The organism is Streptomyces sp. NPDC057682 (assembly GCF_042799575.1).
Lineage (GTDB): Bacteria > Actinomycetota > Actinomycetes > Streptomycetales > Streptomycetaceae > Streptomyces.
In genome coordinates this window covers 1-56210 of record NZ_JBHVIN010000026.1, presented here as the reverse complement: position 1 = coordinate 56210, position 56210 = coordinate 1, and the positions used below count along the sequence as shown (strand labels likewise).

The 56210-nt window shown below is 71.2% G+C and carries 52 protein-coding genes; 25 read left to right on the top strand and 27 right to left on the bottom strand.

Annotated elements, in window-relative coordinates; all coding sequences use genetic code 11:
- Nucleotides 1–39: 39 nt before the first annotated feature.
- From ACFVDM_RS35685 to ACFVDM_RS35625, 13 genes are all read right to left on the bottom strand, one after another.
- Nucleotides 40–1716 (bottom strand): phytoene desaturase family protein, encoded by a 1677-nt coding sequence (locus ACFVDM_RS35685; RefSeq protein ID WP_383650637.1) that lies wholly within the window; start codon nucleotides 1714–1716, stop codon nucleotides 40–42.
- A gap of 84 nt (nucleotides 1717–1800) precedes the next feature.
- The gene (locus ACFVDM_RS35680) at nucleotides 1801–2916 is read right to left on the bottom strand and encodes a beta-ketoacyl synthase N-terminal-like domain-containing protein (RefSeq protein WP_383650635.1); all 1116 of its coding nucleotides are present in this window, start codon (nucleotides 2914–2916) and stop codon (nucleotides 1801–1803) included.
- Nucleotides 2913–4136, bottom strand: coding sequence for a beta-ketoacyl-[acyl-carrier-protein] synthase family protein (locus ACFVDM_RS35675; protein ID WP_383650633.1), 1224 nt, complete (start codon nucleotides 4134–4136; stop codon nucleotides 2913–2915). Before ACFVDM_RS35675 ends, ACFVDM_RS35680 begins: the two co-directional genes overlap by 4 nt.
- Nucleotides 4129–4395: a phosphopantetheine-binding protein gene (locus ACFVDM_RS35670; protein ID WP_383650630.1), complete on the bottom strand. Its 267-nt coding sequence runs from the start codon at nucleotides 4393–4395 to the stop codon at nucleotides 4129–4131. Before ACFVDM_RS35670 ends, ACFVDM_RS35675 begins: the two co-directional genes overlap by 8 nt.
- Before the next feature lie 84 nt (nucleotides 4396–4479).
- Complete coding sequence (locus ACFVDM_RS35665; RefSeq protein WP_383650625.1) at nucleotides 4480–4914, bottom strand: ester cyclase; 435 nt, start codon at nucleotides 4912–4914, stop codon at nucleotides 4480–4482.
- Nucleotides 4915–5015: 101 nt separating this feature from the next.
- Nucleotides 5016–5720, bottom strand: coding sequence for a 3-oxoacyl-ACP reductase FabG (fabG, locus tag ACFVDM_RS35660; protein WP_383650622.1), 705 nt, complete (start codon nucleotides 5718–5720; stop codon nucleotides 5016–5018).
- Nucleotides 5721–5796: 76 nt separating this feature from the next.
- Nucleotides 5797–6456: an HAD-IA family hydrolase gene (locus ACFVDM_RS35655; RefSeq protein WP_383650619.1), complete on the bottom strand. Its 660-nt coding sequence runs from the start codon at nucleotides 6454–6456 to the stop codon at nucleotides 5797–5799.
- Nucleotides 6457–6465: 9 nt separating this feature from the next.
- Nucleotides 6466–7512 carry an AfsA-related hotdog domain-containing protein gene (locus ACFVDM_RS35650; RefSeq protein ID WP_383650615.1) on the bottom strand — a complete coding sequence of 349 codons (1047 nt, stop codon included), beginning with the start codon at nucleotides 7510–7512 and terminating at the stop codon, nucleotides 6466–6468.
- 95 nt (nucleotides 7513–7607) lie between these two features.
- Nucleotides 7608–9050: an MFS transporter gene (locus tag ACFVDM_RS35645; RefSeq protein ID WP_383650613.1), complete on the bottom strand. Its 1443-nt coding sequence runs from the start codon at nucleotides 9048–9050 to the stop codon at nucleotides 7608–7610.
- Nucleotides 9047–10168: an SMP-30/gluconolactonase/LRE family protein gene (locus ACFVDM_RS35640; RefSeq protein ID WP_383650610.1), complete on the bottom strand. Its 1122-nt coding sequence runs from the start codon at nucleotides 10166–10168 to the stop codon at nucleotides 9047–9049. The genes ACFVDM_RS35645 and ACFVDM_RS35640 overlap by 4 nt, the downstream gene beginning before the upstream one ends.
- Nucleotides 10169–10563: 395 nt before the next feature.
- On the bottom strand, nucleotides 10564–12111 hold the full coding sequence (locus ACFVDM_RS35635) for a DUF2637 domain-containing protein (RefSeq protein WP_383650800.1): 1548 nt from the start codon (nucleotides 12109–12111) through the stop codon (nucleotides 10564–10566).
- Nucleotides 12112–12276: 165 nt separating this feature from the next.
- Nucleotides 12277–13044, bottom strand: a complete 768-nt coding sequence (locus tag ACFVDM_RS35630; protein ID WP_383650607.1) for a DUF3558 domain-containing protein — start codon at nucleotides 13042–13044, stop codon at nucleotides 12277–12279.
- 155 nt (nucleotides 13045–13199) lie between these two features.
- A complete protein-coding gene (locus ACFVDM_RS35625) occupies nucleotides 13200–14003 on the bottom strand; it encodes a DUF3558 domain-containing protein (RefSeq protein WP_383650603.1) in 804 nt (267 codons plus the stop codon).
- A gap of 170 nt (nucleotides 14004–14173) precedes the next feature.
- Between ACFVDM_RS35625 and ACFVDM_RS35620 the strand changes: the two genes are divergently transcribed.
- Nucleotides 14174–15367, top strand: a complete 1194-nt coding sequence (locus tag ACFVDM_RS35620) for an RtcB family protein (RefSeq protein ID WP_383650601.1) — start codon at nucleotides 14174–14176, stop codon at nucleotides 15365–15367.
- 36 nt (nucleotides 15368–15403) lie between these two features.
- On the opposite strand, the gene ACFVDM_RS35615 is transcribed toward ACFVDM_RS35620, so the two are convergent.
- On the bottom strand, nucleotides 15404–16162 hold the full coding sequence (locus ACFVDM_RS35615; RefSeq protein ID WP_383650598.1) for an SDR family NAD(P)-dependent oxidoreductase: 759 nt from the start codon (nucleotides 16160–16162) through the stop codon (nucleotides 15404–15406).
- Nucleotides 16163–16218: 56 nt separating this feature from the next.
- Nucleotides 16219–16554: a YnfA family protein gene (locus ACFVDM_RS35610; RefSeq protein WP_383650595.1), complete on the bottom strand. Its 336-nt coding sequence runs from the start codon at nucleotides 16552–16554 to the stop codon at nucleotides 16219–16221.
- 75 nt (nucleotides 16555–16629) lie between these two features.
- On the opposite strand from ACFVDM_RS35610, the gene ACFVDM_RS35605 reads away from it, so the two are divergent.
- Nucleotides 16630–17112 carry a MarR family winged helix-turn-helix transcriptional regulator gene (locus ACFVDM_RS35605; RefSeq protein ID WP_383650592.1) on the top strand — a complete coding sequence of 161 codons (483 nt, stop codon included), beginning with the start codon at nucleotides 16630–16632 and terminating at the stop codon, nucleotides 17110–17112.
- Here the strand turns inward: ACFVDM_RS35605 and ACFVDM_RS35600 are convergent.
- The 5 genes from ACFVDM_RS35600 to ACFVDM_RS35580 form a co-directional block, all read right to left on the bottom strand.
- Nucleotides 17109–17840 carry a Mut7-C RNAse domain-containing protein gene (locus tag ACFVDM_RS35600; protein ID WP_383650590.1) on the bottom strand — a complete coding sequence of 244 codons (732 nt, stop codon included), beginning with the start codon at nucleotides 17838–17840 and terminating at the stop codon, nucleotides 17109–17111. The two genes, ACFVDM_RS35605 and ACFVDM_RS35600, sit on opposite strands and share 4 nt — an antisense overlap.
- 79 nt (nucleotides 17841–17919) lie before the next feature.
- Entirely contained in the window at nucleotides 17920–18759 is an 840-nt protein-coding gene (locus tag ACFVDM_RS35595) for an SDR family oxidoreductase (protein WP_383650588.1), read from the bottom strand.
- 188 nt (nucleotides 18760–18947) lie between these two features.
- Complete coding sequence (locus ACFVDM_RS35590) at nucleotides 18948–19778, bottom strand: DUF6597 domain-containing transcriptional factor (RefSeq protein ID WP_383650586.1); 831 nt, start codon at nucleotides 19776–19778, stop codon at nucleotides 18948–18950.
- 69 nt (nucleotides 19779–19847) lie between these two features.
- Complete coding sequence (locus ACFVDM_RS35585) at nucleotides 19848–20129, bottom strand: hypothetical protein (protein WP_383650584.1); 282 nt, start codon at nucleotides 20127–20129, stop codon at nucleotides 19848–19850.
- A 244-nt stretch (nucleotides 20130–20373) separates the two neighbouring features.
- Nucleotides 20374–20961 (bottom strand): hypothetical protein, encoded by a 588-nt coding sequence (locus ACFVDM_RS35580; protein ID WP_383650582.1) that lies wholly within the window; start codon nucleotides 20959–20961, stop codon nucleotides 20374–20376.
- A gap of 130 nt (nucleotides 20962–21091) precedes the next feature.
- Between ACFVDM_RS35580 and hemL the strand changes: the two genes are divergently transcribed.
- The 7 genes from hemL to ccsB all read left to right on the top strand — a co-directional run bounded on the left by hemL (nucleotide 21092) and on the right by ccsB (nucleotide 28887).
- On the top strand, nucleotides 21092–22408 hold the full coding sequence (gene hemL / locus ACFVDM_RS35575) for a glutamate-1-semialdehyde 2,1-aminomutase (protein WP_383650579.1): 1317 nt from the start codon (nucleotides 21092–21094) through the stop codon (nucleotides 22406–22408).
- Nucleotides 22405–23094: a histidine phosphatase family protein gene (locus ACFVDM_RS35570; RefSeq protein ID WP_383650575.1), complete on the top strand. Its 690-nt coding sequence runs from the start codon at nucleotides 22405–22407 to the stop codon at nucleotides 23092–23094. The genes hemL and ACFVDM_RS35570 overlap by 4 nt, the downstream gene beginning before the upstream one ends.
- A gap of 287 nt (nucleotides 23095–23381) precedes the next feature.
- Entirely contained in the window at nucleotides 23382–24644 is a 1263-nt protein-coding gene (locus ACFVDM_RS35565) for a hypothetical protein (RefSeq protein WP_383650572.1), read from the top strand.
- A gap of 67 nt (nucleotides 24645–24711) precedes the next feature.
- Nucleotides 24712–25320: a TlpA family protein disulfide reductase gene (locus ACFVDM_RS35560; RefSeq protein ID WP_383650569.1), complete on the top strand. Its 609-nt coding sequence runs from the start codon at nucleotides 24712–24714 to the stop codon at nucleotides 25318–25320.
- 4 nt (nucleotides 25321–25324) lie between these two features.
- Nucleotides 25325–26086: a cytochrome c biogenesis CcdA family protein gene (locus ACFVDM_RS35555; protein WP_383650566.1), complete on the top strand. Its 762-nt coding sequence runs from the start codon at nucleotides 25325–25327 to the stop codon at nucleotides 26084–26086.
- Between the two features lie 6 nt (nucleotides 26087–26092).
- Nucleotides 26093–27808: a cytochrome c biogenesis protein ResB gene (locus ACFVDM_RS35550; protein WP_383650563.1), complete on the top strand. Its 1716-nt coding sequence runs from the start codon at nucleotides 26093–26095 to the stop codon at nucleotides 27806–27808.
- The gene (gene ccsB, locus ACFVDM_RS35545) at nucleotides 27805–28887 is read left to right on the top strand and encodes a c-type cytochrome biogenesis protein CcsB (RefSeq protein ID WP_383650561.1); all 1083 of its coding nucleotides are present in this window, start codon (nucleotides 27805–27807) and stop codon (nucleotides 28885–28887) included. Before ACFVDM_RS35550 ends, ccsB begins: the two co-directional genes overlap by 4 nt.
- Nucleotides 28888–28947: 60 nt before the next feature.
- Here the strand turns inward: ccsB and ACFVDM_RS35540 are convergent, their stop codons facing one another.
- The 3 genes from ACFVDM_RS35540 to ACFVDM_RS35530 form a co-directional block, all read right to left on the bottom strand.
- Nucleotides 28948–30513, bottom strand: coding sequence for an ABC transporter substrate-binding protein (locus ACFVDM_RS35540; protein ID WP_383650558.1), 1566 nt, complete (start codon nucleotides 30511–30513; stop codon nucleotides 28948–28950).
- The gene (locus tag ACFVDM_RS35535) at nucleotides 30506–32596 is read right to left on the bottom strand and encodes a hypothetical protein (protein WP_383650555.1); all 2091 of its coding nucleotides are present in this window, start codon (nucleotides 32594–32596) and stop codon (nucleotides 30506–30508) included. The genes ACFVDM_RS35540 and ACFVDM_RS35535 overlap by 8 nt, the downstream gene beginning before the upstream one ends.
- 155 nt (nucleotides 32597–32751) lie before the next feature.
- Nucleotides 32752–33153 carry a PLD nuclease N-terminal domain-containing protein gene (locus tag ACFVDM_RS35530; RefSeq protein ID WP_383650550.1) on the bottom strand — a complete coding sequence of 134 codons (402 nt, stop codon included), beginning with the start codon at nucleotides 33151–33153 and terminating at the stop codon, nucleotides 32752–32754.
- Between the two features lie 262 nt (nucleotides 33154–33415).
- Between ACFVDM_RS35530 and ACFVDM_RS35525 the strand changes: the two genes are divergently transcribed.
- The 10 genes from ACFVDM_RS35525 to ACFVDM_RS35480 all read left to right on the top strand — a co-directional run bounded on the left by ACFVDM_RS35525 (nucleotide 33416) and on the right by ACFVDM_RS35480 (nucleotide 43134).
- Entirely contained in the window at nucleotides 33416–34258 is an 843-nt protein-coding gene (locus ACFVDM_RS35525; protein WP_383650547.1) for an MHYT domain-containing protein, read from the top strand.
- Nucleotides 34259–34555: 297 nt separating this feature from the next.
- Complete coding sequence (locus ACFVDM_RS35520; RefSeq protein WP_383650543.1) at nucleotides 34556–35275, top strand: lytic polysaccharide monooxygenase; 720 nt, start codon at nucleotides 34556–34558, stop codon at nucleotides 35273–35275.
- Nucleotides 35276–35437: 162 nt separating this feature from the next.
- Nucleotides 35438–36895 carry a menaquinone biosynthesis decarboxylase gene (locus tag ACFVDM_RS35515; protein ID WP_383650540.1) on the top strand — a complete coding sequence of 486 codons (1458 nt, stop codon included), beginning with the start codon at nucleotides 35438–35440 and terminating at the stop codon, nucleotides 36893–36895.
- Entirely contained in the window at nucleotides 36892–37809 is a 918-nt protein-coding gene (gene mqnP / locus ACFVDM_RS35510) for a menaquinone biosynthesis prenyltransferase MqnP (RefSeq protein WP_383650537.1), read from the top strand. The genes ACFVDM_RS35515 and mqnP overlap by 4 nt, the downstream gene beginning before the upstream one ends.
- Nucleotides 37810–37872: 63 nt before the next feature.
- Complete coding sequence (locus tag ACFVDM_RS35505) at nucleotides 37873–38556, top strand: UbiX family flavin prenyltransferase (protein WP_383650533.1); 684 nt, start codon at nucleotides 37873–37875, stop codon at nucleotides 38554–38556.
- A gap of 128 nt (nucleotides 38557–38684) precedes the next feature.
- Complete coding sequence (locus ACFVDM_RS35500) at nucleotides 38685–39140, top strand: Lrp/AsnC family transcriptional regulator (protein WP_383650798.1); 456 nt, start codon at nucleotides 38685–38687, stop codon at nucleotides 39138–39140.
- 48 nt (nucleotides 39141–39188) lie between these two features.
- Nucleotides 39189–40352, top strand: coding sequence for an aminofutalosine synthase MqnE (gene mqnE / locus ACFVDM_RS35495; RefSeq protein WP_383650530.1), 1164 nt, complete (start codon nucleotides 39189–39191; stop codon nucleotides 40350–40352).
- A gap of 88 nt (nucleotides 40353–40440) precedes the next feature.
- Complete coding sequence (locus ACFVDM_RS35490; protein WP_383650526.1) at nucleotides 40441–40965, top strand: GNAT family N-acetyltransferase; 525 nt, start codon at nucleotides 40441–40443, stop codon at nucleotides 40963–40965.
- Between the two features lie 142 nt (nucleotides 40966–41107).
- Nucleotides 41108–41362 (top strand): DUF4229 domain-containing protein, encoded by a 255-nt coding sequence (locus ACFVDM_RS35485; protein ID WP_383650524.1) that lies wholly within the window; start codon nucleotides 41108–41110, stop codon nucleotides 41360–41362.
- A 428-nt stretch (nucleotides 41363–41790) separates the two neighbouring features.
- Entirely contained in the window at nucleotides 41791–43134 is a 1344-nt protein-coding gene (locus tag ACFVDM_RS35480) for a dicarboxylate/amino acid:cation symporter (protein ID WP_383650522.1), read from the top strand.
- Nucleotides 43135–43149: 15 nt separating this feature from the next.
- Here ACFVDM_RS35480 and ACFVDM_RS35475 read toward each other — a convergent pair whose 3' ends face one another.
- Entirely contained in the window at nucleotides 43150–44298 is a 1149-nt protein-coding gene (locus ACFVDM_RS35475) for a glycosyltransferase (RefSeq protein WP_383650520.1), read from the bottom strand.
- A 222-nt stretch (nucleotides 44299–44520) separates the two neighbouring features.
- Between ACFVDM_RS35475 and ACFVDM_RS35470 the strand changes: the two genes are divergently transcribed.
- Nucleotides 44521–45147, top strand: a complete 627-nt coding sequence (locus ACFVDM_RS35470) for a TetR/AcrR family transcriptional regulator (RefSeq protein ID WP_383650796.1) — start codon at nucleotides 44521–44523, stop codon at nucleotides 45145–45147.
- A 57-nt stretch (nucleotides 45148–45204) separates the two neighbouring features.
- Here ACFVDM_RS35470 and ACFVDM_RS35465 read toward each other — a convergent pair whose 3' ends face one another.
- Nucleotides 45205–46023, bottom strand: a complete 819-nt coding sequence (locus ACFVDM_RS35465) for a MaoC family dehydratase (protein WP_383650518.1) — start codon at nucleotides 46021–46023, stop codon at nucleotides 45205–45207.
- 4 nt (nucleotides 46024–46027) lie between these two features.
- A complete protein-coding gene (locus ACFVDM_RS35460) occupies nucleotides 46028–47347 on the bottom strand; it encodes a 3-oxoacyl-ACP reductase (RefSeq protein WP_383650516.1) in 1320 nt (439 codons plus the stop codon).
- An 85-nt stretch (nucleotides 47348–47432) separates the two neighbouring features.
- On the opposite strand from ACFVDM_RS35460, the gene ACFVDM_RS35455 reads away from it, so the two are divergent.
- From ACFVDM_RS35455 to ACFVDM_RS35445, 3 genes are all read left to right on the top strand, one after another.
- Entirely contained in the window at nucleotides 47433–48701 is a 1269-nt protein-coding gene (locus ACFVDM_RS35455; RefSeq protein ID WP_383650513.1) for an acetyl-CoA C-acetyltransferase, read from the top strand.
- A gap of 337 nt (nucleotides 48702–49038) precedes the next feature.
- Nucleotides 49039–50940 (top strand): AMP-dependent synthetase/ligase, encoded by a 1902-nt coding sequence (locus ACFVDM_RS35450; RefSeq protein WP_383650510.1) that lies wholly within the window; start codon nucleotides 49039–49041, stop codon nucleotides 50938–50940.
- Between the two features lie 788 nt (nucleotides 50941–51728).
- Complete coding sequence (locus ACFVDM_RS35445) at nucleotides 51729–53963, top strand: caspase family protein (protein ID WP_383650507.1); 2235 nt, start codon at nucleotides 51729–51731, stop codon at nucleotides 53961–53963.
- Nucleotides 53964–54164: 201 nt separating this feature from the next.
- On the opposite strand, the gene ACFVDM_RS35440 is transcribed toward ACFVDM_RS35445, so the two are convergent.
- Nucleotides 54165–54956 (bottom strand): helix-turn-helix domain-containing protein, encoded by a 792-nt coding sequence (locus ACFVDM_RS35440; protein WP_383650504.1) that lies wholly within the window; start codon nucleotides 54954–54956, stop codon nucleotides 54165–54167.
- A gap of 277 nt (nucleotides 54957–55233) precedes the next feature.
- Between ACFVDM_RS35440 and ACFVDM_RS35435 the strand changes: the two genes are divergently transcribed.
- Both ACFVDM_RS35435 and ACFVDM_RS35430 read left to right on the top strand, forming a co-directional pair.
- Nucleotides 55234–55908 (top strand): DUF4097 family beta strand repeat-containing protein, encoded by a 675-nt coding sequence (locus ACFVDM_RS35435; RefSeq protein ID WP_383650501.1) that lies wholly within the window; start codon nucleotides 55234–55236, stop codon nucleotides 55906–55908.
- Nucleotides 55909–55949: 41 nt separating this feature from the next.
- On the top strand, nucleotides 55950–56210 hold a 261-nt coding region (locus ACFVDM_RS35430), incomplete at its 3' end, for an ATP-binding cassette domain-containing protein (RefSeq protein WP_383650497.1).

The window sequence follows — 56210 nt, the reverse complement described above, 5'->3', positions numbered from 1 at the left end:
GACGTCCCCCCGGGGCTTTCCCGTACCGCCGCGTCCGGATCAACCGATCCGGGCCAGTCCGCGCGCGCCGCGCCGCCCCGCCCCGCGCGACACGGCCAGCGGATCCCAGCCCGCCGCACGCTCCGGCAGCAGGTCCGGGTCGCCCAGCCGGGCGCCCCGGTGGACCTCGGCCATCAGCCCCCGGCCCAGCAGCTGCCCCGCCAGCGCCATCCCGCCGACCGCGGAACCGGTGATCCCGGTCCCGTGCCGGGTGTTGGTACCGACCATGTGCAGCCCCTCGATGGTGGTGCGGGTGTCGGGCCGGCTGCCCGTACCGCCCCATTCGGCCAGCCCGTAGGGCGTGCCGCCGGTCGCGAGCGTGTACCGCTCGTGGGTGATCGGCGTCGCCGTCTCCAGATGCACGATGTGGTCGCGGAACGGGCCCAGCGCCTCCTCGGCGGCGCTCAGCATCGACTCGGTCAGCTCGGCCTTGCGCTCCTGGTAGGCCCCGTTGCGCCGGTAGCGCTCGCCGGCGGCCGGACCCTGGTTCACCCCCCAGTAGTCGTAGCCGGGCGGACTCAGCGTCATCACCTGGAAGTTGCTGTGTCCGGGCGGGCAGACCGCCGGGGTGCCCGGGTCCTTCAGCGAGGCGAAGGAGGCGAACAGGAACGGCACCGGGCTGATGCTCTCCTTGGCCACCTGCTCGTAGTACTGCTCGATGTCGTCGTCCCGGTACCACCAGAGATTGGCGTTGGGCCGGGCCGGCAGCTCCCGGTCCAGGGCGATGTACAGCGTGGCCAGCGGCAGCGCCATCTTCGCCTGCCGGGTCCGCGACACCACCCGGCGGCCGAAGTGCTCCTCGCCCACCAGATCGAGCACGGTCCGGGTGTAGTCCGCGTTGGAGACGACCAGCGGGGCGGAGTGGACGTCGCCGTCCGTCATCCCGACGCCGGTGACCCGGCCGCCCTCGACGAGGATCCGCTCCACCCGGCTGCGGGTGCGCAGCTCCCCGCCGTGCGCCTCCAGCGACTCCACCAGCGCCGCCGCCAGCACCTGGCCGCCGCCCTCGGGGTAGTACGCGCCCCGCAGATAGTGGTCGGTGACGGCCGCGTGGGTGGAGACCGCGGCCTGCCGGGGCCCCATCCCGTAGTTGGGCGACTGCGCGGCCAGCACCGTACGCGCCCGGGGCGTCAGCCCGCAGTGGTCGAACAGCTCGGACAGGGTGCGGCGGCCCCATTCGGCCGTGACCGGGGTCCGCGCCAGCAGATCCGCCAGCGACACCTCCCCGTCCGACAGCATCATCGAACGGGTCTCCGCCGCCACCGCCGAACAGATCCGGGTGAACCGCTCGATGCCCGCCCGCTGCGCCGGGAGCGCCTGCGTCAGTCGCCGGGTGTACGCGTCCCAGCCCACCGGCACGTCCATCGTGAGGCCCGGCAGCTCGATCCGGTCGAAGCCGTCCCGGTCCATCTCCCGGTACGTCACCCGCCCGTCGAGCCCCAGCCCGGAGAAGATCGCCGGCAGCACCCCGCCGGGCCCGCAGTCGCCCAGGTAGTGGACGCCCACGTCGAACTCGTAGGCCCGGCGGCGGCGGAAGACATGGCTGTTGCCGCCCGCCACGTCGTGCTGCTCCAGCACGAGGACGCGGCGCCCGCTCGCGGCCAGGTACGCCGCACACACCAGGCCGCCCATGCCGCTCCCGACGACGATGGCGTCCCACTCATCCCGCTGCACCATGAAGCTTCAACCGTCCTGTTCTCGTAGGGCCTGTCTGGACAGGCCCTGGGCGGGGCCCCGGTCCCGTGGTTCGTGAACGGGGGTTCAGATCCGTTCGCGGACGACGAGCGCCCCGGCGTTGCCGTCGTGGCCGACCGAGGTGATCAGCCCGAGCCGGGGGCTCCCGCCGCCCGGGACGCTCTGCCAGCGGGCGAGCAGGGCGGCGAGCTGGAGCGCCCCGCCCGCGCTGTAGGTCTCGCCCAGGACCTCGGTGACCCGCACCGGGTCCGGCAGCCGGCCCAGCACCCGGCGCACCGCGCGCTCCTCCAGCCGGTCCAGCCCGATGTGGTCGCCGGCGCCCAGGGAGACATCGGTCACCTCCTCGGCGGTCACCCCGGAACGCTCCAGGGCCCGTTCGACGGCCAGGACCAGCCCGGCGGAGAGCCCCCGCCGCGGTCCGGGCCGCCCGCGCACCCCGGTCCAGCCGTGGAAACCGACCTCGCAGGCCAGCAGTTCGGCCAGCACGGGCTCGTCCGGACGCTCCCGGTCCCGGACGACGAAGACGGCACTGCCCTCGCCGACCGGGGCGGACTCGCGCAGGGTGCCCGCGTGGTGCCAGGCCCAGGCGGCCGGGGCGCTCAGCTCCTCCGCGCCGCCGACGAGCAACTGCTCGGCCCGCCCCGCCGTCATCGCCAGCCGGGCGTGCCGGAAGGCGTAGAGACTGGCGCTGCGGCCCCCGGCCACGGTGGCGTTGAGCCCCTTCAGCCCGTGCCGGATGGCCATCTGCCCGGCGCTGCAGTTCATGACGCTCCCGGCGAACTTGCCCGGGTTGATCAGATAGGGCTTCTCCTGCGTCAGGGTGTCGTACAGCAGGTCCGAATAGCCCGCGATGGACCCGGTGTTGGTGGCGAGGACGACCCCGCTGCGGGCCGGGTCGGTCCCGGAGGCGGGTCCGGCCGCCTCCAGGGCCTGCTTGCAGGCGACCAGGCCGAGACCGGCCAGCCGGTCCAGGATCTTGGTGCCCTTGCGCCCGAGGTGGTCGGCGACGCGGAAGCCGTCGACCGGGCGGACCGGGCGCGGCGGATAGTCCGTGTCCGGTCCGGCGGCGCCGGGCGCCGGGGCCCCGCCCGGCGCCGCCAGCGGCGCCAGTCCGTAGCCCGCGCTGGAGACCACCCCGGCGCCGACGACCGGCAGGGGCTGCACGGGGGCGGCCGTGGTCACAGGTACCTCCCGAGGATGGTGATGACGTTGTTGCCGCCGAAGGCGAAACCGTGGTTCTGGACGATCTCCACCCGGGCCGGACGGCCCTGCCCCGGCACGCAGTCCACGCCGGGCCCCAGCTCCGGGTCGGTCTCGACCAGGTTCGCGGTGGGCGGCAGGAAGTCCTCCGTCAGCGCGGTGCAGCAGGCGATGGCGCCGAAGCCGCTGGCCGCGCCCATGGTGTGGCCGAGCATCGACTTGATGGAGCTGATCGGCGGCGGGCGCTCCCCGAAGACCTGGCGCACGGCCCGGACCTCGGTGGCGTCGTTGGTGGGGGTGCCGGTGCCGTGGGCGCAGATGTAGTCGATCTGCTCCGGGACGACGCCGGCGTTGCGGTGGGCGGTCCTGATGCACTCCGCGATGCTGGTGGCGTCGGGGTGCACCATGTGGGAGGCGTCGCAGTTGGCGGCGTAGCCCAGCACCTCGGCGTAGATGCGGGCGCCCCGGGCGAGCGCGTGGTCGAGGGGCTCCAGGAGCAGCGCCGCGCCGCCCTCGCCGGTGACGATCCCGGACCGGTTGGCGTCGAAGGGCCGCGGCAGGTCCTCGGCCATGGCGCCGAGCCGGTAGAACCCGGCGTGGGTCAGCCGGTTCACCGAGTCGGCGCCGCCGGCCAGCATGAAGTCGGCCTCGCCGAAGCGCACCATGTCGTAGGCGTAGCCCAGCGCGTAGTTGCTGGCCGAGCAGGCGGTGGGGATGGTCTGGGCGTCGCCGGTGAGGCCGAGTTCGGCGTTGACCGCGCCGGCGATCTGCCCGGCGGGCAGCTGGCCGACCAGACGGGGTTCCAGGCCCTTGAGGCCCTGGGTGACCCACTGGCCGCCCAGGCTCTGGGCGACCGCGGCCTCGCCGCTGGTGGTGCCCATGATGGAGCCGGACCGGCCGGCGCTCAGCAGCTCGGGGTCGAGGGCGGAGTCCTCGACGGCCAGCCGGGAGGCGGCGGCGGCCAGCAGGGCGCTGCGGCCCCAGCGGTCCGGGTCGAGGTGGCGGAGGAGGGCGGAGGGGTCGAAGTCCTCGACCTCGGCGGCCTTGCGGCCGGGGAACGGGGTGGCGTCGAAGCTGCGGACCGGCCCGATGCCGACCCGGCCCGCCCGGAGGGAATCGGCGAAGTCCCGCACACCGATTCCCACCGGGCTGACCGCTCCGAGTCCCGTGATGACGACTCGGCGCAGGGTCGGCTCAGGCATTCCGCGCGCATCCCTCGACGGCGAGGAGCAGCGCCCGGAGCGTGGTCAGGGACTCCAGCTCCTCCTTGGGGAGGACGAAGCCCAGCTCCTTCTCTATGCGGGAGACGACGGTTATCAGCGTGAGCGAGTCGCTGTCGTAGTCCTCGATGAACAGACCGTCGTCGGTCAGCTCACCCTCCTCCAGCTCCAGCTCCTCGTTGACGATGTCGATGACGTGGGTGCGCAGTTCGGCGTCCAGTTCCACGGTCTGCACGGTCATGACGGGTCCCTTCGTAACGCGAAATAAGTGACGGACTGACGGACTGACGGACTGACGGATTGAACGGACGGGCCGGCCGGACGGTCAGGCGGCGGCCGGGACCGGCGGCTTGAGGGAGACGGCACCGATCTGGCTCAGCAGGAGCAGGTCCTGGCGGAAGCCCCAGTGCTCGACGACCTTGCCGTCCTCGATCCGGTAGATGTGGGTCTGCTCGACGTCCACCTCGCGGCCCGAGGCGGGGAAGCCCAGGAAGTCACCGGTGTGCTTCCCGGTGAAGCGCAGCCGCAGCACCGCGCGGTCGCCCTCGGAGAAGCTGTCCAGGTGCGACCAGGTCGCACCCTCGAACGCGCTGTGCACCCAGCGGGCGGTGCCGAGGTAGCCGTACGGGCCGTTCGGCACGCCCGGCTGGGCCTCGTGGTCGACGAAGCCGTCGGCGACGTACGCGAGGGCCGCCTCCTCGCTCAGGTCGTTGAAGATCAGGCCCATGTTGATGGAGAGGTCGAGTGCTTCGGTGCTCATGGCGTACTCCTTCGGTGAGGGTGGGGGGGATCGGAGGGTGGAGCTGTGGGGGACCGGGCCCGGGACGGGCCCGGCACATCTGCGGGGGCGGCGGTCCGGGCTCAGTGCCCGGCGCCCAGACCGCCCGTGACCGGGATGACCCCGGCGGTCACGTACGAGGCGTCCTCGCCGGCCAGGAAGCGCACGGCGGCGGCCACCTCCTCGGGGGTGCCGGTGCGGGCCAGCGCGGTCCTGGCCAGCGCCGCCCGGCGGCGCGCGTCGGTGACGTGCTCGACCATGTCCGTCTCGATCATTCCGGGCGCCACCACGTTGACCGTGACGTTCCGCCGGCCCAGCTCGATCGCCAGCGACCGGGCGAAACCGATCAGCGCCGCCTTCGCGGAGGCGTAGTTGGTCTGCCCCGGCGCACCGGACATGCTGTTGATCGACGACATGTAGATCAGCCGGCCCCAGCGGGCCTTGATCATCGCCGGGACCACCGCGCGGGTGATCGCGACGGCCGCCTCGAAGTTGGTCTCCATCACGGACCGGAAGTCGTCCTCCGGCATCCCGATCAGCAACTGGTCACGGGTGATGCCCGCGTTGGAGACCAGGATCTCGACCGGCCCCTGCTGGATCGTCACCTCCTCGACCGCCGCCCGGATCTGCTCGCCGTCGGTGACGTCGCACCGCACCGCGAAGAAACCGGGCGGCGGCTCGCCGTTGCGATAGGTGATGGCGACCTTGTGGCCCTCGGCCGCCAGGGCCCGCGCGGTGGCGAGGCCGATGCCCCGGTTGCCACCGGTGACGAGTACGGAGCGACTCATGGGTGCTTCCTCCTCAGGGGACGCGCCGCGCCCCGGGGACAGGACCGGACGACGGTCGGAATGGTGGTCGGGAACCTCACGCCAGGTCCTCCCACAGGGCGGTGAGCTGGGCGCCCGCGCTCTCGGCGTCCGTGAACAGGACCGCCTGCCAGCCGGCCGCCTCGGCGCCCGCGCAGTTCTCCGGCAGGTCGTCCACGAGCACACAGCGGTCCGCGGGAAGACCCGAACGCCGCTCCGCGAGCGCGAACATGCCGGGGGAGGGCTTGCGGTGGCCGACCTCGAAGGAGAGCAGCACGTCGTCCCAGAGCGCCTCGGGCTCGATCATCCGCCGCCAGTACGGGTCCCAGGCGGGCACCATGTTCGACAGCATCCCGACGAACGCGCCGCGGTCGCGCGCCTTGCGGAGCTGGGCCACCCAGGCGTGATTGGTCTCCCGCCCGTCGAACCAGGCGTCCGCCATCGTGGTCAGCCGCAGGGTCACCCCGTGCTCGGCCTCCAGCACGTCACCGATCTCCTGGAGCCACTCCTCCTCCGTCACCAGGGGCGTGTCGATCGGCAGCATGATGTCGCTGGTGCCGTACCGGGCGGTGACCGTGGCCAGCGCCCGGCCCAGCACCCTCTGGTCGAGCCCCATCGAGGCGCAGAACGTCTTCATCGTGTGGGCCAGCGGCGGGGTCAGCACCCCGCCGAAGTCCGACCAGACGGCCATGGGCGGTGCGGTGGTGTTCTCGGACATACCGGCTCCTCACGCTCCTTCGACGGACGGGACGCGGGCGGGGGCGGCGGGCACCCGGGTGACATCGGCGACCGTGACCGTCAGATCCGCGATCTCCTCCGCGCCCTGCCGGAAGCGGACCCGGATCGCGTACCGCCCCTCCCGCTCCGGCGCCCGCGCCGCGGTCGCCGTCAGGGGCACGTCCAGCTCCGCGAAGCGCTGGAAGCCGCCCTCGTAACCGACCGCGCACAGATCGGCCGACGTGGACGCCGCCCGCTCCGTCCCGGCCGTCAGCAGCGCCAGCTGCCGGGCCGCCTCCACCAGCGTCATCGCCGGGAGGTGGTCGTAGGCGTGGTCGAACAGCGCCGGATTGTCGAAGCGCGGCACGACCGGCGCCACGACCTCCTCCGCCGAGAACTCCGGTATGCCCAGCACCACGTTGAGCGGGTTGTCCCGCCCCACCAGCTCCGGCGCCACCCGCCGTACCGCCCGGGTGTCCTCGGTGAAGTCGGTGCTCAGCGGCGCCGGCGTGCCCCGCTGGGCATGGCGCAGGATCTCGTTCTCGTCCCCCTTGAGGAACAGCACGTCCATCGAGTGATCGGCGACGTGCACCTCCCCCAGGAAGATGCGCTGCTCCAGCCGGCCCTTGCGGTACCGCCCGCTGTGCCGCGCGGTCTTTCCGAAGAAGTCGGTGTCGACCCGGGGCGCGCCCGGCTCGGCGCCGATCCGCAGCGCCGCCAGGTCGCGCACCTCGAACCGGAAGGCGTGCACGATCGCGAGCGTCCCGGGCGGCACCCCCGCGTTCGTGTGCGAACCGGCGATCGCCGCCTGCCGCCCCGCCTCCAGCAGCAGCAGCGAATCGTGCGGCTTCGGCCGGGTGCGGTGGTCGCTGTAGTAGAGGTGGGTCAGCGGCAGATGGATCCCGGCGGTCACCGCCATCGGACGTACGGTCCTGACGTCCGTGACGAAGACCTCGGATATCGCGGACCGGTGCGCGAGCGAGCGCTCGATCGTGCGCCCGTACTCGACGGCGGGGACCGCGGTCGTCGCGGACTCCTCCAGCACCTGAGTGGTCATCGGAAACCTCCAAACCTGTTCTCGGGACGGGCAGTAGGGGCGGAACGGGGCGGTACGGGGCGGTACGGAAGGAGCTGTACGGAAGGGGCGGCGCGTCAGTGGGCCGCGACCGACACCTGCTCCCGGCTCTCGGCGTCCGCCAGATCACCGGCCCGCTCCGCACTGCGCCGGATGAACAGCCCGCTCAGCGCGCCGAGCATCACCACGGCCACCCCGATCCACAGCGCGGCCTCCAGACCGTCCGTGAACGCCGAGGCCGGATCGCCCGAGGTGTTCGAGGCCACCTGACGGCTGAACACCGTGGTCAGCGCCGCCACTCCGAGCGCACCGCCGAACTCGCGACTGGTGTTGTTGGCACCCGACGCCTTGTTCTGCTCGTTCTCCGGCACCGCCGAGATCACCGTGGCCGGGTTGCCGGCGAAGACCAGCCCCATGCCGATCCCGGCCAGCGCCAGCGCCGGCACCATCGCGCCGTACCCCACGTCCGGAGTGACGACCAGGGCGATCCAGCCCAGCCCGATCCCCTGGAGCGCACAGCCCGCGGCCTGCAGCACCCCGCCGCCGATCCGGTCCACGAACTGGCTCGCCACCGGCACCACGAACATCGGCGCCAGCGTCCACGGAATGGTCCGCAGCCCCGCCTCGAACGGCGAGTAGCCCATCGGGCCCTGAAGGAACTGCGTGAGGAAGAAGATCGAGCCGAAGACCCCGAAGTACATCGTGATCGACACGACGTTGCTCAGCACGAACGCCCGCGCCCGGTACATGTGCGTCGGGATCAGCGGAGTGCTGCTCGACCGCTCGGAGACGATGAACGCCACCGCCAGGACCACCGTCAGCGACAGCCCGATCAGCGTGTTCGGACGGCCCCAGCCGTGGTCCGCAGCCGAGACGATGCCCCAGACCGCCGAGACCACCGAACCGGTCACCAGCACCATGCTCGGAATGTTCAGACTGCGCTCACGGCCCCGGCTCTCCGACACCGCCCAGAGCGCCAGCGGCAGCGCGATCACACCGACCGGCACGTTGATCCAGAAGATCCAACTCCAGTCGATCTTCTCGGTCACCAGACCACCGGCCAGCGGACCCGCCGCGATGCCGAGGCCGTTGACGCCGCCCCACACACCGACCGCGAGATTGCGCTGCGCCCGCGAGACCGCGCCCACCGCCAGGGTGAGCGACACCGGAAGGATCGCCGCCGCGCCCGCGCCCTGGGCCACCCGGGCGATCACCAGCGTCACGACCGAACCGGCCATGGCACACGCCACCGACGAGGCCGTGAACAGCGCCACACCGCCGAGGAACACCCGGCGCCGGCCGAACCGGTCACCGAGCGCCGCACCGGCCAGCAACAGCCCGGCGAACGCCAGCACATAACCGTTCATCACCCACTGGAGCTCGGACTGCCGGACCTCGAAGTCCTTGCCGATCTCGGCGAGCGCGTTGGTGACGACGAGATTGTCGAGCGACACCATGAACATGGGCAGAGAAGTGGCCACCAGACCCCAGAGCGGGCCGCGACCTCGGGTTTCCGTCATCGGATCGTCCCCTTGCTGATGGAGGAGCTGCCGCTGGAGGAGCTGCTGCTCGTGGAGGGAAGGCGCGCGGGGGCGCAGGGCAGGCGACGCAGAACGATCCGGTCGGAGACCTGCCCGACCAGGACCGTGCCCACCTCACCGCTGAGCACGTAGTCGCCGTACGGAGTCACGGCCACCGTCGTCGGACCGGCGGCGGGCCAGTCGTCCACCCGCGAACGGACCCGGGCGCTGCGCCAGCCGTCCTTCGAGTCCACGACCGTGACGGCGTCGACACCGCCCGGCGCACCGACGTTGGAGCCGATGTCGTTCGTCACGACGACCAGCGAACCGTCCGGACGCAGGGCCAGCCCGTCCGTGCCCACCAGGGGCTCCGGCAGCCGGACCTCGGCCACCCGGTGGCCCGGCCGGGCGTTCGGCGAGATCTTGTACATCGCGCCGTTGTCGTAGCGCAGCGCCAGCAGATAGCCGTCCGGGTGCCAGGTGATCCCGTTCAGCCCGACGATGTCCGCGGCGAACCGCGGGTCGGAGACGACCGGGGTGACCCGGCCCCGCAGATCGATCCGGTTGAGCGTCTGCGACACGGAGTCCGTGACGTAGATGTTGCCCTTCGGGTCGAAGGTCAGGTCGTTGGCGAACGTACGGGGCAGCCCGCGCGCCACGTCGATGCGGCGCTGGAGCTTCCCGCTGTCCAGGGCGTAGACGGCCACGCCCGAGGTCGGCGGCTGGTCCCCGACCTCCAGACGCTGACGGATCCAGAAGTCGCTGTACGCGACCAGGATGCGGTTGCGGGCGACGTCCACCCGGACACCGAGCGTCGAGACCATGCCGAGGCTCGGCGCCAGCTCGGTCACGGTGCCGTCCAGCCGGATCACCGAGAGGGTGCCCTTGAGGGCGGAGCCGACCAGGAAGGCACGGCGCGTGGGGTCCCAGGCGACGCCCTCCGGATAGACATCGGTCGCCCGGGTGTCGATCACGGCAGGACCGGCGTGACGGCCGGCGACCGCGGCCGCCGTGGAGGGGGCGGCGGCCAGCGCGGGAGCCGGCAGGGCTATCGGCGCGATCGCCGTGAGAACGGCCGCGGAGGCGAGCACGGCTCGTAGCGGAAGGGCGCGGGACACGGTGTTCCTCTCATTGACGGGGCCGGCGGAATTCACCGCGCGAAGTGGACGGGGGGAAATGCGCGCACGGATCTTTCGGAAGCCGACGACGGAAGGACGGCGAAAAGCACGACGGACCGGAAAACGAAAGGGTGACGCGAATGTGCGGCGGCAGAGAATGCCTGGTCGGGGGGCGGTTCCTGGGTAGGGAAACCGGCCTTCGCGCTGTCGTGCCGTGCCGTGGTTCGTATTCATTTGCGGTACGTCAACGAATCTAGGCGGGCCGCGCGACGATATGTAGAGGACCTAGGACGTATCGGCCGTGCCCCTTAAGACACATCGCCCCGGACAGCACCGAGGGCCGTCACCCGGTCCTGCGGGTGACGGCCCTCGTCGGAAGCGCGCGGTTCAGCGGATCACGCGATGTGCTCCGCGTCCAGCTCCTGGTGGTAGCGGTTCTTGAACCCGTGCATCAGCTGCCGCAGCAGCGCCAGGCTGCGCGGGTGACGCACATTGTGGGCGTCCGACAGATGTATGTCGAGTACCTCGATGCTCGGATACGTGTTGTTCTCCCGCACGAACGTCGCGAACACCTCGTACGCCAGCTCACTGAACTCGGCGTCCTCCTGCGCCCACTTCTCGGCCCATTCCTCGGCCGCCTCCGCGACCGGCACCGGCTCCTCCTGGACGGCCGGCACCGCGGCACCCTGCTCCTGCGTGGAGACGGGCACCTGCGCGGCCAGCGGCTCCTGCACCGCGATGTGCTCCCGCGCGACGACGGGCCCCGGCACCTGCTCCTGGACCGGCACCTGCGTCTGCCCCTGGACGGGCCCCTGCTGGACGGGCACCTGCATCTGGCCCTGCTGGACGGGCACCTGCCCCTGGACCGGCCCCTGCTGGACAGGCATCTGCCCCTGGACCGCGCCGATCGTGCCGACGTCCCCCAGCGGACGCATCCGCCCGCCCGGACCCGAGGGAACCATCACCGGGGAGGGTTCGAGCCCCTCGATGTACGTCGGGTCGTACGCGCCCGCGTACGCGTCCATCTGCGCCTGCGTCGCGAACCACGGATTCTCGGCGGAATCGGCGTCGGGACCGGCGGGCTGCTGCTGGAGCCCCTGCTGGGGCCCCTGCCCCGCGTACTGCTGCTGGTACTGCCGGGACTCCGGCCCGGCGTCCTGCTCCTGCCGCGGCGCGGCGGCGAGTTCGGGCTGCGCGGGGGCCGGGGCGGGGGTCTCCACGGCGGCCGGGACCGGCGACGGGGGCAGGAGCACCGGCTCCACCCCGGCGGCCGCCAGCCCGGCCGGACCCGTGTCGGCCAGCGGCACACCGTACTTGGCCAGCCGCAGCGGCATCAGCGACTCCACCGGCGCCCTGCGGCGCCAGTTGCGCCCGAACCGGGCCTGCAACCGGGCCTGGTAGATCAGCCGGTCCTGTTCGAGCTTGATGACCTGCTCGTAACTGCGCAGCTCCCACAGCTTCATGCGCCGCCACAGCCGGAACGTGGGCACCGGCGACAGCAGCCAGCGGGTCAGCCGCACGCCCTCCATGTGCTTGTCGGCCGTGATGTCCGCGATCCGGCCGACCGCGTGCCGGGCCGCCTCGACGGCCACGACGAACAGCACCGGGATCACCGCGTGCATGCCGACGCCCAGCGGATCGGGCCAGGCCGCCGCGCCGTTGAACGCGATGGTCGCCGCCGTCAGCAGCCAGGCCGTCTGCCGCAGCAGCGGGAACGGGATGCGCAGCCACGTCAGCAGCAGGTCCAGCGCGAGCAGCACACAGATGCCGGCGTCGATGCCGATCGGGAAGAAGTACGAGAAGGTGCCGAAGCCCTTGTCGATGGCGAGTTCGCGCACGGCCGCGTACGACCCCGCGAAGCCGATCCCCGCGATGAGCACCGCACCGGCGATGACGAGCCCGATGAGTATCCGGTGCGTGCGTGTCAACTGCATCGCGGCCACCCGCGATCCCCTCCCCATATACGTTTCCGGCGGGCACAGCCTGGCACATGCCGGGCCGGGCCGTCGCGCGGGGAGGGGCGAAGCCCGGCCCCGCGAGGGAACCGGGCTTCGCGCGTCCGGGCACGGACCCGGCCGCCGGCGGCCGGGCCGGCGCGTACCGGGAGGTCAGCCGGTCTTCGCGGAGGCGGAGGGCTTCGGCGAACCGCTCGGCGCGGTCGTGGCGCCCTCGTTGGCGTCGGCGACCGAGGCGACGGCCTCCTTCGCCGCCTTCTCGGCGCCCTTCAGGATGTCGGCGCCCGACGGCGTCTTCGCGCCGGCGTACCCCGCGCCGTTGTAGTTGACGGTGACGACGACGTTCCCCGTACGGGCGATGACCGTCGCGTACTTGAAGTCCTCACCCGTCTTGCTGAGGTCGTACGTGATCGCGGTCGCCTGCTCGCCGATCCCGGTCACGGGGACGGTGGCGAGCTTCTTGGCGCCCTCGGCCGCCTGGGCCTTGGCGACCTGCTTCTTGTAGTCCTCGGCGGCCCGGTCGGCGCCGCTGCCCAGCGCCTGGTCGGAGGCGGAGCGGGTGAAGCCGACGTCGAGCCAGCGGTACTGGGAGCCCTTGACGCCGTTGTCGTCCAGACCGTTCCAGGAGCAGCCGCCGCGGGCGGCGGCGTCGGAGGACTTGCTCCGGGTACCGCTCTTGGTCTTCACGGACGGCACGAGGGAGGTGACCGTCTTGGCGGAGACGGAGTCGCACGGCTCGGGCAGCTCGGCGAACCTGGCCGGCGCGACGGCCGGCTCCGTCTTCGACGGCTTCGGCGCGGCGGACGAGGCGTCGTCCTTCTTCCCGCCGTCGGAGTCCGACGAACAGCCGGCGACGACGAGCATCACCGGAACGGCGGCGCAGGCGAGTATGCGGGCGAGTCGCGGAGCTGATCGGTGCATGGTTCCTTCACTCGGGTGGCGCGGCGGTCGGGCTGCCAGACGATCGGGGACGGTGTTCCGGAGGGCCACGGTACGACGGACGGGCGCCGGACGCCGCCTCGGTGCCCGGCCGCGCGGACCGGGCCCGGGGCCGCCGGAGCGGCCCGGGAACGGCGTCATTCGCTGAAGCGGTCGACCAGTTTCTGGCCCAGTGCCTGGGCCTTGTCCTGGAGTTCCTTGCTGTCCGGGACCTCCGTGGGGAGGGCGGGCTGCACGGTGTACGCGATGGTCACGATGACGTTCGATGTGCGGAACACCACGCTGACCGTGCGGTGCTGCGCGGTGGAGCCGGCCCGGGTGAGCGCGTCGTCGAGGAACGCGCTGTCCCCGAGCGAGTCGAGCACCCGGGGCCGCAGGTCCTCGGCGGGGGCCCCGGCGCCCCCGTCCGCACCGGCGCTCGGGGTGACCCCCGGACCGGGCGACGCCGCGCCGTCCTTCGCCCCGTCCTTCGCGTCCCCGCCGCCGTCCCCGCTGTCGGCGGAGAGCCCGGACGCGGGCAGATCGGCGGCGGACTCCTTCTTCGCGTACACCTCGCGGGCCCGGTCGTCGTCGCTGACGGCCGGGTCGTACGAGACGACGCGCTCGAAGTCCACGGAGAGGCTGCGGGAGCCCTCCGGGGCGTCGGACTTCCACGCGCAGCCCACCCGTCGGTCGGTGTCGAAGGTCCCGGCGGGCGTCCCCTCGTACACCTTCTCCTGCTGGACCTCGGGCAGCTGGGCGGCGCCCGGCAGGAGGTCCTTCAGGGTGCTGAGCGAGAGGGCGCGGCAGGGCTCGGGGAGCGTGCGGTACTTGCCCGGCGGGGCGGCGGAGGCGGCCAGCGTCCCGGGCTTGCTGTCGGTGGTGGACGCGTCGCCCTCACCGCCGGCACTGCAGCCGGCGACGAGCGCGGCGATCAGCACGGCGCCGGGTACGTACGCCATTCGTCGCACGGTCCTGGGCTCCCTTCGCGCGAAAAACGGTTGCCGCCCGATGGCGGCCGGTGGAGACAATGTGTATCGCACGCGCTGCCGTGGACGCCGGTCGACCGACTCATTTGCCGACCTTGGTGCCGGTTTTGCGCTTTCAGGCTTTTCGGGGGAATCGAGGGATTATGTCGTATGTAGAGGTACCGGGTGCGAAGGTTCCCATCCGGATGTGGACCGATCCGGCGTCCGTCGAGGACGTCGCGATGGCGCAGCTGCGCAACGTCGCCACCCTGCCGTGGATCAAGGGCCTGGCCGTCATGCCCGACGTCCACTTCGGCAAGGGCGCCACGGTCGGCTCCGTCATCGCGATGCACGGCGCGGTCTGCCCGGCGGCCGTCGGCGTCGACATCGGCTGCGGCATGTCCGCAGTCAAGACCTCCCTCACCGCCAACGACCTCCCCGGCGACCTCTCCGGCCTCCGCTCCCGCATCGAACGCGCCATCCCCGTCGGCCGCGGCATGCACGAGGACCCGGTCGACCCGTCCCGCCTCCCCGACCTCGCGGCGGTCCGCTGGGACGACTTCTGGGCGCGGTTCGACGGGGTCGCCGAAGCGGTCAAGTTCCGTCAGGAACGGGCCACGAAGCAGATGGGAACGCTCGGATCCGGGAATCACTTCATCGAGTTCTGTCTCGATGAGTCAGGTTCGGTCTGGCTCATGCTGCACTCCGGCTCCCGGAACATCGGCAAGGAACTGGCCGACTTCCACATCGGGCAGGCCCAGAAGCTGGAACACAACCAGGGGCTGGTCGACCGTGACCTCGCCGTTTTCCTCGCGGACACCGCGCCCATGCGGGACTACCGCAACGATCTCTTCTGGGCGCAGGAGTACGCGAAGCTCAACCGCGCGATCATGATGGCGCTCTTCCAGGACGTGGTCCGCAAGGAGTTCAAGAAGGCCAAGGTCACCTTCGAACCGGTCATCTCCTGTCACCACAACTACGTCTCGGAGGAGCGGTACGACGGCATGGACCTGCTCGTCACCCGCAAGGGCGCCATCCGCGCCGGCTCCGGCGACTTCGGCATCATCCCCGGCTCGATGGGCACCGGCTCCTACATCGTCAAGGGCCTCGGCAACGAGAAGGCGTTCAACTCCGCCTCCCACGGCGCCGGCCGCCGGATGAGCCGCAACGCGGCGAAGAAGCGCTTCTCGACCAAGGACCTGGAGGAGCAGACCCGGGGCGTGGAGTGCCGCAAGGACTCCGGCGTCGTGGACGAGATCCCGGGCGCCTACAAGCCGATCGAGAAGGTCATCGACCAGCAGCGCGACCTGGTCGAGGTCGTCGCGAAGCTGAAGCAGGTCATCTGCGTGAAGGGCTGAGTGCACGGGGGCCGGGTGCGCCCGGCCCCCGCCGTCCTACGCCGTCCGGTGCACCTTCGAGTTGGAGGCCTGGGCGCGGGGGCGGACGACCAGGAGGTCGATGTTGACGTGGCTGGGGCGGGTGACGGCCCAGGTGATGGTGTCGGCGATGTCGTCGGCGGTGAGGGGGGCGTCGACGCCGGCGTAGACCTTGGCGGCCTTCTCGGTGTCGCCGCGGAAGCGGGTGGTGGCGAACTCCTCGGTCCTGACCATGCCGGGGGCGATCTCGATGACGCGGACCGGGGTGCCGACGATCTCCAGGCGCAGGGTCTCGGCGAGGACGTGCTCGCCGTGCTTGGCGGCCACGTAGCCGCCGCCGCCCTCGTAGGTGCCGTGGCCGGCGGTCGAGGAGAGGATGACCACCGTGCCGTCGCCGCTCGCCGTGAGGGCGGGCAGGAGGGCCTGGGTGACGTTGAGGGTGCCGATCACGTTGGTCTCGTACATCCGCCGCCAGTCGTCCGGGTCGCCGGTGGCGACCGGGTCCGCGCCGAGCGCGCCGCCGGCGTTGTTGACGAGGACGGCGAGGGAGCGGAACGCGGTGGCGAACTCGTCGACGGCCGCGCGGTCGGTGACGTCCAGCTGGTACGCGGTCGCCTGGTGGCCGGCCGCGGTGATCTCGGCGGCCAGCGCCTCGATGCGGTCCTTGCGGCGGGCGGTCAGCACGACACGGTGGCCGGCGGCCGCGAGCTGCCGGGCGGTCGCGGCGCCGATGCCGCTGCTCGCACCGGTGACGACGGCGATGGGGGTTGCGGCCATGGCGGGGGCTCCTCGGACAGCGGATCGGTACGGGGCCCAGGATAGGCAGCGGCGGTTCAGCGGTGGCGCGGGGCGTACATGATCACGGCCATCCCGGCCAGGCAGACCAGCGCCCCGGTCACGTCCCAGCGGTCGGGCCGGTAGCCGTCGGCGACCATGCCCCAGGCGATCGAACCGGCGACGAAGACCCCGCCGTACGCGGCCAGGACCCGCCCGAACTCGCCGTCCGGCTGGAGCATGGCGACGAAGCCGTAGGCGGCCAGGGCGAGGACGCCCCCGCCGATCCATGCCCAGCCCCGGTGGTCCCGGACGCCCTGCCAGACCAGCCAGGCACCCCCGATCTCGAAGAGGGCGGCGAGGACGAAGAGCGCGAGGGAGCGGGCCACGGACATGGCAGCAGGGTGTCATGCGGGGCGCCCCACCCGCGTACCGCCCGGGGACAATTCCCTGCGCCGTACACTCTCTGCATGCCGCAGAAGTCATCGTCCCGCCGCAGCGCCCTGCTGGCCGAGCTGGCCGTCACCTCGCGCCGCTACATGGCGTCGTACGCCCTGTTCAACCAGGCGGTGGCCGACCGTCTGGGGCTCCACCCCACCGACCTCCAGTGCCTCAACCTGCTCGGTCTGGAGGAGGGGCCGGTCACCACGGGCCGCGTCGCGGAGCTGACCGGGCTCACCACCGGATCGGCCACCCGGCTGGTCGACCGGCTGGAGAGGGCCGGATTCGTGACCCGGACCCGGGACACGGCGGACCGGCGGCGGGTGCTGGTGGCCACCGTGCCCGAGCGGATGGCGGAGGTCGGCGCCGTCTGGCAGCGGCTCTCGGGCCGCTGGGACACCCTCTTCGAGCCGTACGACGACGACGAGATCGCGCTGCTCATCGGCCATATGCGCCGGACCGTGGAGCTGAGCGCCGCCCAGATCGCCCTGCTGCGGGAGGGGACAGGCTAGGCCGCGTCGCCGAACTCCCGTACCGCCTCCGCGACGATCGCCTCCAGCCGGGCGTGGTGGGCGCCGCGCCAGTAGACCCGGCCGCAGTCGGCGCACTGGGCGAAGACGTCGTACGAGCGCTGCGTGCCGGCCTCCAGGCGGTCCCCGACGGAGTCCTTGTCGGCGGCCGTGAGCGCGCCGTTGCACGCGGTGCAGCGGGTCCAGGGGGCGAGCGGCGGGGCGAACCGGCCGAGGACGTCGCGCAGTTGCTCCTCGGGCCGGTCGCTGTAGACGTACGCGCCGGCCCAGATCTCCCGCCGGTGCAGCAGCCCCCGGTCGCGGGAGAGCAGCACCCGCCGCTCCCGTGCGGAGAGTGCGGCGAGGGCCGGGTCGCCGATGTCCTCGCTCTCGTACGCGGTGTCGACGCCGAGCAGCCGCAGCCGCCGGGCGAGGGTGCCGAGGTGGACGTCGAGCAGGAAGCGCAGGGGTGCGCCGGGGACCTGCTGGGGGCGTGGGACGGCCCGCACCTCGATGTGTTCGCCGGCCGCCGGGATGTGGGAGGCGGGGACGGGGCGTCCGTCGGCGAGGAGTTCGCCGGCCTCGGTGAGCGGGACGCCGAGGGACTCGACGACGTGGCCGAGGGTGGACACGCCGTCGGTGGTGACGGAGGTGCGCCCGGCGCGCCGCCCGTGCGCGACGAAGAGCCGCAGCTCGGGGGCGACTTCGAAGGTGATCTCGGGTCCGTTCACCCGGTCAGGATGCCATCGGGACGCGGGGCCGGGCCACGGGATTCCGGCGGGTCCGGGCGCGTCCCCGGGGCTCGGGGGCTCAGGGGCGGAACGCGTCGGCGTGGTCGGCGGCCCAGTCGGCGAACGTGCGGGCGAGGCGGCCGGTCAGTTCCTGGACGGTGCCGGTGACGTCGTCGGGCCGTCCGTCGGTGGTGGCGAGGTGGTCGAGCAGGGCCACGGCGATGTCCGCGGGGATGAAGGAGGCCACGGAGTCCAGCCAGGTCTCGCGGGTGACGGGGCGTGAGCCGACCGGGTTCCCGCAGACGCGGCCGATGACCTCGACCTGTTCGGCGACGGTCATGGAGGCGGGTCCGGTGAGGTGGTGGGCGCCGCCGCGCAGCCGGGGGTCGGTGAGGACGGCGAGGGCCGAGGCGGCGATGTCGGCCTCGTCGATCGGGCTGATGCCGCTGTCGGGGTAGGGCAGTTCGACGGGGCGGCCGGCGCGGAAGGCGGCGGACCACTGGCGGGCGTTGCCCGCGAACGCGCCGGGGCGCAGCAGGGTCGTGGTGAGGGAGGAGCGGATCAAGGCCTGTTCCACGGTGTGGTGGAGGGCGGCGACGGGGTTCGCGGTGGGGTCGGGGGCGAGTACGGAGCTGGAGGAGAGCAGGACGATGTGCTCCACTCCGGCCCGTTCGGCGGCGGTCACGAACTCGGTGATGTGGGAGGGCTCGGCGTAGAGGAAGACGGAGTCGGCGCCCTCCAGCGCGGGGGCGAAGGTGGCCGGATCGCCGAGGTCGCAGGCGACGGCGGGCACGCCGTCCGGGGGTGCGAGCTCCTGGGGGCGGCGGGAGGCGGCGCGCACGCTGCGGCCCTCGTGGTGCAGGAGCGTGACGAGGGCGGAGCCGATGCGGCCCCGGGAGCCGGTGACGAGCGTGGTCATGGGGGAGGGGTCTCCTCGGATGCGGATGCGGATGCGGATGCGGATGCGGATGCGGATGCGGATGCGGATATGGGTGGGGTGGTGGGGTCGGGCCGCTCGGCGGTCCGACGAGCTTCACTGTGTCACACATAAGCTGCGTCGCGCAGATAATTATCGGCGAGGGCCCGGGGGCCCGCGTCCCGTCGTCCTCAGTGGTCCGCGAGCGCGGTCGGCGGTACCCCGAGCGTGGCGGTGAAGTCCCGCACCAGATGGGCCTGGTCGCTGTAGCCGAGGTCGGCGGCGAGCGCCGCCCAGTCCACCCCGGGCCCGGACCGGGCCCGCTCCAGCGCCTCGTGGATGCGGTAGCGGAGGATGACCCACTTGGGGCCGACGCCCACGTACGCGGCGAACAGCCGTTGCAGGGAGCGCACCGAGACGCCCTCCGCGCGGGCCAGTCCGTCGACGCGGCGCACCGTGCGGTCGGTGCGCACCAGGTCGGCCAGGGCCATCGCCCGGTGGGCCCGTGGGTCGGGTGCGGGGCCGAGCGCCCGCAGATACGCGTCCAGCGCGGCGACCCGGGCGTTCTCGTCACCGGCGTCCAGTACCGCCGACGGCGGGGCGGGCGGGGTGAGGACCCGGGATGCGGGGAGCCGGCGCCCGGTCCACCGCGACACCGGTGCTCCCGGTGCGAAGGGCCGGAAGCCGCCGGGCCGGAACTGCACCCCGCAGACCCGCCCGGTCCCCTCCAGCCGCTGGGTGAAGAGGCCGAGCCCGATCCCCGAGACCTCGGCGGACCCGGCCGTCTCGTCCCCGCAGCCGGCGTACCGGCCGAAGACCAGGTTCACGCTCGGGTGCGGGACGAGCCGGGAGACGTACGGCTCGGGCAGGTCCCAGTCGATCAGCCAGTAGTGCTCCAGGTACGGCCGCAGTTCGGGGGCCGGTGTCCGGCGGCGGAAGCGCACCCGCGCGAACAGTCCGGGGGCGTCGACGATGCCCCGGGTGTCGCGCCGGGGGCCGTGGGGGCCTTGGGGGTCGGACATGGCGGCAGAGCCTAGAGGTCGCCACTGACAGTGCCCCGGCGCGACACCACGGGGCGCCCTGTCACGGCGCTACGGGCGCGCCTTGGCCCGTACCCGGTCGGGCGCGGGGGTGCCGTTGTCGCGGGTCCTCGCCCCCGGTCCGTCGTACAGCCCCTCGAAGGTGCCGTAGGCGTCGTCCACGATCCGTTCGGCGTCCCGGAGCATGGCCTGCTCGGCCAGCCGGGCTGCCTGGTGGGTGTACGGCGACGGGGGTGCCGGGTGGCGCCGCCGCCACCAGGTGTCGGCCAGTGCGTAGAGGCCGCTGGCGAAGACCAGTACGGGAATGGACAGAGCCAGCAGAATGTCGCCCACGGCAGACCTCCCTCGATGTCGGTGCCCCGTGCATCGGCAGGTTCGGCAGGTCAGCTGAAGATCATTCTTCGGCCAATGAATGGCCGGATAGTGGTGGCCAGGAAGCGCTCTTCGTGCAGGTCGGAGCCGGTGGCGCGGGGGCTGGACCGTGTGTTCGGCGAGGGGCTCCGGGGCGGGCCGTGCGTTCGGCGGGAGTGTGTTCGGCCCGGCGCCCGCGCGCGGCCCGGACCGTGGGGTCCGGGGCCTACGGCCACACCAGGCAGTACGCCTGGTGGCCCGCGTCGTGCAGCCGGTGGCTGAAGTCCTGCCACTCGTGGAGCAGCTGGTACACGTTGAAGGCGTCGCGCGGGCCGCCCCGGTCCGGGACCGTGGACCAGATGAAGGCCGCCGCGCCGACGGACTCCTCGCCCACGCCGCGCAGCGGGTCGACCACGGTCATGGGGAGCTTGACCACCGCGTAGTCGGGGTGGAGGACGACCAGCTCCAGCGGCGGGACCTTGTGCAGAGGTATGCCCTGTATGCCGGTGAGGACCATCGCGGCCACCGTCTCCGGCTTGATCTTGGTGAACATGCCGCCCATGCCCAGCTCGTCGCCGCCCAGCTCCTCCGGGCGCATGGAGATGGGCACCCGGGCGGCCGTGGCGCCGTCGGGCGCGCCGAAGTACTTGTAGGTCACCCCCACCCGGCCGCTCCTGCCTGCGGCGCCCGCCAGCCGCGCGTCACCGGACGGCACGTCCTGTTCGCGCTCGGCCTCGCGCCGGTGCCTGCCCCGCCGGGCAGGCTCGGGTCCCAGGCCGTCGGTCCCTTCGCCCACTCCGCCACCGCGATGCATATCTCATCCACCCGACTACTTAACTAGGAGACACAGCCCCCGCCGCGCAACCCGATCATCGTGTCAGTGACCTCCCCCGCGGGCGTGCGGTGAAACACCTGTCCGCAACTCCGTCCGCGGCTCTGACACCATGGCATGTGTGAGCTTTCCCTATGACGCCCCAGTTTCGCAGACGCTTTTCGACCGCGCGTCCCTCGTGACGCCCGGCGGCGTGAACTCTCCCGTCCGTGCCTTCCGCGCCGTGGGCGGTACGCCCCGGTTCATGGTGTCCGGTACCGGTCCGTATCTCACGGACGCGGACGGTCGTGAGTACGTCGACCTCGTGTGCTCGTGGGGGCCGATGATTCTCGGCCATTCCCACCCCGAGGTCATCGCCGCAGTCCAGGAGGCCGTCGCCCGCGGCACCTCGTTCGGTACGCCCGGCGAGGGCGAGGTCGCGCTGGCCGAGGAGATCGTGGCCCGGGTCGAGCCCGTGGAGCAGGTGCGGCTGGTCTCGTCCGGCACCGAGGCGACCATGTCCGCGATCCGCCTGGCCCGCGGTTTCACCGGCCGGGCGAAGGTCGTGAAGTTCGCCGGCTGCTACCACGGCCACGTGGACGCGCTGCTGGCCTCCGCCGGGTCCGGGGTGGCCACCTTCGGGCTGCCCGACACGCCCGGGGTCACCGGCGCGCAGGCGGGCGACACCATCGTGCTGCCGTACAACGACCTGGAGGCCGTCCGGGCCGCCTTCGCCGCGCAGCCCGGCGAGATCGCCTGTGTGATCACCGAGGCGTCCCCGGGCAACATGGGCGTCGTCCCGCCGCTGGACGGGTTCAACGCGGGGCTCAAGGAGATCTGCGCCGCCGACGGCGCGCTGTACATCTCCGACGAGGTCATGACCGGTTTCCGTACCTCGAAGGCCGGCTGGTTCGGCGTCGACGGGGTCCGGCCGGACCTGATGACCTTCGGCAAGGTCATGGGCGGCGGCTTCCCGGCCGCGGCCTTCGGCGGGCGCGCCGACGTGATGGCGCACCTGGCCCCGGCCGGCCCGGTCTACCAGGCGGGCACGCTGTCCGGGAACCCGGTCGCCACCGCCGCCGGGCTGGCCCAGCTGCGGCTGCTGGACGACGCCGCGTACGCGAAGGTCGACGCGGTCTCCGCGGAGATCCGGGGGCTGGTGAGCGAGGCCCTGGCCAAGGAGGGCGTCGCGCACACCGTGCAGGCGGCGAGCAACATGTTCTCCGTCTTCTTCACGGAGGGCCCCGTGCGGAACTACGAGGACGCCAAGCGGCAGGAAGCCTTCCGCTTCACCCCGTTCTTCCACTCGATGCTGGCGCAGGGGGTCTACCTCCCGCCGTCCGCGTTCGAGTCGTGGTTCGTCTCCACCGCCCACGACACCCGGGCCGTCGAGCGGATCGCCGCCGCGCTGCCCGCCGCCGCCCGCGCCGCATCGGAGGCCACCGCATGAGTGAGAAGAGCCGCGCCGACCTCACCGTCGTCCATCTGATGCGCCACGGGGAGGTGCACAACCCGGAGGGCGTGCTCTACGGGCGCCGCCCCGGCTACCACCTCTCGGAGCTGGGCCGGAAGATGGCCGACCGGGTCGCCGAGCACCTGGAGAAGCGCGACATCACCCATGTCGTCGCCTCCCCGCTGGAGCGGGCCCAGGAGACGGCGACGCCGATCGCCACGACGCACGGGCTCGACCTCGCCACCGACGAGCGGCTGATCGAGGCGGCCAACGTCTTCGAGGGCAAGACCTTCGGCGTCGGGGACGGCGCGCTGCGCAAGCCGGACAACTGGAAGCACCTCACCAACCCGTTCCGGCCGTCCTGGGGCGAGCCGTACATCGAGCAGGTCGTGCGGATGATGGGCGCCCTGGACGCGGCCCGCGACGCCGCGCGCGGCCACGAGGCGGTCTGTGTCAGCCACCAGCTGCCGATCTGGATCGTGCGCAGCTTCGTGGAGCGCCGCCGGCTCTGGCACGACCCGCGCAAGCGCCAGTGCACGCTGGCCTCGCTGACCAGCTTCACGTACCAGGGCGACAAGATCGTCTCGGTCGGCTACACCGAGCCGGCCCGGGATCTGGTGCCCGCGCATCTGCTGGCCGGGGCCAAGCCGGTCAAGGGCGCGTCGAAGGGGTTCGGCGCCTGATCCTTGTGCGCGGCGGAGGCCGGAGGCGGATGGCCGGGAGCGGATGTGATCGCTCCCGGCCCGCTTTTTGCCCAGGAGTGAGCCAACCGGACGGAATCTGGTCATCCCGTGTTTCCGTACGTGAGGTTCGGGGCGGTTTCGGCGTAGGTCTGGTGTTCGGTCATCGCCAGGCCCTGGTTCCGTAAAGAATTGTGTGTTAATTCGAGGAACCTCCGTGTTGCTTCACCCATCTAAGCCATTGCCAGTTTGTATGGACTTGAGGCAATACGACCGGAGATGGGAACCGCATGCGCGACATCAGCCGAAGGGGTTTGCTCGGAGCCGGACTCGGGGCGGCCGCCGCCGTCGGGGTGGCGGGATGCGGTTCCTCCGGTTCGCCGGAGACGGACCGGACCGCGCCGGACAAGGGGACACGGGGGGAGAAGGGCGCCGACGGCGCGGTCAAGGGCAGGAAGCCCGCGAAGAAGGACGTCCGCGCGATCGGGGACGGTTCCACCGCCGACACCGGCAGGCAGCCGCGCCAGCCCGCCGCCCCGCTCCCGCTGGAACCCGGCCAGACGCCCCCGCAGTTCGTGATCTTCTCCTGGGACGGGGCCGGCGAGGTCGGCAACGGGCTCTTCCCGCGATTCCTCGAACTCGCCGAACAGCACAACGCGTCGATGACCTTCTTCCTCTCCGGGCTCTATCTGCTGCCCGAATCGAAGAAAACCCTCTACCGGCCCCCCAACAACCGCGTCGGCGCCTCGGACATCGGCTATCTCACCGACGGCCACATCAAGGAGACGCTGAAGAACGTCAGCCGGGCCTGGCTCGACGGCCACGAGATCGGCACGCACTTCAACGGCCATTTCTGCGCCGGCTCCGGATCGGTGGCCGGCTGGACCGCGGACCAGTGGCAGAGCGAAATCGACCAGGCGGTCTCCTTCGTCACCGAATGGCGCACGAACACCGGCTGGACCGATCTCGATCCGCTGCCCTTCGATTACCGCAAGGAACTCGTCGGCGGGCGCACCCCCTGTCTGCTCGGACAGGACAATCTGCTCCCCACCGCGAAGAAGCTCGGCTGGCGCTACGACGCCAGTTCGCCCGGCGGCACCCAGGTCTGGCCCAGCAAGCGCATGGGCGTCTGGGACCTGCCCCTCCAGGGCATCCCCTTCCCCGGGCACACCTTCGAGGTCCTCTCCATGGACTACAACATCCTGGCCAACCAGTCGCAGAATTCGACCCGGGGAATGCCCTCCCGCTATCCCGGCTGGCGCGACCAGGCCACCCAGTCGTACATCAAGGGATTCCAGCGCGCCTACGAGACGAACCGCGCCCCGTTCTACATCGGAAATCACTTCGAGGAGTGGAACGGCGGTATCTACATGGATGCCGTCGAAGAGGTGCTCAAGCACATCGCGGGGAAGCCGGATGTGCGCCTCGTCTCCTTCCGGCAGTTCGTCGACTGGCTCGACGTACAGGATCCGGCGGTCCTCGCCAAGCTGCGTACGCTCCAGGTCGGCGAGGCGCCCGCGGGCGGCTGGAACGCGTTCTTTAAACAGGCCTGACAACGGGCTTTACGGGCACCGAGGGGGGTGCCCAAGATCCCCGAAACCGCCATGCGAAACTTTTCACATGAGCCATGGCCGCGTACCCCGACGCCGCTTCACCCTGCTCGCCGCCCCCGCGGCGGCCGTCGCGCTCGCCCTCACCCTGAGCGCGTGCGGATCCGGCAACACGACCAGTGGCGGCGGCGACACCAACTTCGTCACCGGCACCACCGGCATCTCGACCGCGGCCCGGGGCGAGCGGGCCGACGCCCCGAAGCTCGACGGCGAGACCCTGGACGGCAAGCAGCTCGACCTCTCCGCCTACAAGGGCAAGGTCGTCGTCCTCAACGCCTGGGGCTCGTGGTGCGCGCCCTGCCGGCTGGAGGCCAAGTACTTCACCAAGGTCGCGAAGGCCACCGCCGGCCAGGGCGTCCAGTTCGTCGGGGTCAACACCCGCGACCCGGAGCGGGCCCAGGCCATCAGCTTCGAGGAGAACTTCGGCGTCACCTACCCGAGCTTCTACGACCCCACCGGAAAGCTTCTCCTGCGCTTCCCCAAGGGCACGTTCAAGCTCCAGTCCATCCCCTCGACCGTCGTCATCGACCGCGAGGGCAAGCTCGCCGCCCGCTATGTGGGTCCGCTCGACGACACCCGGCTGCGCGAGATGATCGACCCGCTGATCGCGGAGAAGTGATCAGGTGACCGCCCTCGCCGTTGTCACCCAGAACGAGACGGTTCTGAGCGGAGCGCTGCTGGCCGCCCTGCCGCTGGCCCTGCTCGGCGGACTCGTCTCCTTCTTCTCGCCGTGCGTCCTGCCGCTCGTGCCCGGCTACCTCAGCTACGTCACCGGGGTCAGCGGCGCCGATCTGGCCGAGGCCCGGCGCGGCCGCATGGTCGCCGGCGCCTCGCTCTTCGTGGCCGGCTTCACCGCCGTCTTCGTCTCCGGCGGCGCCCTCTTCGGCTACTTCGGCGACACGCTCCAGGCCAACAGCGGCCCGCTCACCAAGGTGCTCGGCGTCCTGATGGTCCTCATGGGGCTCTTCTTCATGGGCCTGATGCCGTGGATGACGCAGCGCGAGTTCCGTATCCACCGCAAGCCGGTGACCGGACTGGTCGGGGCGCCGCTGCTCGGCGCGCTCTTCGGGATCGGCTGGACCCCGTGCCTCGGCCCGACGCTCAGCTCCGTCTCCATCCTGGCGATGGACCAGGGCACCGCCGGACGCGGGGCGATACTGACCGTCGCGTACTGCGCCGGCCTCGGCCTGCCCTTCGTGCTCGCCGCCGTCGCCTTCCGCAAGGCGCTCGGCGCGTTCGGCTGGGTCAAGCGCCACTACGCCTGGGTCATGCGCATCGGCGGCGGCATGATGATCGTGACCGGGCTGCTCCTGCTGACCGGCGCATGGAGCAGCATGATGCAGGAACTGCAGGGCTGGTCGTCCGGCTTCCAGGTGGGGATCTGAGTACCGATGAGCAAGACCACGTCGAACGCCACTGAGGAGCGGGACGGCGCGCCCGAGCTGGGCGCCGCCGGCTCCCAGCTCTCCACCGCCCCGCGCGAGGAGCCCCTGGCGAATCTCCCCGCCATGGGCGTCGTCGGCTGGATCCGCTGGTTCTGGCGCCAGCTCACCTCCATGCGGGTCGCCCTGATCCTGCTCTTCCTGCTCTCGCTGGGCGCGATCCCCGGCTCGCTGATCCCGCAGAACAGCGTGGACCAGCTCAAGGTGGAGACGTTCAAGAACGCCCACACCACCGTCACGCCGCTCTACGAGAAGCTCCAGCTCTTCGACGTCTACAGCTCGGTGTGGTTCTCCGCGATCTACATCCTGCTGTTCGTCTCGCTCATCGGCTGCATCGTGCCGCGCACCGGCACCTTCGTCGGCCAGCTCCGCAGCCGTCCGCCGGGCGCCCCCAAGCGCCTCACCCGGCTGCCCGCGTACACCACCTGGCGCACCGCGACCGAGCCCGAGCGGGTCCACGAGGCCGCGGTCGCGATGCTCCGCAGGCGCCGCTACCGGGTCCACACCACCGGGGACTCCGTCGCCGCCGAGAAGGGCTACCTCCGCGAGGCCGGCAACCTGGTCTTCCACATCGCGCTGATCGTGATGCTGGTGGCCTTCGCCGTGGGGCAGCTCTTCAAGTCCGAGGGCGCCAAGCTGATCGTCGAGGGCGACGGCTTCTCCAACACGATCACCCAGTACGACGACTTCAAGTCCGGTTCGCTCTTCGACAACGACGGGCTGACCCCGTTCAGCTTCACCCTGGACGACTTCAAGGGCACCTACGAGCGCAGCGGACCGCAGATCGGCACGCCGAGGACGTACGAGGCCCACATCACGTACTCCGAGGGCGCGTACGGCAAGCCGCGGAAGACCGTCGTCAAGGTCAACGAACCCCTCGTAGTCGACGGCACCAAGGTCTACCTCAACGCGCACGGCTACGCCCCCGTGGTCTCCGTCAAGGACGGCCGGGGCAAGGAGGTCTACAAGGCGGCCGTGCCGCTGCTGCCGATCGACAACAACGTCACGTCGAGCGGCGCGGTCAAGGTGCTGGACGGCTACCGCGACAAGAGCGGCAAGAAGGAGCAGCTGGGCTTCCAGGCCTTCTTCGTGCCGACCTTCGCCGGCAAGGGCAAGGGCACGATGTGGTCGCAGTTCCCGGCCGCCGACTTCCCCGTCCTCGCGCTCAACGGCTTCCACGGCTCGCTCGGTGTCGACTCCGGCATCGCGCAGAACGTGTACCAGCTGGACACGACGAAGATGAAGCCGTTCGAGGACGCCGAGGGCAACAAGCTCAAGCAGCGCCTCCTCGTCGGCGAGACGATGAAGCTGCCGAACGGGGCCGGCTCCATCACCTTCGAGGGTCTTCAGGAGTGGGCCAGCTTCCAGATCTCCGAGCAGCCGGCCAGTGGCTGGGCGCTCGGCGGGGCGATCGCCGCGATCGCCGGACTCGCCGGCTCGCTGTTCATCCAGCGGCGCCGGGTCTGGGTCCGGGCCGTGCGCGGAGCGGACGGGGTGACCGTCGTCGAGATGGCCGGTCTCGGCCGCAGCGAGTCCGCGAAACTTCCCGAGGAGCTGGCCGGTCTCGCGGTCACGCTCAACGCCGAGGCGCCCACCGCGCCCGACACCGAAACGGACGCCGACGAGGCGTCCACCGCAGAGCCTGCCGAAGGGGCTGAGAAGTGAATCTCGCCGCCGCGACCAATGAGAACCTGGCGCACACCAGCAATGTGCTGATCTATTCGTCGATGGCCGTCTACACCCTGGCCTTCTTCGCGCACATCGCGGAATGGGTGTTCGGCAGCCGCAGCAAGGTCGGCCGCACCGCCGCCGCGCTCACCCCCGAGCAGGCCGCGGCCGGCACGGTGAAGGTCCAGGTGGCGCAGAAGGGCGGCGGCACCGCCGTCCTGGAGCGGCCGACGATCGTCACCCGGTCCGCGCCGGGCTCCCGCGACGTCCCGGACGGGCCCGGCGCCGCCGGCGGCACCTTCCAGGGCGACCTCTACGGGCGGATCGCGGTCTCCATGACCGTGCTCGCCTTCCTGATCCAGGCGGGCGGCGTCATCACCCGCGCGATGTCGGTGCAGCGGGCCCCCTGGGGCAACATGTACGAGTTCTCCATCACCTTCTCCACGGTGGCGGTCGGCACGTACCTGGCCCTGCTCGGCCTGCGCAAGAACGTCCGCTGGATGGGCCTGATCCTGGTCACCGCCGTCCTGCTTGACCTCGGTCTGGCGACCACGGTCCTCTACACCTCCAGCGACCAGCTGGTGCCCGCGCTCCACTCGTACTGGCTGTGGATCCACGTCTCCACGGCGATCATCTGCGGCGCGGTCTTCTTCATCGGCGGCATCGGCACGCTGATCTACCTGTTCCGCGACAGCTACGAGAACAAGATCGCGAACGGCGGCGAGCCGGGCACCTTCGCCCACTCGGTGCTCTCCCGGATGCCGTCCGCCTCGACCCTCGACAAGTTCTCGTACCGGATCAACGCGGCCGTCTTCCCGCTGTGGACGTTCACGATCATCGCGGGCGCGATCTGGGCGGGCGACGCCTGGGGCCGCTACTGGGGCTGGGACCCCAAGGAGGTCTGGTCCTTCATCACCTGGGTCGCGTACGCCTGCTATCTGCACGCCCGCGCCACCGCCGGCTGGAAGGGCCGCAAGGCCGCCTATCTGGCGCTGATCGCCTTCGGCTGCTGGATCTTCAACTACTACGGCGTCAACATCTTCGTCACCGGCAAGCACTCCTACGCCGGGGTCTGAGCCCCGACGCCACGACGGCCCGGTCCCGCGCTCGCGGGGCCGGGCCGTCTCCGTGCGCGGTCAGCGCGCGGACGCCGGGGGCAGGCACTGCTCGGCGGGCGGCTTCCCCTCCGGCCAGGCCAGGGCGGCGAACCGCTGGTGGGGCGGGTCCGGGGCCAGCTCCACGACGGGCACCGCCTTGTTGTACGGGTTGCCGTGGTTGTCCAGGCAGATCCAGCCGCTCGCCCCGCGCACCCGCAGCGAGCCCTTCACGCGCGGCCACTGGCCGCCCACGTCCGCCAGGTCCGGCAGCCGCTTGCCGTCCGTGGTGGCGCGCCGGACGGCCGTCACCGCGAGGGTCATGGCGTCGTGGGCGATGATCAGCTGCCCGTCGGTCAGATCGTCGTGCGCGGTCGGCCCGATCGGTCCGGCGGGGGCCTTGCCGACCTCGGTGAGCAGGGTGGTGAACGCCCGGTAGTCCTCCGCCGAACCGCCGGTCGGCTTCTTCTTCCCGGCGGCGACCGGGGGCCAGGCGTCCGGATGGGCCAGCGAGGCGTACCGCACGGTGACCTTCCGGCGCAGCGCGTCCCGGTCGAGCTTCCTGTCGTCGCCCAGGTACGAGCCCTCGTCGCCGGTGAGCACGGTGAAGCCGCGGCTCTGGCAGCCGCGGGCGCCCAGCGCGTTGACGAACTGCCGGAGCTGGACGTGGCGGCCGGCGAAGAACACGGTGTCGGCGTCGGTGTCGCAGATCAGATGGGTGATCTGCTCGAAGGTGTTGGCCGTGGTGCCCTCGTCGTAGGGGTCCTCGCGCGAGGTGAACAGCTCCGGTTCGTAGCGCGAGCCCTTCAGCAGGGTGCTGAACGCCGACTTCAGGGTGTCGGTGTAGTGGTCGCCGCGCCGGGTGTCCTGGACGAGGAGCGCCTTGTCGGCCTTCACCTCGCCGAAGGAGGCGAGCGCGCGGGCCTCGTCGCTGTTGGTGGGGGAGACCCGGGCCAGCCCGGGGTACGGGTCGCCGGCCGGGCCGTTGGCGATGTCGTCGGCGGTGATGGTGGAGCCGACGACCGGGATCCCGGCCCCGGTCAGCTCCCGTACCGCGTCCTTGGCCTGGGTGCTGCTGATCGCGACGCCGGAGACCGCGCGCAGCCGGTCCGGGGCGCCCGTCATCGCGCGAAGCCGCTCCACCACGGGACGCCAGAGGAGGCTGTTGCTGCCGGTGTTGGCGAGCACCACCCGGATCTGCGGCACCTGGCCGTTGGCGTGGTGGTTGGCCCGGTACTGGGCGGCGAACGCGCCCTGCAGCTCGTGCAGCACCTTGGTCTTCATGGAGGCGTCGGTGGAGGTCAGCGGGAGCAGCAGGGCGACCGTGGCGTACTGACCGGCCTTCAGCGTGGCGTTCTCCCGGCCGATGGCGGCGGCGACGTCGGTGAGCTGGGACTGCCCGAAGTCGTATCCGTCGCCGGAGACGCCCACGCACTCCTCGCTGCCCTGCGGGCGGGCGACGCCCGGGGCGCAGGAGCGGTCCTCGGGGGCGGTGAGGCGGCCGATCCCGTACCAGCCGGTGCCGATGAGCAGCGCGCCCACCACCACGGAGGTGACGATCTTCTGCCGGGTCGTCCACCACAGCCGGTAGCGCAGCGGGTTACGCATGCGGACCGCCTCCGTCCGGTGCGGCGCCCGGGGGCATGGAGGGGGCCCGCCACTCCCGCAGATCGCGGGGCCAGTGCGTCGCCGCGTCCCAGAGCACCGCGTGCCCGGTCGGATGGCGGCCGGACAGCTGCCGCAGCTCGTGCGCCATTTTGTCGATCACCTCGTCGTCGGGCAGGGCCAGCGGATCGGACAGCAGCCATACGGCGTGCAGCAGCCGGCGCAGTTGGAGCTGGAGTTCGGCGGCGCGTTCGTCGAGTCCGGCGAGCGCGGCCCGTTCGTCGTCGGACGAGGGCTCCCGGCCCAGGGCGATGTCGCGCCGCGGGTCGGGTCCGGTGCGGCCGGGCGGTCGCGGGTACGGGGCGGAGGCGATGAAGCGCAGCGAGCCGAGCCAGCTCAGCACGTCGGGCCGGGCGAACTGCACCCGCAGATGGGTCACGCAGTCCTCGGCGGCGCCCAGCACCAGTTCCTGATGGAGCCGGTGGGGTTCGCTGGGGCAGGCGCCGCCCGCCGCGTACGCCGAGCGCAGGGTCTCGTGGACGGCCCGCCAGACGGCGTGGTCCGGCGGGCCGCCGTCCTGGAAGCGCAGCCGGTGGAGGAGCAGGGCGCGCAGCAGCGGGTCGCCGACGAAGTGGTCCGGGTCGGCGGGCCAGCCCTCGGAGCGCAGGGCGTCGCGCATCCGCAGCGCCACGTCGCCGTCGAGCCGGCCGCGCAGCCGGGCCGTGGCCAGCAGCCGGGCCGAGTCCTCGCCGTGCGCGGCGGCCAGCACGCTCAGCACATCGGCGCGCTGGTCCGGCAGCAGCCGGGCCAGCAGTTCCCCGGCCACGCGCAGGGGCGGCCGGTCCTCGCGCAGTTCCACGGTGCTGTCCAGCAGTGTGCCGGGGACCAGCGTGCCCGGCTCCGGTGCCTCGCCCGCCGCCTGGGCCAGCAGGGCCACCCCGAGCGGCCGGCCGCCGGTCAGCCGGTGCACGCCGCGGGCCAGTCCGGCTGGGGTGCGTCCGCGTGGGTCGTGGCGGTCCAGCGCGGTGCGGACGTGCTCGGGGTCCAGCGGGGTGAGGGCGACGGCGAGGATGCCGGAGGTGACCTCGGTGGACCGGGTCCAGTGCGAGGCGTGGGCGACCTCGGGCAGCCGGTGGCGCACCGCGTGGCTCAGTCCGGCGTGGTCCCGGACGCGGGAGGAGGCGATCACCGCGATCCGGTCGCGGACCCCGGCGGCCCGCCGCCGCAGCAGCGGTTCGACGAGTCGGCGGCCGAGCGGGGTGTGGGCGTTGTCGAGCAGCAGGAGGGGGCGGCCGCGCCGGGCGCCGCGCGCCAGTCCGCCGTAGGCCTGCACCAGGTCCTCGACCAGGGCGAGGACGAGGTGGTCCTCGGCGCGGCGGCGCAGATCGCCGCCGCGTTCGAAGTCGACGGCGAGCTGGCGCAGGCCGATCCGGCCGTTGCCGCCGGCGTGCGGATAGCTTCCGTACCACTGGGCGGTGCGCCGCTGGAAGCGGTTGAAGGATTCCTCCAGGACGGTCTCGACGGTCGCCTCGGCGATCATTCCGGCCATCGGGGCGACCGCGTCGAAGGCTCCGGCGGCGAGTTTGGTCAGCACCTTGGTGACCCAGCCGGTGGCGGCGTCGCCCCGGCCGTCGACGGTGGCCAGGACCGGGCCGAGGGACTGGAGGTCGCGCTGGGCGCGGGATTCGTCCTCGCGCCGCCAGGAGACCGAGGCGACGGCGACCAGGCCGAGGCCGAGCCGGGGGAAGGGCACCGGGCGGGCGCCGTGCACCCGGGCGGTGAGCTGGGTGGCCAGTTCCGGCAGGACGGCGGTGACCGGGGTCCAGGCGGGGCCGGGGTCCAGGGGCGGGCGGACGTCCTCGCAGTCGGCCAGGGCGAGCGGGGTGATCTCCCGGTACAGGGTGCGCAGCTGCTTGAGCGCGGCGGTCTTGCCCATGCCCCGGCCGCCGGTCAGCACCACGACGGGCGGGTCGTCGCCGTGTTCGGGGGTGACGCGGCGGGCGCCGTGCGGGGTGAGGCCGGTGAGACGTGCCGCGAGCCCGTCGTCGTCGAACAGGGCCTCGCGCCCGTACAGCTCTCGCTCCACAGCACCCCCAGCACCGCTCGGCACGACGATCTGTCACACCGTCAACACCAGGATATCGGGCGGGTGTTGGAGGAGGGTCAAGATTTTCGAACGATCGGCCGCAGGGTGCGGCGGGGCAGGTGCGCGGGGCCGGGGCGGTGGGGCGGCCGGTGGGCTCAGGTGCCGGGGGCGGGCTCGCCGGGGCCGGTGCCGCCCTCGCGCCGGCGCAGCTCGTCCTCGCGGCGGCGCAGATCGGCCTCCCAGTCCTTGAGGACCGCCTCGTCCTTGGCGTTCTCGTCCTTGAGCGACTTCAGGAAGTCGGGGTTGTCGTCCGGCGCCACCCACCGCTGGCGGTGGTTGCGGTGCCATTCGGACGGGGTGCGGCCGCCGGCCGGCACCTCGCGCATCTTGCCCGCGGCCAGCCACACGATCGGGCCGACGATCCAGAACAGCAGGATGATGAAGACCCAGGCGATCTTCGGCAGGTGCTTGGCCTCGTCCTCGGGGGTGTTCAGGCAGTCGATGAACGCGTAGATCGTCAGGGCGAGCGGCAGGAGATACATCAGAGCCCGGAGCATGGTGGAAAGGTCCCCCCGCGGAGAGTCGGCGGGGCGTCGCCCCGACCCGGTGACGCGCCCAGAGTAGCGGGTGACGCGGCCGGACCTTTCTTTGTGAAAAGCCGCATAGCCGTCGCCGCCGTGATAATCACCATAAGATCCGAAGTTCAGGATATCGAGCCCCATGTGATTGATTGGGCGGCGCGGTTCGCCGTCCGCGACCGCTCCGACCAGCCGTTCCCGGTCTCACAGCCCGACGGAACCACGAGAAGGGGATCGCGTCGTGGCTGCCACGGTGACCGAGTTCCACTACGGCGCGGTGACGCCCGTCGCCGCCTATCTGATGGCCTGCCTGGGCTCCGCGCTCGGGCTGCGCTGCACCGTGCGCTCGCTGCGCCGGGGCGACCGGGGGCGGAGGAACGGCTGGCTGTCGCTGGCCGCCGTCTCGCTGGGCTGCGGCATCTGGACGATGCACTTCATCGCGATGATGGGGTTCCGGGCCGAGGGCTCGGACATCGCGTACGACACCCGGCTGACCGTGCTGAGCCTCCTCGTCGCCATCGCCGTCACCGCCGTGGGCGTCTTCCTCGTCGGCCATCTGGGCTCGCGGCCGAAGGTGCTGACCGCGGCCGGGGTGTTCACCGGGCTCGGGGTGGCGGCCATGCACTACATCGGGATGGCCGCGATGACGGTGCACGGCAGCATCGACTACGCGGCGCCGACCGTGGCGCTGTCCGTGCTCATCGCCGTGGTCGCCGCGACGGCGGCGCTGTGGGCGGCGGTCACCGTCCGCGGTCTGTGGGCCAGCCTCGGGGCCAGCCTCGTCATGGGCGTCGCCGTCACCGGCATGCACTACACCGGCATGGCCGCCGTGAGCGTCCACGTCGACGCCTCGGGCGGCAGCTATGTGCAGTCCTCGGTCGACCAGATCGCCTTCCTGCTGACCATGGTCGCCGGGCCCGTCGTCATGCTCGTCGTCGCGGCGACCGTCGTCATGTTCGACCCCGATCTGGTGCTCGGCGACGACCGGGTCCCCACCCTCGGCGCGGACGCGGTGCCCGCCGCGCGCGGTGGATACGGGGAGCGGACGTCCACCGGCAACGGGAGTGCGCACCGCTACAGGTGACGCCGCGTCACGCTTTTCGGCCGAACAGGCTTGCGAGCTGCGTCATCTCTTGACGAGTTCCTGACCATAAGCCATGGTCTAGACCTGGGACCCAGTGGGTCCCGAGGTGAGTCACGGCTGTCCTCACGCATCCGTGGCGCGCGAAGGGATCAGCGGGGCGGCGCCCCCCTCGCCACCGGCCGTACCCGTGTGCGCGTCGTGCCCGGTTCCCAGCCGGTCGCGTCGAAGCCGCAGGTGCGGGCGCTCCTGATGCTGCCGTCTCCCCGCGGCAGCCCCTTCAGCGAAGAAGGAAGTGGCATGAACAGCAAGCGCAAAATGGCCATGGCGATCGGCGTGGGCGTCGCTCCCCTCCTCGCGGTGGCGCTTCCGACGGCCAACGCCAGTGCTCATGGCTACATCTCCTCACCCCCGAGCCGCCAGGCGCAGTGTGCCGCCGGCACCGTCTCCTGCGGTCAGATCAAGTACGAGCCGCAGAGCGTCGAGGGCCCCAAGGGCCTGCGGAGCTGCAGCGGCGGCAACTCCCAGTTCGCCGACCTCGACGACGACAGCAAGGGCTGGAAGGTCACCCCGGTCGGCAGCTCGACCAACTTCTCCTGGACCCTGACCGCCCGGCACGCCACCAGCACCTGGCAGTACTACGTCGGCGGCACCAAGGTCGCGGAGTTCAACGACGGCGGCCGCCAGCCCGGCGCCACGGTGACCCACAACGTGAACTTCGGGTCCATCACGGGCAAGCAGAAGGTCCTCGCCGTGTGGAACGTCGCCGACACGGCGAACGCCTTCTACGCCTGTATCGACGTGAACATCGGCGGTACCGGCGGCAACCCCGACCCCGACCCCGACCCGGGCAACCCGGGTGACTGCACCGGCGCCGCCTGGCAGGCCGGCTCGGTCTACAACGGGGGCGACACCGTCTCCCTGAACGGCCACAACTACCGCGCCAAGTGGTGGACGCAGGGCGACGAGCCGGGCACCGGCGGCGACTGGGGCGTCTGGACCGACCTCGGCGCCTGCTGACGTCCGCATCCCGATCCCAGCAGCACCCCGCCCCGGACCGGAATCCTCCGGTCCGGGGCACGTCCCCCGGGCACGGGAGAGCCGCCCGTGCCCGGCGGACCGCCCGGCGGGGCGGGGGGAGCCCCGGAGGCCCGCGGCCGGGGGGATGACAGACTGGTCGGCATGGCTTACGACGATCTGCGATCCCTCCTCCGGGCTCTGGAGCGCGAGGGCGAGCTCAAGCGCATCAAGGCCGAGGTCGACCCGTACCTGGAGGTCGGCGAGATCGTCGACCGGGTGAACAAGGCCGGCGGGCCCGCGCTGCTCTTCGAGAACGTCAAGGGCTCCTCGATGCCCCTGGCCATGAACGTCTTCGGCACCGACAAGCGCCTGCTCAAGGCGCTCGGGCTGACGTCCTACGCCGAGATCGGCGAGAAGATCGGCGGGCTGCTCAAGCCCGAGCTGCCGCACGGCTTCATCGGGGTCCGGGAGGCCTTCGGCAAGCTCGGCACGATGGTGCACGTACCGCCGAAGAAGGTGAAGTCCGAGAACGCCCCCGTCCAGGAGGTCGTCCTCACCGGCGACGACGTGGACCTGGACCGGCTGCCGGCGCTCTTCACCTGGCCCAAGGACGGCGGCTCCTTCTTCAACCTGGGGCTCACCCACACCAAGCACCCCGAGACCGGTGTGCGCAATCTGGGCCTCTACCGGCTCCAGCGCCACGACCGCCGCACCATCGGGATGCACTGGCAGATCCACAAGGACAGCCGCAACCACTACCAGGTCGCCGCCCGGCGCGGTGAGCGGCTGCCCGTCGCCATCGCCTTCGGCGCCCCGCCCGCCGTCACGTACGCCTCCACCGCCCCGCTGCCCGGGGACATCGACGAGTACCTCTTCGCCGGGTTCATCCAGGGCAAGCGGATCGAGATGGTCGACTGCAAGACCGTGCCGCTCCAGGTCCCGGCCCAGGCCGAGGTCGTCATCGAGGGCTGGCTGGAGCCCGGCAAGACGCTCCCCGAGGGCCCCTTCGGCGACCACACCGGCTTCTACACCCCGCAGGAACCGTTCCCCGCGCTGACCATCGACTGCGTGACCATGCGGAAGCGGCCGCTGCTCCAGTCCATCGTGGTCGGCCGGCCCCCCACCGAGGACGGGCCGCTGGGCCGCGCCACCGAGCGGTTCTTCCTGCCGCTCCTCAAGATCATCGTCCCGGACATCGTGGACTACCACCTGCCCGAGTCCGGCGGCTTCCACAACTGCGCGATCGTCTCGATCGACAAGAAGTACCCCAAGCACGCCCAGAAGGTGATGAGCGCCATCTGGGGCGCGCACATGATGTCGCTGACCAAGCTGATCGTCGTCGTGGACTCCGACTGCGACGTCCACGATCTGCACGAGGTCGCCTGGCGGGCGCTCGGCAACACCGACTACGCCCGCGACCTCACCGTCTCCGAGGGGCCGGTCGACCATCTCGACCACGCCTCCTACCAGCAGTTCTGGGGCGGCAAGGCGGGCATCGACGCGACGAAGAAGTGGCCCGAGGAGGGCTACACCCGGGACGGGGGCTGGCCGGACATGGTCGAGTCCGACCCGGACACGGCGGCGACGGTCGACCGCCGCTGGAAGGAATACGGACTGTGAGCGCCGCCGAAGCGACCCTGGGCTCCGGGCCCGCCCGACCGAACAGCAAGGTCAAGGCGTTCCTGCGGCTCGTGATGATCGAGCACTCCGTCTTCGCGCTGCCCTTCGCCTACATCGCCGCCCTGACCGCGATGTTCCAGGAGGACGCGACGATCCACTGGGGCACGCTGCTGCTCGTCACGATCGCGATGGTCGGGCTGCGCACCTTCGCGATGGCCGCGAACCGGATCATCGACCGGGAGATCGACGCCCGCAATCCGCGGACGGCCGGGCGCGAACTGGTCACCGGCGCGGTCTCGGTGCGTTCGGCATGGACGGGGGCGCTCGTCGCCGTCGTCGTCTTCCTCGGGGCCGCCGCCCTGCTCAACCCGCTCTGTCTGGCCCTGGCCCCGGTCGCCGTCGTGCCGATGGTGGTCTACCCGTACGGCAAGCGGTTCACGAACTACCCGCACGCGATCCTGGGCCTGGCCCAGGCCATCGGGCCGATCGGCGCCTGGCTGGCCGTGACGGGCAGCTGGTCGTGGGACGCGGTGATCCTGGGTCTGGCCGTCGGGGTGTGGATCGGCGGCTTCGACCTGATTTTCGCCTGCCAGGACGTGCAGGCCGACCGGGCGCACGGGGTGCTCTCGGTCCCGGCCCGCTTCGGCGTCCCGGCGGCGCTGTGGGGCGCGCGGGTCAGCCATGCCGTGACGACCGGGCTGCTGGTCTGGTTCGGCCTCGCCACGGACGCCGGTCTCTTCTACTGGATCGGCATGGCGATCGTCTCGGTGGCCTTCGTGTACGAGCACCGGGTGGTCCGCCCGCACGACCTGTCCCGGCTGAACCGGGCGTTCTTCCAGGTCAACGGCTTCATCGGAATCGCCCTGTTCGCCTGTGCGCTGCTCGATCTGCTGGTGCGCGGACTCGCCGTCTGAGCGGGGCGCCGCCCCGCGGTCCTGGCGCGCCGCCCGTCCGGGGCGCCGGATAGGCTCGGGGGCGTGGATTCCGGGAGTTCGGTGAGTGAGCGGCGGCGCGCGCCTTGGATCGTCGGGGTGTCGGGCGCTTCGGGCACCCCCTTCGCCGCGGCGGTGCTGCGCGGTCTGCTGGCCGCGGGGGAGAGCGTCGACCTGGTGGTCAGCCGGGCCTCGCGGCTGACGCTGCTGGACGAGACCGGGATCGCCTTCCGCGACGCGCACTGGCGGGACGATCTCGCCGCCTGGCTGGCGCGGGGGGCGGACGGCAAACCCCACACCTTCGACGTGGACCTCTCCGGCGTACGCCACTGGCCGGCCGGTGACCTGGCCGCGGGCCCGTCCTCCGGTTCGTACCCGGCCAAGGGCATGCTGATCGTCCCGGCGTCCACGGCCTGTGTGGCCGGGGTGGCGCTGGGGCTCTCCAAGGACCTGTTGCAGCGCGCCGCGAGCGTGACGCTCAAGGAGCGCAGGCCGCTGGTCGTCGCGGTGCGCGAGACGCCGCTGAACGGCGCGACGCTGAAGCAGCTGGTGGCCCTCGACGAGGCGGGCGCCGTGGTGCTCCCCGCCTCCCCGGCGTTCTACGCGGGCGCGACGCACATCCAGGACCTGGTGGACTTCGTCGCGGGGCGGGCGCTGGACGCGGCCGGTGTGGAGCACGATCTGTACCGCCGCTGGGACGGGGAGCTCGGCGGCGCACAGCGCGACTGACCCCGGCCCCCGGACCGACTCCCTCACCCCCCACCAAGGGCTTCTGAATTACAGGCCACAAAGCCTGCGTGCCTTAGATTCAAAATGTAGACTCGCGATACTGCTGAACAATGGAAGGCTTCAGTCATATGGACGCGGTGGACAGGCAGCTCATCCAGGCCCTCAGGGAGAACGGCAGGGCCTCGTACGCCGAGCTGGGCCGGCTCGTGGGGCTCTCCGGACCCAGCGTCACCGACCGCATCAACCGGCTGGAGTCCGCCGGTGTCATCACCGGCTACCGCGCGACCGTCGACGCGGCCTCGCTGGGCCTCGGGGTCACGGCCCTGATCGGCATCTCCCTCTCGGACGCGGCCGACCACGAGGACGTGGCGCGGCGGCTGAAGGACCTCGCGGAGATCGAGGACGCCTGGTTCATCGCGGGCGACGACTCGTACATGCTCAAGGTCCGGGTCGGTGACGTGGACGGTCTGGAGCGCACCATCCGCCGGCTCAGCGGCACCAAGGGCGTCTCGCGGACCCGTACCACGATCGTGCTCTCCACCAAGTGGGAGAACCGGGTCGGGGACCTTCCCGAAGAGGCGTAGGCGTACGGTGAGCTGAGTCCGTACCGAGAGAACGATGGAGGTGCCCTGGTGGACGCGGGTCTCAAGCGCGAACTGGAGCAGAAGGTCCGAGGCGGAGAGCGGTTGTCCCGCGAGGACGGGATCGCGCTGTACGAGTCCGACGATCTGGCCTGGCTCGGCGGACTGGCGCACGAGGTGCGCACGCGCAAGAACGGTGACGTGGTCCACTTCAACGTCAACCGGCACCTCAACATGACCAATGTGTGCACCGCGTCCTGCGCGTACTGCTCCTTCCAGCGCAAGCCGGGGGAGAAGGACGCGTACACGATGCGCATCGAGGAGGCGGTGAAGCTCGCCAAGGCGATGGAGGGCGAGAACCTCACCGAGCTGCACATCGTCAACGGACTGCACCCCTCCCTGCCGTGGCGCTACTACCCGCGCTCGCTGAGCGCGCTCAAGGAGGCGCTGCCGCAGGTCTCCCTGAAGGCGTTCACGGCCACCGAGATCCACCACTTCGAGACGATCTCCGGCATGTCCGCCTCGGACATCCTGGACGAGCTGATCGAGGCGGGTCTGGAGTCGCTCACCGGCGGCGGCGCGGAGATCTTCGACTGGGAGGTCCGCCAGCACATCGTCGACCACCGCACCCACTGGGAGGACTGGTCGCGGATCCACCGGCTCGCCCACGAGAAGGGGCTCAAGACCCCGGCGACGATGCTGTACGGGCACATCGAGGAGCCCCGGCACCGCGTCGACCACGTGCTGCGGCTGCGCGAGCTCCAGGACGAGACCGGCGGTTTCCAGGTCTTCATCCCGCTGCGCTACCAGCACGACTTCGTGGACATGAAGGACGGCAAGATCCGCAACAAGCTCCAGGCGCGCACCACGATGGCGACCGGGGCCGAGGCGCTGAAGACCTTCGCGGTCTCCCGGCTGCTGTTCGACAACGTCCCGCACGTCAAGGTCTTCTGGGTGATGCACGGCGTGCAGACCGCCCAGCTGGCGCTCCAGCACGGCGCGGACGACATGGACGGGTCGGTCGTCGAGTACAAGATCACGCACGACGCGGACAACTACGGCACGCCGAACAAGCTGGGCCGCGAGGACCTGCTGGACCTGATCCGGGACGCGGGCTTCCGGCCCGTGGAGCGCAACACCCGGTACGAGATCATCCGCGAGTACCCCGGCCCGGACGCGGAGCGGCGCGAGTCGCCGCAGCCGATGCGGGTCTGAACCGGCGCGGTGTCGTGCACGAGCTCCGGCCGCCGACGCGGCCGGAGCTTTTTTCACACCCAAGGCATGTAAGGGTTAATCTTCCTCCATGGCGCTTACGTTTGAACTGGATCCCGCCTTCGACCGCCCGGTGCGGGACGGCATAGCCGCGCTCTGGGCCGACGTCACCAACGCGGGCGGTGCGGTGGGCTTCGTCCCTCCCGTATCGGTCGAGGACGTCCGGCCCGAACTGGTCCGGCATCTGGTCGCCATGGCCGAGGGCCGCACCCGGCTGCTGGTCGGCCGCGACGAGGACGGCGAGATCGCCGCCACCGCCTTCCTCGCGCTGAACGGCCACCGGCTGATGCGCCACTGGCTCTGGCTCTACACGGTGATGGTCCACCCCCGCCATCAGGGCCGCGGCGACGGGCGCGCGCTGATGGCCGCCGCGGCGGACGCCGCGCGCACCATCGACGGCATCGAGGCGATCCGGCTCACCTGCCGCGGCGGCACCGGCACGGACCGCTTCTACGCGTCCTGCGGATACAAGGAGGTCGGCCGGGTCCCGGCCGCGATCCGGGTGGCCGAGGGCGACGACCGCGACGACGTCATCATGCTGCTCCCGCTCGACTGACGGCGGTTCACGGGCCGGGCCCGGGGGCTCCGAACCGTTCGATTGCGGGGCATGCTTCACTGGTCGGGCAGGACTGTCGTACGTAGAGAGAAGGCCAGCTGTGTCCGCTGCCAAGCCGAGCGCAACGATCCGGTACACCGCGATGCGTCTCAGCATCTTCGTCGGCTGCTTCGTCGTCGCCGCCGTCGCCGTCAACTTCGGGGTGATCCCGTCGGGTGCCGGGGGATCCAACCTCGTCTGGGTCATCCTGCTCGCTCTGGTGCTCTCCGCGCCGCTCAGCTATGTGCTCCTGCGCAAGCAGCGCGACGAGATGTCCGAGCAGATCGTCTCCTCGGTGGACCGCGCCAAGGCCCGCCTGGAAGCCAACCGGACGCGTGAGGACGGCGTGACCCAGTAGAGCCGCGGTGAGGGCGGCGTAAGGACTTTGTAAGCTTCCTCACAGCCGCACCCTTTCTTTCCGAAACCCCAGCACCGGAGCGACCGCTCCTGTACTGGGGTTTTCGCGTATCCGGGGCCGGAACGGCGCCCTCCGTCAGCAGAGAGCGCTTCCCGGGATCAAAGAAGAGCTTTGAGGTTCTCAAAGTTCAAGTGTTAACGTGTTCGCCATGAAGACAGCTGTGCGCCTCCGATCTGCCACGGGCATCCCGCTCGTGGAGCGCCTGCATGTCGATCTCTGCCGCTGTATGTCCGCGGTCTGTTGCCGCAACGTCTGAACCGGCACCATGCAGCGGCGCCGCCCCGGCCTTCCCGGGGCGCGGGCGCCGCACCCCGTCCCCCTCCGCACCGTCCCCGTGCGTCCCGATGCGTCACATCTGGAGTGTGTCCGTGTCCGCGAACTCCGCGTCCGCCCCCGCCGGTGAGTCCACCGGCTCCGGCTTCCGTATACCCAAGGTCCCGTTCTGGGCCCAGATCGTCGCCGGTCTCGTCCTCGGCGTCCTGCTCGGCTGGCTCGCCCGCAGCCAGGACATCGACTGGCTCTACACCACGCTCGACAAGGTCGGCCACATCTTCGTCCAGCTGCTGAAGCTGGCCGTCGCGCCCCTCGTCTTCTTCGCGATCCTGGTGTCGATCACCAACCTGCGCAAGGTCAACAACGCCGCCCGGCTGGCCACCCGCACCCTGCTCTGGTTCATGATCACCTCGCTGATCGCGGTCGCCATCGGCCTCGCGATCGGTCTGATCACCAACCCGGGCTCCGGCACCGGCCTCACCCCCAAGGACGGCAAGCTCCCCGAGCACGCCGGTTCCTGGCTCGACTTCCTGACCGGCATCATCCCGGACAACGTCATCACGCCGTTCGCCGAGCTGAACGTCCTGCAGATCGTCTTCATGGCCGCCGTCGCCGGCATCGCCGCCCTGCAGCTCGGTGAGAAGGCCCAGCCGATCCTCACCCTCAGCGAGTCCGTCCTGGAGCTGCTCCAGAAGGCCCTGTGGTGGGTCATCCGCCTCGCCCCGATCGGCACCATCGGCCTCATCGGCTACGCCATCGCCGACTACGGCTGGGACCTGATCGGCAAGTACGCCACCTTCACCGCCGACGTCTACATCGGCTGCGCCCTGGTGCTGTTCGGCGTCTACCCGCTGCTGCTCGCCACCGTCGCCAAGGTCAGCCCGCTCCAGTTCTTCAAGGGCGCCTGGCCCGCCATCCAGCTGGCCTTCGTCTCCCGCTCCTCGGTCGGCACCATGCCGGTCACCCAGAAGGTCACCGAGCGCCTCGGCGTCCCGAAGGAGTACGCCTCCTTCTCCGTCCCGTTCGGCGCCACCACCAAGATGGACGGCTGCGCCGCGATCTACCCCGCGCTCGCCGCGATCTTCATCGCGCAGATCTTCGACGTGCAGCTGGGCGTCGGCGACTACATCCTGATCGCGTTCGTCTCGGTGATCGGCTCGGCCGCCACCGCCGGTCTCACCGGTGCGACGGTCATGCTGACCCTCACCCTGTCGACGCTGGGCCTCCCGCTGGAGGGCGTCGGCCTGCTGATGGCCATCGACCCGATCCTCGACATGATGCGGACCGCCACCAACGTGGCCGGCCAGGCCCTGGTCCCGGTCATCGTCTCGGCCCGCGAGAAGATCCTCGACCTGGACGCCTACAACTCGGCCTCGGCCTCCCCGGTCGACGACGAGGCGCCCGTCGAGGACGCGGCCCGGGTGCCGGTCGCCGCCTGACCCCGCCCGTACGCGTCAGGCCCCGCAGCCCGCGCAGGCCTCGCCCGTGACATGTGGGCCTCTCCTCCAGTCCGGAGGGGAGGCCCACGACGCGTTCGGGGCCGGCCTGCGGCGGCCGGCCCACTCGCGGTTGGCGAGCGTCCGGTCCCGGTAGGCGCGCGGCAGATCGGGCAGCGCCAGCAGCCGGTCGCAGGCCCTCAGCGCCTCCTCGACCTCGCCCACCCGGTAGGCCGTCACCGAGTACTCGAAGAGCAGCCCCCACCGGTACACCCACGGCTGCACGGCCAGCAGGTCCTCGGGCGGCTCACGGTCCAGGCCCGCCCGGACGAACGCGTGCGCCGCGTGGTGCCGGCCGAGCCCGCGCAGCCGGGAGACCAGCTCGTAGCAGGCCTCCAGCCGTTGCGGCCGGGTCTCCCAGGCCCGTGACAGCGCGTCCATCGCGGCCGGCCAGTCGTCGGCCTCGGCCCGCAGGACCCCGGCCTGCAGCAGCGAGCAGTAGACCTCCTCGGCCCAGCCGCCCATCCGCGCCCGGCGTTCGTACAGCGCCACCGCCCGCTCCCGCTCACCGAGGTCGCGCAGCGCCTGGGCGAGGTGGAAGACGGTGCGGGTGTTGGCCGGATCGCGCTCCAGCTCGGAGCCGAGCAGCCGGGCGTCCCGCTCGGCGCGGCCGTGGCGCGAGCCGCCGTCGGCGTGGTCGTGGATGACGAGCGCGTCCAGCAGCCGCTGGTCCTCGGGTTCCCCCGCGGTCAGGTGCTCCCGGGTGACGCCCTCGTACCGCCAGGCCATGTCCCCGCGGACCAGCCGTTTGATCCGGTGCTCGACGGGGCCCTCGTGGCGCAGCAGATAGGCGTCGGCGGTCAGCTCGGGCAGCGGGCCCCGGCGGTGGACCACATGGTCGGCGTCGACCAGCAGCAGATAGTCGGCGCGGGCGTGCGCCCGGCGGATGTTCAGCGTGCGGTTGTGCCCGAAGTCGGTCCAGGGGTCCTGGTGGAGTTCACCGGGAATGCCGTCCAGCGCCCTGCGCACCAGGGCCTGGGTGCCGTCGGTCGAGCCCGTGTCCGAGATCACCCAGGTGTCCACGAGGTCCCGTACGGAGGAGAGGCAGCGTTCGACGACCCGCGCCTCGTTCCTGACGATCATGCACAGGCAGACGGTCGGTTTCACGGCGGGCACCTCTCCCCGGCGGACAACTGCGGACAACTGCGGGCACCTCGCGGGCACCGTGCGGGCGACGACCCTACGCACGGGGTACGGGGGCTCGGCGGCGGCACGCCGCGGCGGGCGGCCGCGAACAGGTCTTCGGGGAGCGGCCCCCGTAGGCTTACCGGGGAGTAGTGCGGCGGGGGCGGGAAGGAAGTCGACGTGGGTGCTGTGAGGAACAAGCGGATGCCGCGCGCCGTGCGCGAGCGGCAGATGATGGACGCCGCGGTGCAGACGTTCGGGCAGCGGGGCTACCGGGCGGCGTCGATGGACGAGATCGCGGAGCTGGCCGGGGTGTCCAAGCCCCTGGTGTACCTGTACCTCCACTCCAAGGACGAGCTGTTCACCGCCTGTATCCGGCGGGAGGCCGCGGCGCTGCTCGCGGCGATCCGGGCGGGCGCCGAGCCCGGACTGTCGGCCGACCGCCAACTCTGGTCGGGGCTGCGGGCGTTCTTCACGCACACCGCGGAGAACCCGGACGGCTGGGCGGTCCTCTACCGGCAGGCGCGCACCCACGGGGAGCCGTTCGCCACCGAGGTGCACGTGATGCGCGAGGAGATCGTCGCCTTCGTGACGGGGCTGATCGGCGCCGCGGCGCGCGAGGCGCACCACGACGCCGAACTCGCCGACCGCGATGTGGCGGGCCTGGCCCAGGCGCTGGTGGGGGCGGCGGAGGCGCTGGCCGGCTGGGCCAACGAGACGCCGGGCGTCTCCGCGAAGGAGGCCGCGGCCACCCTGATGAACTTCTCCTGGGCCGGCCTGGAGAACCTGATGCACGGCCGGACGTGGCAGGTGCCGGCCGAGGAGTCCTGAGGCGTGTCCGGGGCGTAGCGCCGTAGGACGGTCCGGCCGGGGACGACGGGACCGCCCTCAGCCGGTCTCCACCGCGCCGGTGAGGTGCAGCCGCTCCCCGTCCCGGCCGCCGCGCAGCTGGAAGGCGGTGCCCTCGTGGGCGTAGGTGACGGTGCCGGGCAGCAGGACGGGGGCCCGGAAGTCGGCCCGTACGGTGCGGACGGGGCCGGGGATCTCGGCCAGGCAGCGGGCCACGGTCCACATGCCGTGGGCGATGGCGCGGGGGAAGCCGAAGAGCCGGGCGGTCAGCGGGTGGAGGTGGATGGGGTTGCGGTCGCCGGAGGCGGCCCCGTAGCGCCGTCCGAGGTCGGCGGGCAGCCGCCATTCGGCGGTGGCGGGGAGTGCGGGGGCGGGGGTCCGGGGCTCCGGCGGGGCGGTGTCGCGGGTCGCGTGCCGGGAGAGATAGCCGCTGCGGGACTCCCACACCAGCGCGCCCGAGAGCCGTGCCTCGGTCACCATCGTCACCTCGGTGCCCCGCCGGTGCGGGCTCAGCTCCTGGGCGTACACGGTGAGTTCGAGCGGGTCCTCCGGCCGGAGGGCGCGGTGGGCGGTGATCTCGATCCAGGTGTGGACGAGGCCGGTGACCGGCAGCGGGAAGGCGCGGCGGGTCATCAGGCCCATGGCGAGCGGGAAGGCCAGGACGTGCGGGTACGTCACCGGCAGCGCGCCCGTCTCCGGGAAGCCGCAGAGCGCGCGGTAGGCGGTCAGCGGGCCGGGGGCGGGGGGCGCGGCGGGCCGGCGGAGGCGGTCGGCGGGGAGGACGGCACCGGGGCGTCCGGCCCGTTTGAAGGGGGAGGTGACGGCGCCCCGGGCGAGGGAGAGGGTCAGGCCGGGCACGGGCTCACGCTCCCAGCAGGCTCTGGCCGCAGACGCGGACGACCTGTCCGTTGACGGCGGTCGAGGCGGGCTGGGCGAACCAGGCGGTGGTCTCGGCGACGTCGACCGGGAGGCCGCCCTGGGAGAGGGAGTTCATCCGGCGGCCTGCCTCGCGGATGAAGAGCGGCACGGCCGCGGTCATCTTGGTCTCGATGAATCCGGGGGCCACCGCGTTGACGGTGACGCCGTGCTCGGCGGCGGCGCGCGGGGCCAGGGAGCGGACCAGGCCGATGATCCCGGCCTTGCTGGCCGCGTAGTTGGTCTGGCCGTTGTTCCCGGCGATGCCCGCGATGGAGGCGGTGGCGACGATCCGGCCGCCCCGGCCGAGCGTGCCGGACTTCAGCAGGGCGTCGGTCGTGCGCAGGACGCTGTCCAGGTTGACGTCGATGACCGAGGCCCAGCGTTCGGCGGGCATGTTGGCGAGCCGCCGGTCGCGGGTGATGCCGGCGTTGTGGACGAGGATGCCGAGCCCGTCCGGGGCGGCGGCCGCGATGCGGTCGGCGGCGTCGTCGGCGGTGATGTCGAGGGGCAGCGCGGTGGCGCCGAGCCGGTCGGCGGTGCGGACCAGGTCCTCCTGGGCCTGCGGGACGTCCAGGCAGATGACCCGGGCCCCGTCGCGGGCCAGGACCGAGGCCACGGAGGCCCCGATGCCCCGGGCGGCGCCGGTGACCAGGGCGGTGCGGCCGGCGAGCGGGGCGGCCCAGTCGGCGACCTCGCCGGGGGCGGCGCCGGTGACCTCGATGACCTGGCCGCTGACGTACGCGGACCGGGGCGACAGCAGGAAGCGCAGGGTGGACGCGGCGGAAGCGACGGCTGCGGGGTCGACGCGCACCAGCTGGACGGTGGCGCCCCTGCCGATCTCCTTGCCCAGGGAGCGCACGAAGCCCTCCAGGGCCTGCTGGGCGGCGGCCTGGTGGTGGTCCTCCGGTGAGGGCCGCACGCCGAGGACGACGATCCGGCCGCCGGGGGCGAGCGAGCGGACGACCGGGTGGAGGGCGGCGTGCACCGCGCCGAGCCCGGCGGCGGTGTCGACGGCGGTCGCGTCGAGCACCAGCGCGGCGGGGCGTTCCGCGCGGGCGTCGGTCTCCAGACCGGTGGCGGCGAGGATCGCGGCCAGCTCCTCCGTGACGGCGGAGTCCCCGGCGGTGAGGTGGCGGACCGGGCCGGTCAGCGTCGGCGTCTCCAGGGTCCAGCGCCGCAGCCGGGCGGGCTGCGGGAGACCGAGCTTCCGGGTGAGGAACCCGCCGGGTGCCGTGCCGGTCAGGTGCAGATAGCGGTCGGCCATTGTCCAGACTCCCTGCTCGGTCGTAGATTTACTCCGGAGTAAGGTTACTCAAGAGTCAGGAGCTGGTCGAGATGAGTTGGTCGAGATGATTCCCCTCGCACTCCCGCGGCCCCGCCGGGTCGCGGTCATCGGGGGCAGCCGCATTCCCTTCGCCCGCTCCGACGGGCCCTACGCGCAGGCCTCCAACCAGCAGATGCTGACCGCCGCGCTGGACGGTCTGGTGGAGCGGTTCGGCCTCCAGGGTGAGCGCGTCGGCGAGTTCGCGGCGGGCGCGGTCCTCAAGCACAGCCGGGACTTCAACCTGGCCCGGGAGACGGTGCTCGGCTCGCGCCTCGACCCGCGCACCCCCGCGTACGACGTCCAGCAGGCCTGCGGCACCGGCCTCCAGGCGGTGATCGCCGCCGCGAACAAGATCATGCTCGGGGCGATCGACTCCGCGATCGCCGGCGGCACGGACACCACGAGCGACGCCCCGCTCGGCGTCAACGACGAGCTGCGCCGGCTGCTGCTGTCCGCCCGGCGCGCGAAGTCGGCGGGTGCCCGCGCCAAGGCCCTCACGGGCGTACGGCCCCGCCACCTCGTCCCGGACATCCCGCGCAACGCCGAACCCCGCACCGGCCTCTCGATGGGCGAGCACGCCGCCGTCACCGCCCGGCAGTGGGACATCGGCCGCGCCGAGCAGGACCTCCTCGCCGCCACCAGCCACCAGCGGCTCGCCGCCGCCTACGACCGGGGCTTCCTGGACGACCTCGTCGTCCCGTACCTGGGCCTGGAGCGCGACCAGAACCTGCGCCCCGGCTCCACCGTGGAGAAACTCGCCACCCTGAAGCCGGTGTTCGGCGCGGACCACCCGGACGCGACGATGACCGCGGGCAATTCGACGCCCCTCACGGACGGCGCCGCGACCGTCCTCCTGGCGAGCGAGGAGTGGGCCGAGGCGCACGGTCTGGAACCGCAGGCCTATCTCTCGCTGTACGAGACGGCGGCCGTCGACTACGTGAACGGCGAGGACGGACTGCTGATGGCGCCCGCGTACGCCGTGCCCCGGCTCCTGGAGCGGGCCGGGCTCGCCCTCGACGACTTCGACCTCGTCGAGGTGCACGAGGCGTTCGCCTCCCAGGTGCTCGCCACCCTCGCGGCCTGGGAGAAGCAGGGCCTCGCCCCCGTCGACCGGGACCGGCTCAACGTGGCGGGGTCCTCCCTGGCCACCGGGCACCCCTTCGCCGCGACGGGCGCCCGGATCGTCGCCACCCTGGCCAAACTGCTCGCCGAGCGGGACGCTCCGGGCCGGGGACTGATCTCCGTCTGCGCGGCGGGCGGCCAGGGGGTCACGGCCATCCTCGAACGCGTCTGATCCGTACGACCGCTGTCCGCTGTCCGCTGTTCGCTGTTCGCTGTTCGCTGTTCGCTGTTCGCGGTCCGGCGAGGCGGGCCCGCTTCGCCGGACGGCCCGTTCCGACGGGGGCGCCCGCGTCGCCGGACGGTCCGGTCCGGGGCTCGCTTCCCGGCCGGACGGTCCGGTCCGGGGGCCTTCCGCTCCCCGGCCGGACGGTTCGGTCCGGTCCGGGGGCCCGCCTCCCGCGCCGGACGGCTCGGGCCGTGTCCATGAGCCCCGCCCGGCCTCCGGGCGTCCGCCGGGGCTCCCGGACACGCCCAGGTGCACTGCCCGATCCCATCCCGAGGAGCCGCACGTGTCCACGCCATCCGCACCCACCACCCCCGTCCTGGTCGAACCGGAGAGGACCAGGGACGCCGACGGCCGCGTCCGGCAGGTCTCCGTACCGGCGCTGGCCCCGCCCGTCCTGCGCGGATCGCTCGCCGAGATCCCCTTCGACAACGCCCGCGAGGCCCCTCAGGAGGCCGTCCTCAGCCGCAAGGGGGCGGACGGGCAGTGGCGGGACGTGACGGCCGCCGCGTTCGCCGCGGAGGTGCGGGCGGTGGCCAAGGGGCTGATCGCGGAGGGGCTGCGCGGCGGCGACCGGATCGCCATCATGGCCCGCACCACCTACGAGTGGACGCTGCTGGACTTCGCGTCCTGGGCCGCCGGACTGGTCACCGTGCCCGTCTACCCGACCTCCTCCGCGTTCCAGGCCCGCTGGATCCTCCAGGACTCCGGGGCCGTCGCCTGCGCGGTCGAGACCGCCGAACAGGGCCGTCTCATCAGCCAGGAGCGCAAGCAGCTCGCGGGCCTGGCCCACCTCTGGCAGTTCGACACCGGGGTGCTGGACCGGCTGAAGAAGGCCGGCGAGGGTGTCCCGGACGACGCCGTGGACGCCCGTCGCGCCACCCTGGAACCGGACACCCCGGCCACGCTCATCTACACCTCCGGCACCACCGGCCGCCCCAAGGGCTGCGTCCTGACCCACGGCAACTTCTACGCCGAGGTCGACAACGCCATCGAACTGCTCCACCCGGTCTTCAAGTCCGTCAGCAAGTACCCCGCGTCCACCCTGCTGTTCCTGCCGCTGTCGCACGTCTTCGGTCGGATGGTCGCCATCGGCTGTCTGCGCGCCCGGGTCCGGCTGGGCCACGCGCCGTCCATCAAGACGGAGGACCTGCTCGACGACCTCGCGGGCTTCCGCCCGTCGTTCATGCTGGCGATCCCGTACGTCCTGGAGAAGGTCTACAACACCGGCCGGGCCACCGCCGAGAAGATGGGCCGCGCCTCCTCCTTCGACCGGGCGGCCCGGATCGCCCAGCGCTACGGCGAGGCCGTCGAGGCCGCCCAGCACGGCACGGGCCCCGGCCCCGGCCTCGGACTGCGGGCCGCCCGCGCGCTCTACGACCCGCTGGTCTACCGCCGGATCCGGGCCGCGCTCGGCGGCCATCTGCGCTACGCGATCTGCGGCGGTTCCCCGCTGGGCCGCCGGCTCGCCTCCTTCTACGCGGGCGCCGGCGTCGAGATCTTCGAGGGCTACGGCCTCACCGAAACCACCGCCGCCGCCACCGTCACTCCGCCGCTCCGCCCCCGCCTGGGCACCGTCGGCTGGCCGCTGCCCGGCACCGCCGTACGCATCGCCCCGGACGGCGAGGTCCTGCTCAGCGGCGGCCAGGTGTTCGGCGGCTACTGGGACGCGGAGCGCGGCGAGGCCGTGTCCGTCCTCGACGACGGCTGGTTCGCCACCGGCGACATCGGGGAACTCGACGAGGACGGCTACCTCACGATCACCGGCCGCAAGAAGGACATCATCATCACCTCGGGCGGCAAGAACGTCACCCCCGCCCCCCTGGAGGACTGGCTGCGCGCCCATCCCCTGGTCAGCCAGTGCATGGTGGTCGGCGACAACCGCTCCTTCATCACCGCCCTCATCACCCTGGAGCCCGACGGCCTCGCCCACTGGCGCCAGATGACGAAGAAACAACACGTCCCGATACGCGAACTCGTCCACGACGACGACCTGCGCACCGCCCTCCAGCGCGCCGTGGACGAGGCCAACCGCCTCGTCTCCCGCGCCGAGTCCATCCGCAAGTTCACCGTCCTCCCGGTCGACTTCACCGAGGAGAACGGCCATCTGACCCCGTCCCTCAAGCTGAAGCGGGACGCCATCGCGCGGGACTTCGCGGAGGAGATCGAGGAGTTGTACCGGAAGTAGGGGCCGGGCGCGGGACGGGGCGGGCGGTGTCCCGGGCGGGGAGCCCGGGACACCGGTGCGTGCCACAGCTTGCCGTTGCAGCGACACCGAAAATGGAAACGGTCGCTTACGGTGCGGCGGTATTGACGCGTCGCGTACATGGGCGTCCGAGAACACCTACCCACGGTCGTGGCCCGTCAGTAGGTGGCCCTTGCCTGATGCCCTGTGACCGACTGTGACGTCACACCCGGTGCCGCGTGGCTGGTCGGAAAGACGCTGATGCGGACCCTGTACGCGGCACTCAGAGCCAGATCGATCCCGATCTCCTCCTGCTCCCACTGCTTGAGGTACGGGTCCGGGACGCGCGTTCAGGGGGGAGGGGATGAACCTGTGTGCCGCAGTCTGTGGGTAGACCGCTCTGCCCGTCGAGTCCTTGAGCCAGATAGAGATTCACTCTCTCCGACCCTCGCGTTTCAACCTCGGCCTTCGCGGATCTTCAGCAAGACTTTGGTCGGCTCGGGGCGTCAACTCCGAAAGCAGTTCACAGCCCTCGCTCCGAAGCTCTCTGCGGCTACCACAAGAGCACCCACCTGTTACCAAATGTGATCGGAAGACTGCTCATGGCCTGTCCTGCAATCCTGCCGGATGCGTCGCCCGACGCCCCCAACGTGCAGTCTGCGGTGGGCGGCCCCGGCCAACGGTCGGCCTGCGCGAATCGCTGGCGCCCAACTCGTTGACGCGCTAAGGTCCTAGAACCTTTCGATGCCTTCTCGCCTTGCTCTTGGCGGGTTGAGTGAGCGGAGAGCATTTTGAATAAAGCCATAATTATTGGCATCGATAGCTATCCAGGTGCGCCACTCTACGGCTGCGTGAATGATGCGAGAGATGTGGCTTCCTGTCTCTCTCTGGAGCAGTACGACTTCGACAGCATTGTGCTGCTCAACAGTCAGGCGACTCGGAGTAACATCCTGAGGGAGCTATCGAAACTCGCCTACGGCCCCGAGGATCAAGGCCAAGGGAATACGCTACTCCTGTACTTCGCCGGCCACGGTCAAGTCGTCGGCCAGGCTGGACATCTTGTCACCTATGACGCTCAGGATTTCGACCCGGGAATCTCGCTGGCCCATCTCGCTCAAGTCATGGAGTCCGCGAGCATGGTCTATGATCACGTTATATCCATTCTCGACTGCTGTCACTCCGGATCCGCATTCACGTGGTCCAATAGTCGGCCGCTTACTCCGTCAGATGTTGAACGTGAGGTGCCAGCGGTTAATGAAAGTCGCTGTGTTTTAGCGGCATGCCGCCCCGAAGAAACTGCAAAAGAGATTGATCAGCGAGGAGTCTTTACCGATACGCTTACAGATGCTCTTCTGGGCGCCTCGGTGAACTGGGATGGCGAAGTCACTCTGATGGGAATATACGAGTATGTAGTTAGCGCGGTCCCCGAAGAAATGCAGACCCCGGTCTTCAAGGGAGACATCGCTGGCACAGTGGTCCTAGGTGCCGGATTCGAACCTCGCCAAGGACGGCCCATCGAGCGGAGCGAACGCTCACGCATAATGTCAAAGGCTCAGACATTAGTTGATCAGTATTACTACCTGCAGCTACGGGAACTTGCCGATCGCGGCGTCCGCCTTGACAGGGGAGCCAGGCAATGTGCATTGGAACTCGAATCGGTGGTGGCGTGGTTCGAGTCGACCGAGAAGGAACTGCCGGACGTTCGCCGGGACCCGGACTGGGTTGATCTTAGCCGACGAGTACGAGAGTTCCGAAAGAACTTGTCCGAGGTAAGCGTAGGCGAAGTAACGCGGCTCGGTCGGATTACGCGACATATTGGCCATGGTGGTTACGGGCACGTATGGGAAGTCCTGGGCGCTGACGGTCGGAGTTACGCCTTGAAAATTTTCCACGGGAATGAACTGGATGATGCGGTAAAAGTCCAGCGCTTCACCAACGGCTACCTCAATATGAGGAAGCTGGAGCATCCTCGCATTGTTCGTGTCCACGAAGTAATGGTTGCGCCATTTGGGTTCGCAATGGACTTGGTCCCTGGCGATAATCTTCGAAGGACCTATATTGACCGTGATGGGGACGCGGCCGTGGCGGTGCGCATGATGATCGACATATGTGAGACCGTACAGCACGCCCACTCAAAAAAGGTCCGACACCGTGACATCAAACCGGAGAACATCGTCATTTCCGTGGGCGTAGACGGGCAGTTTGAACCCTACCTGACGGACTTTGATCTTGCCTACCACGAGACGGATAGGACTGTCACTACAAACCTTGGCGTCGGTGGTGTAATTAACTATGCGGCACCTGAGCAGCTCTACGAGCCAAATGCTAGGTCCGCACGGAGCGAGACCGTCGATGTTTTCAGCCTCGCTCAGCTCATGTTCTTCCTCGTGACTGGCAGGGATCCAAGCGCAGAGAACTTCGCGAAGAATCAAGAGGTTTTGCGGCGCAAGTTGGCCAGCTGGATTGATGACCGCGCCTCCGAGGCGCTCATGGAGCTATATAAGAAAGCAACCTCCAAGGCTCCCGAAGACCGACCGCAAACGGTGGTGGACTTCGTCGCACCCCTACGGGCCGCTGAGGCGATCATTCAGATCGCAAGCGGGACCGAGGATGTCGAAGAAGACGACCTATGCCGCCGCATCGGGCAGCTCTACGCAGGCATGGGGAGATACGATTCCACCGGCGGCCAGGTTCGCATGAACAGCGCCTCTGGGCAGGTGGAGGTGATTGCGCGGCTCAAAGGCAGCTCGAATAAGCTGACGGCTACGGTTGAGGTCGAGTTCTCTGTGATGGGCAGTATCCCCGTTGCATCCCTTAAATCGGGAAGGTCCGCGAGGGACTCGATAAACGCACGCCTCGACCGGGCCTTGCAGAAGAGGTACGGCAACGCCGTCAAGCGACATCCTGGTAACACGGGCGCCTACCAAGTCTTTGTGACAATCCCAGGTGTCAGATTCAGCGTCGAAGGAATCACCCAGGTCTGCGATGTGATCACCACGACTGTCGCAGGAATCGAAGGTTCCTGAGCGTCACATCACTCGGTCCGGGGGGATAGATAGTGCTGTGACCGCATAGGTTCACAGGCTTGCGGTGGCTGTGCGCCTCAATGCACAGTCCTTTCCTTGCCGTTGGCTCGAACGGGACGGGACGTTACAAGCGCCATTGGCGGCATTGACGTGCTGCTAACGAAACCGCATGGGGTGTGGGCGGGTTCGTCACGCCGGGCGTCAGGCATCGTTCCCGGAGCCGTCCGGGTCCTCCGCGTCCAGGTCCTCCGCGTCCAGGTCCTCCGCGTCCGGGCCGTCCGGCGCGGGGCCGCTGTGGAGGACGGCTCGGGCCTGTTCGGCGGCGCGGGCTATGGCCTCGGATACGTAGTCGAGGAAGCGGGCCATGTTTTCGAGGCGGACGCCGGCCGGGGTGTCCGCGCCGAGGACGGGGACGCCCTGGCGGGCGGTCTCGACGAGCTGGGCGGTGGAGCGGGCGCTGGCCATCATCGACTGGTACATGATGTCGTCGTCGACGGTGTACCGCTCGCGGCGGCGCTCGTCGCGTTGACGGCCGATCATGCCCTGGCTCTCCAGGTACGAGATGGCCTTGGAGACGGACGCCGGGCTGACCTGGAGCCGCTGGGCGAGTTCGGCGGCGGTGAGGCTGCCGGTGTCGGTGACGTAGAGGCAGGCCAGCACCCGGGACGTCATCAGCGGTGCGCCCGAGGCCAGCAGGACGGTGGTCAGGACCTCCTCGAAGGCGCGGACCGCCTCGGCGTCGCGCCCGTGGGGCTGCGGAGGGGTGTGCGCGGCGCGCGGCTCGGGCTTCTTGCGGCGGTGGGCGCGGTGTTCGGTGGCGCGGTGGGCCACTTCGGCGCGGTAGGCGGTGGGGCCGCCGTTGCGCATGACCTCGCGGGTGACCGTCGAGGTGGGGCGGTCCAGACGCCGGGCGATCTCCGCGTAGGCGAGGCCGTCGGCCAGCCCCAGGGCGATCTGCCGGCGTTCCTGCTGGGTGAGTCTGCCTCCCGGCATCGCGGCCTCCTCGGTGCTCCGGGCGCGCGACCCGGTGGCCGCGACGGGCCGACTATAGCGTTCGGTCTTAACTCATTGCAACGGACGTCGATGCGTGGCGTTGCGTTATGCGTGAGGTCATTGCATCAAATTCCCTGTCTCTACGTGCAGTTACTGTCTTCCAGTGCAACAGAGTCGTTGCCGGATCAGTGAACGCAACGTAGCTTTTCCTCTGTCGGAAAGCGCGGGCCACCGGGGCCCGGAGCGCCGACAGGCTCCACAGGAGAAGGAGAAAGTCATGCAGAAGTTCGACACCCCCGCCGCCGTCCGCACCGTTCTCGACATCCCCGCCGGGCGCATCAGCCTCATCGCCGCCGACCGCGCGGACACCACGGTCGAGGTCCGCCCGGCCGACGCCTCCAAGAAGCGCGACGTCCGCACGGCCGAGCGGGCCGAAGTCCGTTACGACGACGGCGTCCTGCACGTCCGGATCGCCGCGGAGAGCAAGAACCGCCTGATCGGCGACGGCAGCGGTGCGGTCGAGGTCACCGTCCAGCTCCCCTCCGGTTCGCACGTCGAGGCCACCGCGGCCGCCGCCGAGTTCCGGGGCGTGGGCCGGCTCGGGGACGTCGCCTTCGACGGCGGACTCGGCAGCGTCAAGCTGGACGAGGCGGCGAGCGCCCGCCTCTCGGCCCACGACGCGACCGTCACCGTCGGCCGCCTCACCGGGGACGCCGACATCCGCACCCAGCGCGGCGCCATCACCGTCACCGAGGCCACCCGGGGCGCGCTCGACCTGAGCACCCAGCTCGGCGACATCACCGTCCAGGCGGCCCGGGGCGTCTCCGCCTCGCTGGACGCCGGCACCGGACACGGCCGGATCGACAACACCCTGCGCAACGCCGATGCCACCCCCGCCCTGACCGTCCGGGCGACCACCTCCCAGGGCGACATCACCGCCCGCAGCCTCTGAGCCCGGACCACACCTCCATGAACGCGAAGGAGCATCCGCCCATGACGAACACCGCCATCGCCGCGCACGACCTGCGCAAGTCCTACGGCGACAAGACCGTCCTCGACGGCATCGACCTGACGGTCCCCGAAGGCACGGTCTTCGCGTTGCTGGGTCCGAACGGTGCGGGCAAGACGACGGCCGTGAAGATCCTCTCGACCCTGGTGAGGCCGGACCCCGGGTCCGGGCCCGTCCGGGTCGGCGGGCACGACCTGGCCACCGACCCGCAGGCCGCCCGCGCCACCATCGGCGTCACCGGACAG

What these genes read in the sequence shown, in the direction of transcription:
- ACFVDM_RS35685 (WP_383650637.1), bottom strand. Translation starts at nt 1,716, where the DNA reads ATGGTGCAGCGGGATGAGTGGGACGCCATCGTCGTCGGGAGCGGCATG.
- ACFVDM_RS35675 (WP_383650633.1), bottom strand. Translation starts at nt 4,136, where the DNA reads ATGCCTGAGCCGACCCTGCGCCGAGTCGTCATCACGGGACTCGGAGCG.
- ACFVDM_RS35670 (WP_383650630.1), bottom strand. Translation starts at nt 4,395, where the DNA reads ATGACCGTGCAGACCGTGGAACTGGACGCCGAACTGCGCACCCACGTC.
- ACFVDM_RS35665 (WP_383650625.1), bottom strand. Translation starts at nt 4,914, where the DNA reads ATGAGCACCGAAGCACTCGACCTCTCCATCAACATGGGCCTGATCTTC.
- fabG (WP_383650622.1), bottom strand. Translation starts at nt 5,720, where the DNA reads ATGAGTCGCTCCGTACTCGTCACCGGTGGCAACCGGGGCATCGGCCTC.
- ACFVDM_RS35655 (WP_383650619.1), bottom strand. Translation starts at nt 6,456, where the DNA reads ATGTCCGAGAACACCACCGCACCGCCCATGGCCGTCTGGTCGGACTTC.
- ACFVDM_RS35650 (WP_383650615.1), bottom strand. Translation starts at nt 7,512, where the DNA reads ATGACCACTCAGGTGCTGGAGGAGTCCGCGACGACCGCGGTCCCCGCC.
- ACFVDM_RS35645 (WP_383650613.1), bottom strand. Translation starts at nt 9,050, where the DNA reads ATGACGGAAACCCGAGGTCGCGGCCCGCTCTGGGGTCTGGTGGCCACT.
- ACFVDM_RS35630 (WP_383650607.1), bottom strand. Translation starts at nt 13,044, where the DNA reads ATGCACCGATCAGCTCCGCGACTCGCCCGCATACTCGCCTGCGCCGCC.
- ACFVDM_RS35625 (WP_383650603.1), bottom strand. Translation starts at nt 14,003, where the DNA reads ATGGCGTACGTACCCGGCGCCGTGCTGATCGCCGCGCTCGTCGCCGGC.
- ACFVDM_RS35620 (WP_383650601.1), top strand. Translation starts at nt 14,174, where the DNA reads ATGTCGTATGTAGAGGTACCGGGTGCGAAGGTTCCCATCCGGATGTGG.
- ACFVDM_RS35615 (WP_383650598.1), bottom strand. Translation starts at nt 16,162, where the DNA reads ATGGCCGCAACCCCCATCGCCGTCGTCACCGGTGCGAGCAGCGGCATC.
- ACFVDM_RS35610 (WP_383650595.1), bottom strand. Translation starts at nt 16,554, where the DNA reads ATGTCCGTGGCCCGCTCCCTCGCGCTCTTCGTCCTCGCCGCCCTCTTC.
- ACFVDM_RS35605 (WP_383650592.1), top strand. Translation starts at nt 16,630, where the DNA reads ATGCCGCAGAAGTCATCGTCCCGCCGCAGCGCCCTGCTGGCCGAGCTG.
- ACFVDM_RS35595 (WP_383650588.1), bottom strand. Translation starts at nt 18,759, where the DNA reads ATGACCACGCTCGTCACCGGCTCCCGGGGCCGCATCGGCTCCGCCCTC.
- ACFVDM_RS35590 (WP_383650586.1), bottom strand. Translation starts at nt 19,778, where the DNA reads ATGTCCGACCCCCAAGGCCCCCACGGCCCCCGGCGCGACACCCGGGGC.
- ACFVDM_RS35580 (WP_383650582.1), bottom strand. Translation starts at nt 20,961, where the DNA reads ATGCATCGCGGTGGCGGAGTGGGCGAAGGGACCGACGGCCTGGGACCC.
- hemL (WP_383650579.1), top strand. Translation starts at nt 21,092, where the DNA reads ATGGCATGTGTGAGCTTTCCCTATGACGCCCCAGTTTCGCAGACGCTT.
- ACFVDM_RS35570 (WP_383650575.1), top strand. Translation starts at nt 22,405, where the DNA reads ATGAGTGAGAAGAGCCGCGCCGACCTCACCGTCGTCCATCTGATGCGC.
- ACFVDM_RS35565 (WP_383650572.1), top strand. Translation starts at nt 23,382, where the DNA reads ATGCGCGACATCAGCCGAAGGGGTTTGCTCGGAGCCGGACTCGGGGCG.
- ACFVDM_RS35560 (WP_383650569.1), top strand. Translation starts at nt 24,712, where the DNA reads ATGAGCCATGGCCGCGTACCCCGACGCCGCTTCACCCTGCTCGCCGCC.
- ACFVDM_RS35550 (WP_383650563.1), top strand. Translation starts at nt 26,093, where the DNA reads ATGAGCAAGACCACGTCGAACGCCACTGAGGAGCGGGACGGCGCGCCC.
- ACFVDM_RS35540 (WP_383650558.1), bottom strand. Translation starts at nt 30,513, where the DNA reads ATGCGTAACCCGCTGCGCTACCGGCTGTGGTGGACGACCCGGCAGAAG.
- ACFVDM_RS35530 (WP_383650550.1), bottom strand. Translation starts at nt 33,153, where the DNA reads ATGCTCCGGGCTCTGATGTATCTCCTGCCGCTCGCCCTGACGATCTAC.
- ACFVDM_RS35520 (WP_383650543.1), top strand. Translation starts at nt 34,556, where the DNA reads ATGAACAGCAAGCGCAAAATGGCCATGGCGATCGGCGTGGGCGTCGCT.
- ACFVDM_RS35515 (WP_383650540.1), top strand. Translation starts at nt 35,438, where the DNA reads ATGGCTTACGACGATCTGCGATCCCTCCTCCGGGCTCTGGAGCGCGAG.
- ACFVDM_RS35500 (WP_383650798.1), top strand. Translation starts at nt 38,685, where the DNA reads ATGGACGCGGTGGACAGGCAGCTCATCCAGGCCCTCAGGGAGAACGGC.
- ACFVDM_RS35490 (WP_383650526.1), top strand. Translation starts at nt 40,441, where the DNA reads ATGGCGCTTACGTTTGAACTGGATCCCGCCTTCGACCGCCCGGTGCGG.
- ACFVDM_RS35485 (WP_383650524.1), top strand. Translation starts at nt 41,108, where the DNA reads ATGCGTCTCAGCATCTTCGTCGGCTGCTTCGTCGTCGCCGCCGTCGCC.
- ACFVDM_RS35470 (WP_383650796.1), top strand. Translation starts at nt 44,521, where the DNA reads ATGCCGCGCGCCGTGCGCGAGCGGCAGATGATGGACGCCGCGGTGCAG.
- ACFVDM_RS35460 (WP_383650516.1), bottom strand. Translation starts at nt 47,347, where the DNA reads ATGGCCGACCGCTATCTGCACCTGACCGGCACGGCACCCGGCGGGTTC.
- ACFVDM_RS35455 (WP_383650513.1), top strand. Translation starts at nt 47,433, where the DNA reads ATGATTCCCCTCGCACTCCCGCGGCCCCGCCGGGTCGCGGTCATCGGG.
- ACFVDM_RS35440 (WP_383650504.1), bottom strand. Translation starts at nt 54,956, where the DNA reads ATGCCGGGAGGCAGACTCACCCAGCAGGAACGCCGGCAGATCGCCCTG.
- ACFVDM_RS35435 (WP_383650501.1), top strand. Translation starts at nt 55,234, where the DNA reads ATGCAGAAGTTCGACACCCCCGCCGCCGTCCGCACCGTTCTCGACATC.